The 56457-nt window shown below is 65.4% G+C and carries 51 protein-coding genes, 9 pseudogenes and 1 riboswitch (2 of these 61 cut by a window edge); of the genes and pseudogenes, 24 read left to right on the forward strand and 36 right to left on the reverse strand.

The features are described from left to right. The 11 genes from PE067_RS02940 to PE067_RS02985 all read right to left on the reverse strand — a co-directional run. Nucleotides 1-1484, reverse strand: the 5' portion of a protein-coding gene (locus PE067_RS02940; RefSeq protein WP_276187757.1) for a DUF4139 domain-containing protein. Its footprint begins 142 nt before the window's first position; only the first 1484 of its 1626 coding nucleotides appear in the window; the start codon lies at nt 1482-1484; its stop codon lies beyond the left edge, outside the window. A gap of 107 nt (nt 1485-1591) precedes the next feature. Further along, on the reverse strand, nt 1592-2614 hold the full coding sequence (locus PE067_RS02945; RefSeq protein ID WP_276187758.1) for an aspartate-semialdehyde dehydrogenase: 1023 nt from the start codon (nt 2612-2614) through the stop codon (nt 1592-1594). Between the two features lie 89 nt (nt 2615-2703). After that, nucleotides 2704-3318 (reverse strand): glycosyltransferase family 29 protein, encoded by a 615-nt coding sequence (locus tag PE067_RS02950; RefSeq protein WP_276187759.1) that lies wholly within the window; start codon nt 3316-3318, stop codon nt 2704-2706. Next, entirely contained in the window at nt 3315-3488 is a 174-nt protein-coding gene (locus PE067_RS21750; RefSeq protein WP_346429649.1) for a glycosyltransferase, read from the reverse strand. Before PE067_RS21750 ends, PE067_RS02950 begins: the two co-directional genes overlap by 4 nt. Further along, nucleotides 3458-3955 carry a glycosyltransferase family 4 protein gene (locus PE067_RS02955; protein WP_276187760.1) on the reverse strand — a complete coding sequence of 166 codons (498 nt, stop codon included), beginning with the start codon at nt 3953-3955 and terminating at the stop codon, nt 3458-3460. Before PE067_RS02955 ends, PE067_RS21750 begins: the two co-directional genes overlap by 31 nt. A 155-nt stretch (nt 3956-4110) precedes the next feature. Then, a complete protein-coding gene (locus PE067_RS02960) occupies nt 4111-4359 on the reverse strand; it encodes a hypothetical protein (protein ID WP_276187761.1) in 249 nt (82 codons plus the stop codon). Then, nucleotides 4352-5545: an MFS transporter gene (locus PE067_RS02965; RefSeq protein WP_276187762.1), complete on the reverse strand. Its 1194-nt coding sequence runs from the start codon at nt 5543-5545 to the stop codon at nt 4352-4354. Before PE067_RS02965 ends, PE067_RS02960 begins: the two co-directional genes overlap by 8 nt. Nucleotides 5546-5614: 69 nt before the next feature. Next, on the reverse strand, nt 5615-5806 hold the full coding sequence (locus tag PE067_RS02970; protein ID WP_276187763.1) for a hypothetical protein: 192 nt from the start codon (nt 5804-5806) through the stop codon (nt 5615-5617). Nucleotides 5807-5838: 32 nt separating this feature from the next. After that, the gene (locus tag PE067_RS02975; protein ID WP_276187764.1) at nt 5839-6249 is read right to left on the reverse strand and encodes a glycosyltransferase; all 411 of its coding nucleotides are present in this window, start codon (nt 6247-6249) and stop codon (nt 5839-5841) included. Nucleotides 6250-6326: 77 nt separating this feature from the next. After that, complete coding sequence (locus PE067_RS02980; protein WP_276187765.1) at nt 6327-7100, reverse strand: HAD family acid phosphatase; 774 nt, start codon at nt 7098-7100, stop codon at nt 6327-6329. A 90-nt stretch (nt 7101-7190) separates the two neighbouring features. Next, nucleotides 7191-8480 (reverse strand): MFS transporter, encoded by a 1290-nt coding sequence (locus PE067_RS02985; protein ID WP_276187767.1) that lies wholly within the window; start codon nt 8478-8480, stop codon nt 7191-7193. A gap of 115 nt (nt 8481-8595) precedes the next feature. Between PE067_RS02985 and PE067_RS02990 the strand changes: the two genes are divergently transcribed. Beyond that, nucleotides 8596-9183, forward strand: coding sequence for a glutathione S-transferase family protein (locus PE067_RS02990; RefSeq protein WP_276187768.1), 588 nt, complete (start codon nt 8596-8598; stop codon nt 9181-9183). Here the strand turns inward: PE067_RS02990 and PE067_RS02995 are convergent. The 5 genes and pseudogenes from PE067_RS02995 to PE067_RS03015 all read right to left on the reverse strand — a co-directional run bounded on the left by PE067_RS02995 (nt 9159) and on the right by PE067_RS03015 (nt 14955). Beyond that, nucleotides 9159-10322, reverse strand: coding sequence for a TIGR03862 family flavoprotein (locus tag PE067_RS02995; RefSeq protein WP_276187770.1), 1164 nt, complete (start codon nt 10320-10322; stop codon nt 9159-9161). The genes PE067_RS02990 and PE067_RS02995 overlap by 25 nt on opposite strands. Beyond that, nucleotides 10319-11326, reverse strand: a complete 1008-nt coding sequence (gene holA / locus PE067_RS03000; RefSeq protein WP_346429650.1) for a DNA polymerase III subunit delta — start codon at nt 11324-11326, stop codon at nt 10319-10321. The genes PE067_RS02995 and holA overlap by 4 nt, the downstream gene beginning before the upstream one ends. A gap of 90 nt (nt 11327-11416) precedes the next feature. Further along, nucleotides 11417-11839 (reverse strand): hypothetical protein, encoded by a 423-nt coding sequence (locus PE067_RS03005; protein ID WP_276187772.1) that lies wholly within the window; start codon nt 11837-11839, stop codon nt 11417-11419. Continuing rightward, nucleotides 11826-14365 (reverse strand): annotated as a pseudogene (gene leuS / locus PE067_RS03010) (leucine--tRNA ligase). The gene PE067_RS03005 and the pseudogene leuS overlap by 14 nt, the downstream one beginning before the upstream one ends. Nucleotides 14366-14449: 84 nt before the next feature. Continuing rightward, nucleotides 14450-14955: pseudogene (locus PE067_RS03015) on the reverse strand (DUF3576 domain-containing protein). A 318-nt stretch (nt 14956-15273) separates the two neighbouring features. Between PE067_RS03015 and PE067_RS03020 the strand changes: the two are divergent. Next, on the forward strand, nt 15274-16269 hold the full coding sequence (locus PE067_RS03020) for a porin (RefSeq protein WP_276187773.1): 996 nt from the start codon (nt 15274-15276) through the stop codon (nt 16267-16269). A gap of 68 nt (nt 16270-16337) precedes the next feature. Beyond that, nucleotides 16338-16990: pseudogene (locus tag PE067_RS03025) on the forward strand (YggS family pyridoxal phosphate-dependent enzyme). On the opposite strand, the gene PE067_RS03030 reads toward PE067_RS03025, so the two are convergent. Then, a complete protein-coding gene (locus PE067_RS03030; RefSeq protein WP_276187774.1) occupies nt 16981-17529 on the reverse strand; it encodes a L,D-transpeptidase family protein in 549 nt (182 codons plus the stop codon). The pseudogene PE067_RS03025 and the gene PE067_RS03030 sit on opposite strands and share 10 nt — an antisense overlap. Before the next feature lie 5 nt (nt 17530-17534). Further along, nucleotides 17535-18594: pseudogene (ribA, locus tag PE067_RS03035) on the reverse strand (GTP cyclohydrolase II). Between the two features lie 156 nt (nt 18595-18750). Here ribA and PE067_RS03040 point away from each other — a divergent pair. From PE067_RS03040 to PE067_RS03065, 6 genes and pseudogenes are all read left to right on the forward strand, one after another. Beyond that, entirely contained in the window at nt 18751-19437 is a 687-nt protein-coding gene (locus PE067_RS03040; protein ID WP_276187775.1) for a response regulator transcription factor, read from the forward strand. 93 nt (nt 19438-19530) lie between these two features. Next, nucleotides 19531-20280 (forward strand): type I methionyl aminopeptidase, encoded by a 750-nt coding sequence (gene map, locus PE067_RS03045; protein WP_276187776.1) that lies wholly within the window; start codon nt 19531-19533, stop codon nt 20278-20280. 38 nt (nt 20281-20318) lie between these two features. Next, nucleotides 20319-20518, forward strand: a riboswitch (cobalamin riboswitch). Between the two features lie 140 nt (nt 20519-20658). Continuing rightward, nucleotides 20659-21668: pseudogene (locus tag PE067_RS03050) on the forward strand (ABC transporter substrate-binding protein). Further along, nucleotides 21665-22696 (forward strand): iron ABC transporter permease, encoded by a 1032-nt coding sequence (locus PE067_RS03055; protein WP_276187777.1) that lies wholly within the window; start codon nt 21665-21667, stop codon nt 22694-22696. Before PE067_RS03050 ends, PE067_RS03055 begins: the two are co-directional and overlap by 4 nt. Next, nucleotides 22693-23466: an ABC transporter ATP-binding protein gene (locus PE067_RS03060; RefSeq protein WP_276187778.1), complete on the forward strand. Its 774-nt coding sequence runs from the start codon at nt 22693-22695 to the stop codon at nt 23464-23466. Before PE067_RS03055 ends, PE067_RS03060 begins: the two co-directional genes overlap by 4 nt. Then, complete coding sequence (locus PE067_RS03065) at nt 23463-23879, forward strand: pseudoazurin (RefSeq protein ID WP_276187779.1); 417 nt, start codon at nt 23463-23465, stop codon at nt 23877-23879. The genes PE067_RS03060 and PE067_RS03065 overlap by 4 nt, the downstream gene beginning before the upstream one ends. Nucleotides 23880-23882: 3 nt before the next feature. Here PE067_RS03065 and PE067_RS03070 read toward each other — a convergent pair whose 3' ends face one another. Next, nucleotides 23883-24473, reverse strand: coding sequence for a YdeI/OmpD-associated family protein (locus PE067_RS03070; RefSeq protein ID WP_276187780.1), 591 nt, complete (start codon nt 24471-24473; stop codon nt 23883-23885). Then, nucleotides 24460-24792 (reverse strand): hypothetical protein, encoded by a 333-nt coding sequence (locus PE067_RS03075; protein ID WP_276187781.1) that lies wholly within the window; start codon nt 24790-24792, stop codon nt 24460-24462. Before PE067_RS03075 ends, PE067_RS03070 begins: the two co-directional genes overlap by 14 nt. 236 nt (nt 24793-25028) lie before the next feature. On the opposite strand from PE067_RS03075, the gene PE067_RS03080 reads away from it, so the two are divergent. The 4 genes from PE067_RS03080 (at nt 25029) to PE067_RS03095 (ending at nt 28898) form a co-directional block, all read left to right on the forward strand. Further along, complete coding sequence (locus PE067_RS03080) at nt 25029-25466, forward strand: hypothetical protein (protein ID WP_276187782.1); 438 nt, start codon at nt 25029-25031, stop codon at nt 25464-25466. Nucleotides 25467-25520: 54 nt separating this feature from the next. Next, the gene (locus PE067_RS03085) at nt 25521-26072 is read left to right on the forward strand and encodes a copper chaperone PCu(A)C (RefSeq protein ID WP_276187783.1); all 552 of its coding nucleotides are present in this window, start codon (nt 25521-25523) and stop codon (nt 26070-26072) included. Nucleotides 26073-26153: 81 nt separating this feature from the next. Beyond that, nucleotides 26154-27578 (forward strand): PepSY domain-containing protein, encoded by a 1425-nt coding sequence (locus tag PE067_RS03090; RefSeq protein ID WP_276187784.1) that lies wholly within the window; start codon nt 26154-26156, stop codon nt 27576-27578. A gap of 183 nt (nt 27579-27761) precedes the next feature. Next, nucleotides 27762-28898 carry a calcium-binding protein gene (locus PE067_RS03095; RefSeq protein ID WP_276187785.1) on the forward strand — a complete coding sequence of 379 codons (1137 nt, stop codon included), beginning with the start codon at nt 27762-27764 and terminating at the stop codon, nt 28896-28898. A 23-nt stretch (nt 28899-28921) separates the two neighbouring features. Here the strand turns inward: PE067_RS03095 and PE067_RS03100 are convergent, their stop codons facing one another. From PE067_RS03100 to PE067_RS03125, 6 genes and pseudogenes are all read right to left on the reverse strand, one after another. Then, nucleotides 28922-29380, reverse strand: coding sequence for a hypothetical protein (locus tag PE067_RS03100; RefSeq protein ID WP_276187827.1), 459 nt, complete (start codon nt 29378-29380; stop codon nt 28922-28924). 70 nt (nt 29381-29450) lie between these two features. Further along, nucleotides 29451-29807, reverse strand: a pseudogene (locus tag PE067_RS03105) (sigma 54-interacting transcriptional regulator); the annotation flags it as partial. A 166-nt stretch (nt 29808-29973) separates the two neighbouring features. Then, nucleotides 29974-30261 (reverse strand): annotated as a pseudogene (locus tag PE067_RS03110) (response regulator); the annotation flags it as partial. Further along, entirely contained in the window at nt 30258-30593 is a 336-nt protein-coding gene (locus tag PE067_RS03115; RefSeq protein WP_276187786.1) for an ATP-binding protein, read from the reverse strand. The pseudogene PE067_RS03110 and the gene PE067_RS03115, both read right to left, overlap by 4 nt. A gap of 68 nt (nt 30594-30661) precedes the next feature. Continuing rightward, on the reverse strand, nt 30662-31330 hold the full coding sequence (locus PE067_RS03120; protein ID WP_276187787.1) for a histidine kinase dimerization/phospho-acceptor domain-containing protein: 669 nt from the start codon (nt 31328-31330) through the stop codon (nt 30662-30664). Nucleotides 31331-31364: 34 nt separating this feature from the next. Beyond that, entirely contained in the window at nt 31365-31910 is a 546-nt protein-coding gene (locus PE067_RS03125; protein ID WP_276187788.1) for a hypothetical protein, read from the reverse strand. Between the two features lie 236 nt (nt 31911-32146). Between PE067_RS03125 and PE067_RS03130 the strand changes: the two genes are divergently transcribed. After that, entirely contained in the window at nt 32147-33514 is a 1368-nt protein-coding gene (locus PE067_RS03130; protein WP_276187789.1) for a dicarboxylate/amino acid:cation symporter, read from the forward strand. A gap of 96 nt (nt 33515-33610) precedes the next feature. On the opposite strand, the gene PE067_RS03135 is transcribed toward PE067_RS03130, so the two are convergent. Continuing rightward, nucleotides 33611-34585, reverse strand: a complete 975-nt coding sequence (locus tag PE067_RS03135; protein WP_276187790.1) for a CoA ester lyase — start codon at nt 34583-34585, stop codon at nt 33611-33613. A 131-nt stretch (nt 34586-34716) separates the two neighbouring features. Beyond that, nucleotides 34717-35349, reverse strand: coding sequence for a response regulator transcription factor (locus tag PE067_RS03140; RefSeq protein WP_276187791.1), 633 nt, complete (start codon nt 35347-35349; stop codon nt 34717-34719). Between the two features lie 179 nt (nt 35350-35528). Here PE067_RS03140 and PE067_RS03145 point away from each other — a divergent pair, with 179 nt between their 5' ends. The 9 genes from PE067_RS03145 (at nt 35529) to PE067_RS03185 (ending at nt 49008) form a co-directional block, all read left to right on the forward strand. Further along, entirely contained in the window at nt 35529-36776 is a 1248-nt protein-coding gene (locus PE067_RS03145) for an aminotransferase class V-fold PLP-dependent enzyme (RefSeq protein WP_276187792.1), read from the forward strand. A 25-nt stretch (nt 36777-36801) separates the two neighbouring features. Beyond that, a complete protein-coding gene (locus PE067_RS03150; RefSeq protein WP_276187793.1) occupies nt 36802-37998 on the forward strand; it encodes a malate--CoA ligase subunit beta in 1197 nt (398 codons plus the stop codon). Beyond that, nucleotides 37998-38879, forward strand: a complete 882-nt coding sequence (gene sucD, locus PE067_RS03155) for a succinate--CoA ligase subunit alpha (protein WP_276187794.1) — start codon at nt 37998-38000, stop codon at nt 38877-38879. The genes PE067_RS03150 and sucD overlap by 1 nt, the downstream gene beginning before the upstream one ends. A 42-nt stretch (nt 38880-38921) precedes the next feature. After that, on the forward strand, nt 38922-39893 hold the full coding sequence (locus PE067_RS03160; protein WP_276187795.1) for a D-glycerate dehydrogenase: 972 nt from the start codon (nt 38922-38924) through the stop codon (nt 39891-39893). Beyond that, complete coding sequence (locus PE067_RS03165; RefSeq protein WP_276187796.1) at nt 39893-42562, forward strand: phosphoenolpyruvate carboxylase; 2670 nt, start codon at nt 39893-39895, stop codon at nt 42560-42562. Before PE067_RS03160 ends, PE067_RS03165 begins: the two co-directional genes overlap by 1 nt. A 40-nt stretch (nt 42563-42602) precedes the next feature. Continuing rightward, nucleotides 42603-43880 (forward strand): serine hydroxymethyltransferase, encoded by a 1278-nt coding sequence (glyA, locus tag PE067_RS03170; RefSeq protein WP_276187797.1) that lies wholly within the window; start codon nt 42603-42605, stop codon nt 43878-43880. A gap of 50 nt (nt 43881-43930) precedes the next feature. Continuing rightward, nucleotides 43931-45199 carry a glycerate kinase gene (locus PE067_RS03175; RefSeq protein ID WP_276187799.1) on the forward strand — a complete coding sequence of 423 codons (1269 nt, stop codon included), beginning with the start codon at nt 43931-43933 and terminating at the stop codon, nt 45197-45199. A 363-nt stretch (nt 45200-45562) separates the two neighbouring features. Beyond that, on the forward strand, nt 45563-46840 hold the full coding sequence (locus PE067_RS03180) for a solute carrier family 23 protein (protein WP_276187801.1): 1278 nt from the start codon (nt 45563-45565) through the stop codon (nt 46838-46840). A 614-nt stretch (nt 46841-47454) separates the two neighbouring features. Continuing rightward, nucleotides 47455-49008 (forward strand): TerC family protein, encoded by a 1554-nt coding sequence (locus PE067_RS03185; RefSeq protein ID WP_276187803.1) that lies wholly within the window; start codon nt 47455-47457, stop codon nt 49006-49008. Between the two features lie 81 nt (nt 49009-49089). On the opposite strand, the gene PE067_RS03190 is transcribed toward PE067_RS03185, so the two are convergent. Further along, entirely contained in the window at nt 49090-49878 is a 789-nt protein-coding gene (locus PE067_RS03190) for an inorganic diphosphatase (RefSeq protein WP_276187804.1), read from the reverse strand. Here PE067_RS03190 and PE067_RS03195 point away from each other — a divergent pair. After that, nucleotides 49877-50389: pseudogene (locus PE067_RS03195) on the forward strand (efflux RND transporter permease subunit); the annotation flags it as partial. The gene PE067_RS03190 and the pseudogene PE067_RS03195 sit on opposite strands and share 2 nt — an antisense overlap. A gap of 61 nt (nt 50390-50450) precedes the next feature. Here the strand turns inward: PE067_RS03195 and PE067_RS21755 are convergent. The 7 genes and pseudogenes from PE067_RS21755 to PE067_RS03230 all read right to left on the reverse strand — a co-directional run. Beyond that, nucleotides 50451-50870 (reverse strand): annotated as a pseudogene (locus PE067_RS21755) (TonB-dependent receptor plug domain-containing protein); the annotation flags it as partial. A 321-nt stretch (nt 50871-51191) separates the two neighbouring features. Further along, nucleotides 51192-52160, reverse strand: coding sequence for an ABC transporter substrate-binding protein (locus PE067_RS03205; RefSeq protein WP_276187805.1), 969 nt, complete (start codon nt 52158-52160; stop codon nt 51192-51194). Nucleotides 52161-52378: 218 nt separating this feature from the next. Continuing rightward, nucleotides 52379-52741: a hypothetical protein gene (locus tag PE067_RS03210; protein WP_276187806.1), complete on the reverse strand. Its 363-nt coding sequence runs from the start codon at nt 52739-52741 to the stop codon at nt 52379-52381. After that, nucleotides 52626-52958, reverse strand: a complete 333-nt coding sequence (locus PE067_RS03215) for a hypothetical protein (protein ID WP_276187807.1) — start codon at nt 52956-52958, stop codon at nt 52626-52628. Before PE067_RS03215 ends, PE067_RS03210 begins: the two co-directional genes overlap by 116 nt. 213 nt (nt 52959-53171) lie before the next feature. Continuing rightward, entirely contained in the window at nt 53172-54620 is a 1449-nt protein-coding gene (locus PE067_RS03220) for an NAD-dependent succinate-semialdehyde dehydrogenase (protein ID WP_062562142.1), read from the reverse strand. A 68-nt stretch (nt 54621-54688) separates the two neighbouring features. Continuing rightward, nucleotides 54689-55777, reverse strand: a complete 1089-nt coding sequence (locus tag PE067_RS03225) for an ABC transporter ATP-binding protein (protein WP_062562143.1) — start codon at nt 55775-55777, stop codon at nt 54689-54691. Further along, nucleotides 55774-56457 carry the 3' portion of an ABC transporter permease gene (locus PE067_RS03230; protein WP_062562144.1) on the reverse strand. Its footprint extends 117 nt past the window's final position, so the window shows 684 of its 801 coding nt (coding positions 118-801); the start codon falls outside the window, past its right edge; the stop codon is at nt 55774-55776. Before PE067_RS03230 ends, PE067_RS03225 begins: the two co-directional genes overlap by 4 nt.

Below are 56457 nucleotides of genomic sequence, written 5' to 3' on the forward strand. Positions count from 1 at the left end.
CGCGGAGAGGCGGACCAGTTGATGGTCAGATCATCCTGCGTCGATACCGGCACCTGTCCGATCACCCGCAGCGGCCATTCCTCGGTCGTCAGGTTGCGGATGCGCAGCACGGATTTCTGGCTGCTGGTGCTGGAACGAGAGATGATGCCGCGATCCCCTTCGGCCTTTTCGGGGATTTCGTATTCCGCGACCAGCCCGTCGATCGGGCCAAAGCCCAGTTCCAGCTTTTCGCCCGCAGGGGTCAGGGACAGGTCGCTGCGCCCGACCAGCACGCCATCGGCATAAAGCGTCGCCAGACCGGGCAGGATCACCTCATCCAGGGAATTCACGGTTTCGGCGACCAGATAGGCGGAACTGTCGCGCGAGGGCACGGCCTCGGCCCGGATTTCGGGTTGCAGATCGCGCGAATCCAGTTTCAGCCGCAGCGCATCGACACCAGAGCGGATGCTGACCGGCGCGGGATAGTCATAGACCACGGTCGCGCCCATCATCCGGGGCTGGGCCGCTTCAGCAACCGCCCCGCCTGCGAACATGCCATCCATCATCGCGGCGCCGACAACCGCCCCGCGCAGTGTGGCCTGCGGCTCTGCGTGCGGTTCTTCGACGCGCGGGAACCAGGGATGCAGGTCTGTCGGCGCCGATTGTTCCGAAGGACGCGCGGTCGACAGGGTCAGCCGCACATCCTGCCAATCCTCATTGGTGAGTTGCGAAATCAGGAAACCGCGATCCAGCGTCAGCGATCCGGCCTGACGGTCCAGACGCAGATCATAGACGGGCTGCCAGCCAGCGCCATCGGCAAAGCTGGTGATGTCCAGAACCGCGGGCTGTTCGCCGGTTTCCACGGCAATCACCAGCGCCTGCGCGCCGGGATCGGATGCGCGCAGCGAATCCCGCATCTGCCGGGCCAGTTCCAGCGCCTTTTCGTCATCCTCGACCCCCTGCTCGGCGCTGGCCGCTCGCGGTTTCGGCGGCGATGGCGATCCTGGCGGGCCTTGCAGCATCTGGTCGCTGACCGTCGCCATGGTCGAGACCAGATCGCCCATTTCGAACCCGTCGGATTCGGCCAGCGTCAGCAGAAAGGCGATGGAATCCTCGGCCGCCTGACCACGCGCGCGGATCGCCGCGATCGTGGCCTTGCGTTCGCCAAGCTCGGTTTCCAGCCTGCGAACCTCTGCCTCGGCGGCCAGGAATTCGGGGGATTTCACGGTTTCGGCGGGGGTTGCGCGCTGCTGCTGGACGGAAATCGCGCCGATCACCGCACCGCTGCCCGCAATCCGCAGCGAGGCCGGATCGACGGAATCGCCCAGACCCGGAATGACGATCTCATGGGCGTCTGCCGGGGCCGCCACCTCGACCGTGCGGGTGATGCTGGCGCCCCAGGGATACAGCGTCACCGCGCTGACCGGGGCCGGGGTTTCGATCCGTTCGGCCCAGACCGGCGCGGCGCAAACTGCGAATGCGGTCGAAAGCATCAGGTGGCGCATGGTCTATCCCCTTATATGTCGGTCCGAAGTTTTCGCAGAAGTCCCGGAAAGCAAGGCGGCGCCCGGTCAGGACGCCCCCACAAAATCGTCATCTGGCGGAAAAAGGATCAGCCTTTTTTCAACACGCGGTTGCCCAGCAGTTCGGCGATCTGGACCGCGTTCAGGGCCGCGCCCTTGCGCAGGTTGTCCGGCACGCACCACAGGTTCAGGCCGTTTTCGACGGTCACGTCCTGCCGGATGCGGCTGACGAAGGTCGCGAAATCGCCGACGCATTCGACCGGGGTCGCGTAGCCGCCCGGTTCGCGCTTGTCGATCACCAGAATGCCGGGGGCTTCGCGCAGGATGTCGCGGGCCTCGTCCTCATCCAGAAAATCCTCGGTTTCGATGTTGATCGCTTCGGAATGGCCGACAAAGACCGGGACGCGCACGCAGGTCGCGGTGACCTTGATCGACGGATCCATGATCTTTTTCGTTTCCGCGACCATTTTCCATTCTTCCTTGGTGTCGCCGCTGTCCAGGAAGACGTCGATCTGCGGGATCACGTTGAAGGCGATCTGTTTCTGGAATTTCTTGGGCGCAACCTCTTGGCCCGGCACATACATGCCCTTGGTCTGGTCCCACAGCTCGTCGATGCCTTCCTTGCCCGCGCCGGACACCGACTGATAGGTCGAGACGACGACGCGCTTGATGCGGGCGCGGTCGTGCAGGGGTTTCAGCGCGACGACCATCTGCGCGGTCGAGCAGTTGGGGTTCGCGATGATCATCCTGTTGCGATAATCCTCGATGGCCTCGGGGTTCACCTCGGGCACGATCAGCGGGATTTCCGGGTCGTAGCGATACAGCGACGAGTTGTCGATGACGACACAGCCCCGGCTGGCGGCGATCGGCGCATATTGCCTGGTCGCATCCGAGCCGATGGCGAACAGCGCCATGTCATAGCCGGTGAAATCGAAACCCTCGATGTCCTTGGTCTTCAGGGTCTTGTCGCCATAGCTGACCTCGGTGCCAATGCTCCGGCGCGAAGCCAGAGCGACAACCTCATCAGCAGGAAACTGGCGTTCCGCCAGGATATTCAGCATTTCGCGGCCCACATTCCCCGTGGCGCCGGCGACAACGACCTTGTAGCCCATCTGGGGTCTCCTCAAGTAAAGGACGCTGCCCTTTAGCGCAGGTGCGGGCAAAGGGGAAGCGGTCTTTGACGGCCGGGTCGGGCGGGGCGCTACAGCAGCCGGATGCGCGGGTCGCGGTCGATCAGCGCATGGGCCCATTCGGCCTCGGCGTTGAAATCATGGGGCACCTGTTCGGCCGTCCGCCGCCCCGACAGCGACAGCGACGCGAAAAAGTCGAACCCATACAGCGACAGCGAGGCGATCTGCGCATGGGCGATCAGTTCGATCATCATCGCCCCGGTGGTGGGCGGCGCGTCCAGCGCGTCGCGCAGGCGGCGGTAATCGGCCAGCGGATGCAGGTAAAAGCCGGGGCTGGTCGCGGTTTTCCAGTCCAGCCGCTTGCGTTTGGGCGACATCCACAACATGCGCCGGGGGGCGATGCGGGCGCGGTCGGCGCAGCCAAGCCGCGTCGCCAGCGCCAGCCAGTCGGTGCGCGTGCCGTGGCTGTCCGCGCGGGGCATGGGCGCGCGGTTGATGCGGATGACCAGATCGGCCGCGTCGATTTCCGCGCCGTGGCGTTGTTCGGCCAGCGCCCAGGCATTGCCGACCAGCGCCACGCTTTTGCCCCGCATCGCGTCCAGCAGCTCGATCTGCGGGACGGAAAGCCCTTGCAGCAGGCTGTCCTGCCGCAGGGTCCGCGCAAGGTAAAGGCGCAGCGGCGTCATGCCAGCAGCCCGCGATAGACCTGAACGATGCTGCGCGCCTCGTGGATGATGGAATGGTTTTCGACGACATGCGCGCGCGCCGCGCGCCCCGCCTGTTCGCGCCCGGCGTCATCGTCCAGCCAGCGCGCCAGCGCGCTTGTCAGCGCATCGGCATCGCCGGTCGTGACCAGCGATCCGGTTTCCCGTCGCGGATCAGCGCCTCAGAGGCGCCGACGCGGGATGCGACGGTCGGCACGCCGCAGGCCATCGCCTCCAGCGGGGTCAGGCCGAAACCTTCCCACCGGGCGGGGGCGCAGAACAGGTCCAGCGCCTGATAGTGGCGCACGACCTGGTCCCAGGGGATTTCGCCCAGAAAGCGGATGCGCCCTTCCAGCCCCGCGTCGCGGATGCGGGCTTTCAGGTCATCGGCAAAGCTGCGGTTGTCCGGCGTGATCCGTCCGGTCAGGATCAGATGGGCGCGGGGCGGTCGGGAAACAGGCGCAGCGCGGATTCGACCAGCAGGTCCACGCCCTCGCGCGCGGACCCGGCCAAAGCAGCCCAGCACCACCGCATCGGCGGGAATGTCCAACTCGCGGCGCAGCGCGGCGCGGTCGGGGCTGGGGTGAAAGACCTGCGTATCGACGCCGTGCAGGATCACCTGCGCCGGGCGTTCCAGATAGCTGGCTGCCTGCGGCGAGGTCGCGATCAGCCCGTCCTGCTGGCGGATCAGCCATTTCGTGAACCCCGAATGGTCGCGCTGCGCTGCGGATGTGAACAGCAGCCGATAGCGCCGCCGCAGCAGGCGCCGCAGGATCAGCCCCGAGTGCCGACTGTATTGCGCCGCGCATGCCAGACCCGCCAGCGGTCGCGCGGCAGGGTCGCGGCGCGCGACAGCGGAATATGCGGCAGATCGGGCGGCAGGCCCGGCCCGGTGGCGGTGATGCCGATCATCTCGCGCTGCACCGGGATCAGCCGCACCACGGTCGAGGTGACCCCGGACAGGCGCTTTTTCAGGTTCGGGGCGACGACATCAATGTCGCGATGGTGGAGCGTGTCAGGCATCAGGCGCCTCGGGCGTCAAAAGATACAGCATCACCCCCACCGTAAGCGGAATTGCGAAAAACAGGAACAGGCGCGAACAGGCATGGGCGGGATCGCCTGTCTGCGCGGCCTGGGCGAACCAGGGACCGGATGCGAATTGCAATGCCCCCACCCCGCCGATGGAAAACATATTGAGGAATGTAACGCCCTGCCCCACCAGATGTTGTGGCAAAAAGGCCCGGCCATGCGACATCAGCAGCGGATAGGCGGCGGCGATGATGGCGATCAGCCCCAGCAGTGCGATGGACAGCGACAGCGACAGCGCCGGAAACAGCCACAGCGCCAGCAGAACCGCGACGGCGACCGCGTTCAGGATCAGCGCGGCGCGGCGCGGCGATCTGGCCAGCCGCGCGAACCAGCCCACCGCGAAATTGCTGGCGACCATGGCCAGCCCCATGACCAGCGTGGCATGGCCGATCACCTGATCCGAGGCGCCGAAGACCTGCGACAGATAGGGCCCCGCCCATAGCCCGCGAATGGCGGCGGGCGCGGAATAGGACACGAAAAGCAGCGGCAGGATGAACCAGATCGCGCGCAGGCGCAGGATCTCGGCCAGCGATCCGCGCGGGCTGTCATCGGCGATGCGTTCGGGGTCGCGGACCAGCATCAGCACGGCCAGCGCGACCAGCAGCGTCACCGCCGCCATCGCCCATAGCGCATTGCGCCAGCCAAGCGCCTCGATCATCCAGACCAGCGGGGTCGAGCCCAGGATATTGCCAAGCGAGCCGATGCCGATGGTCGCCCCGCCAAGCGCGCCAAGAGTCGCGGGCGGGTAATTGCGGGCAAAGATGTAATAGCTGCCCATCAGCGCGGGCGAACAGCCGACCCCCAGCAGGGCCATGGCGACATGCAGATGCCAGGGAGCAGTGGCCAGCGCGAAAACCGCCGCGCCGCCCGCCCCGCCAATCGCCAGCAGGCAGGCCACCGTGCGGCGCGGCCCGACCCGGTCCAGCGCCCGGCCAATCGGGATCTGCATCACGGTAAAGGCCAAAAACCACAGCCCCGAAGACAGCGCCAGCGTATCGGGCGCCGCCCCCAGTTCGCTTTGCAGGACCGGCGACAGCACCGCCAGAAAGGCGCGGTAGAACTGGCTGAGCATATAGGCGAGGATCAGGCTGAAGATCCCGGCGGAAAACAATGCCCGCATCATCGCTCCTGTCGGCAGGGGAAATATGGCGTCATGGAGTCAGGTTCGGGGGCGGGGTCAAGGTGGCTTTCAGACCCGGCCCAATGCTGCGGCCAGCCACAGCGCCGCCTGTTCGCCGCGTCCCTGCCGATACAGCCCGGAACGGCGCAGGGCGGCCAGCCGGGCTGTCGGTCCACCCTGCCGGACCTGCTGAAAGTCGCGCAGGATCATCTGGTTTTCCGGGGTCAGCAGCGCGCGGGACTGGCTCAGCGCCTGCGCCATGATCTGATTCCAGCGCCGCTGACTGCCGCCCATCATCCGATCGAACGCGCGAAGCTGCCGCTGCCCGCCCGAGGGCGCGCCCACCGCATTCGCCTGATGCTGGCGCGGCTCAGCTTGTCATCCGGCCAGACGTCATCCTGATCGCAAAAGGCGACCGCCGTCGCCTTATCGGGCACCCGTTGCAGCAAGCGGCGGAAATTCTGCGCCGGCCCCTGCCCCGGTCCCAGTCCCTGCCCCGTGAGCAGTTCGACGCGATCTTTTGGCTGGTTGGCGGCAAAGTCCCGGACGATCTGCGGCCCGTCATCGGTCGAGCCGTCATCGCCGACCCACAGCCGCCAGTCCGTGCCTTGGCGGGCCAGACTGTCCAGTTGCGCCTGCAGATGCGGCGCGCCGTTGAACAGCGCCATCAGCACCGCGACCTGACCGGCTGTTTTCTGCTGCATCGCGCGCCCTGATCGTCGTTCCTTCAGAACGGCGCTAGGCGATTGCCGCCCGCATGTCCAGCGGGCGGCCCGTTTGGTCAGTAGTCGCCCGTGACGATTTCGGCGTCCCAGCCTTGCAGGTCTGCCCCGCTCCACGATCCGTAGGAGGCGTTCGGCAGCACGATCCATTCCGTTCCGAATTTCGCGGCGTTTTCGTGGACCAGCGCCTTTTGCCGGTCCAGCGGCGTCTTGCGGAAACCGCCGTCGAAATCATGCAGTGTGTCGCCCAGCAACATGACGATCTGGTGGTTTTCCTCGACAATGGCGCGGCGTGTGACCTTGGGCGGGCCAAGCAGCAGGACCGATTCCGCGCTGACCTGCGGCAGGGCGAGGTCGTTCAACGTGGCAAGGCTGGCCTTCTTGAAGTCATCCGTGCGGTCCGAGATGTAGAAGATCGACACCCCCAGACCGTCGGCATGGTCCAGAAACTCCTTGGCGCCGGGGATCAGCGTGGGCTTGCCTTCGCGTTCCCAATGGGTCGAGGTGTCCCAACCGTCATAGGTGTGGCAATTTTCCAGATCGCGCGCCAGCAGGGCCGAATTGTCGATGATGGTTTCGTCCAGATCGGTGACGACGGCCAGTTTCGACGGATCTTCGACCCCCTGCACGGCGGCATCCAGACGCAGCGTGGCCAGCTGGAAGGCCTGCAGTTGCAGGGCCTGAATCTCTGCCGATTGCTGCTGGAAACGCAGGCCCATCGTATATTCGCGGACCTTGCAGTCGTTTTCCGCATCCTCGGCCAGGGCCGGGGCGGCAAGGGCCAGTGCCGTCGCAAATGCGGCGGCAAGCGCCGGGCGCAGGCGTGTCGTCATGGTCTTTTTCTCCCTGTTTTGGGGCGCGTTCTGCGCCCGCCGCAGGAAGGCTAGCGGGTCATTGATTGACCAGTCAAACAAAAACCGGCGTCAGGCGGGTTGCAGCCCCATCGGGCGTTCGCGCACGGGCAGATGGATCAGCGCGCTGAAGGCGCCGACGCCGACACCGACCCACCAGACGATGGTGTAATCGCCATAAAGGTCGAACATCTTTCCGCCCAGCCACACGCCAAGGAACGATCCCAGCTGATGCGACAGAAAGACGAAACCATAGAGCGTCCCCATATAGCGCAGCCCATAGATATAGGCGACCAGCCCCGAGGTCAGCGGCACCGTCGCCAGCCACAGCGACCCCATCACCGCCGAAAAGATCAGCACGCTGGCCGGCGTGATCGGCGACAGGATAAAGGCCGCCGCCGCGATGGTGCGCAGCGTATAGATGCCCGCCAGCAGGTATTTGCGCGAATAGCGGTTGCCCAGCCACCCGGCCAGGATCGAGCCCGCGATATTCGCCACCCCGATCAGGGCAATCGCCCATGCCCCCAGTTGCGAGGTCGTGGAAATGCCCATGCTGGCCAGCAGCCCTCCGGCTTCGATGGGGCTGCACATCTGGGTGACCATCGCCGGGAAATGCGCGGTGACGAAGGCCAGTTGATAGCCGCAGGAAAAGAAACCCGCAAAGATCATCAGATAGGACGGATCCCGAAAGGCGCGTTTCAGGACGGTGCCAAGGCTTTCCTCCAGTTCCGCGCGGGTGGCGGCAGGGCGCGACGGGCCAAGCAGCGGCAGGAACAGCAGCATGGTGCAGGCGATGCCCGCAAAGACCATGAAAACCCCCTGCCAGCCCATCTGGCCCAGCAGGAATTCGGCCAGCGGCGGGCCGACGACCTGCCCCGCCGAGCCTGCGGCGGTCGCGATGCCAAGCGCAAGGCTGCGGTTTTCATCGCTGGCCGCGCGTCCGACAATCGCCAGAATGACGCCGAAACCGGTTCCCGCGATGCCGAAACCGACGGCAATTTCCCAGAACTGTATCGCCCCCGGCGTCACCGACATCGCGCTGAAGATCAGGCCCGCCGCATACAGGATCACCCCCAGAATGATCGAAACCCGGTCGCCCCACCGTTCCGCCAGCGCCCCGAACAGCGGCTGTCCGAAACCCCAGGCCAGGTTCTGGATGGCGATGGCCATGGAAAATTCGCTGCGCGGCCAGTCGAATTCGCTGGCGATCGGGATCTGAAAAATGCCGAAACTGGCGCGCAGCGAAAAGTTGATCAGCAGGATGATCGACCCGCCGATCAGGATCGGCGTGAACAGCGATGCGGATGACGTGCGGGATGTGGCGGCGGACAAGGCTGGCTCCGGGCGGATATGACCGGCCATTCCTGCGCCCTGGCCCTGTGGCGGTCAAGCTCGATTCGCCCCCTGCGCGGGGCGATTGCGGCATGCGGGCACCGGCGATAAGCTGAAGGCTCAACCCCGGCCAGAGGCGCATCGCATGTATCAGGTGATCGGAATGGTCCAAAGCCGCGCCTTTCGCGTGCTGTGGATGCTTGAGGAACTGGGCCAGGACTATGAGCATGTCGCCGAGAACCCGCAGTCTCCGGGTGTGGTGGCGCTGAATCCGGCGGGCAAGATCCCGATCCTGATCGTCGATGGCACGCCGATCACCGATTCGACCGCGATCCTGACCTATCTTTCCGACCGCCACGGCGCGCTGACCCATCCGGCGGGCAGCCTGCCTCGCGCCCGGCAGGACAGCCTGACGCAATTCCTGCTGGATGAATTCGACGCGGCTTTGTGGCTGGCGGCGCGTCACAGCTTTGTCCTGCCCGAGGAAATGCGGCTGGCCGCGATCAAGAACACGCTGCGTTGGGAATTCGAACGCAGCCAGAAGGTTCTGGTGACGCGCATGGCCGATGGCGAATTCGTCATGGGCGACCGGATGACGCTGGCCGATATCATTCTGGCGGATTGTCTGGGCTGGGCGCTGAATGCGAAATTCCCGATCACCGAACATCGCCTGACCGAATTTCTGGACCGGATGCGCGCCCGCCCCGCCTATCTGCGGGCGCGGGAAAGGTAATCCAGAACGCCCCGCCCGGCGGTGCGGCCCGAGGCAAGGCAGCCGGTCAGCAGATAGCCGCCCGTCGGGGCTTCCCAATCCAGCATCTCGCCCGCGGCGAAGGTGCCGGGCATGGCGCGCAGTTCCAGCGCGGGGGTCAGGGCGTCGGCGGTGATGCCACCGGCCGAGGATATCGCGCGGGCGATGCCCATCGGTCCCGTCAGCCGCATCGGCAGCGCCTTGGCCAGGCCGGCCAGCGCCGCCGGATCGGCGGGCAGCGGCCGGCCCCATTCCATCAGCAGCGCCGCGCGCACCGGATCGCCCAAGACCCGCCGCAGCCGGTTGCCAAGCGACAGTTTCGCGGGCGCCCGCGCCAGCCGCCGCGCCAGTTCCGCGCGTTCCAGATCCGGGGCCAGATCGACGAAGGGCGCGGCGCCGTCGCGGATGCCAGCGGCGATTTCATAGATGCCGCCGCCTTCGATCCCGGTTTGCGAAATCACCCATTCGCCACGGCTGGCCGCATCCCCGGCGCGGATCGCGGTGCCTTTGACCGCCGCGCCGAAATGCCGGGCCATCTGGTCGGACCATGCCGCGCGAAAGCCCATGTTCGCGGGCTTCATCGGGGCCAGGCCGACGCCCTGCCCGGCCAGCCACCCCTGCCATGCGCCATCCGATCCCAGCCTTGGCCAGCTTGCCCCGCCAAGCGCCAGCACCACCGCATCGGCGGCGATCTGCTGCGACCCGTCGGGCGTGTCGAACCCCGCGCCGGTCCAGCGCCAGCGCGGGCGGATCCGCACGCCCTGCCCCGCCAGCCGCGCCAGCCATGCCCGCAGCAGCGGCGAGGCCTTCATCCCGACCGGAAAGACCCGGCCCGTCGTGCCGGTGAACAGCGGCACGCCCAGCCCCCCGGCCCATGCGCGAACCTGCGGCGGGCCGAAATCGGCGATGCCCAGCAGACCCGCGCAGGAACCGGCGAAATGCGCCGCGAAATCGGCGGCGGGCTGGTCCTTGGTCAGGTTCAGCCCGGATTTGCCCGCCATCAGGAACTTGCGGGCGGGGGTCGGCATCGCCTCGGCCACGGTGACGGGGATGCCTGCCGCTGAAATGACCTCGGCCGCCATCAGCCCCGCAGGCCCGGCGCCGATCACCAGAACCGTCATCTGCGCTCGCGGGGCATCATGGTCAGCCGCACCAGCGCGCGTTCCATCACCGCCATGGTCGGCGCGCGGCTGGCGCTGCGCAGGGTCAGGTCGGTGTCGATCAGGTGGTGGATCGCCTCTTCCAGCCGCCGCATGCCCCAGTCCTGCGCCTGCCGGATCATCCGGTCGCGGCGCGGGCCAAAGACCGGCGGGCGCATTTTCCCAAGCCCCGAGGCCGGGCCGCCGGGATCGCTGGCCGCGCGGTGCAGGGCACGGAAATGGCGCAGCGCCGCGATGCAGATGGTCACGGGCAGCGTGCCCTGCGCCTCGATCCGGCGCATCAGACCGGCGAATTCGCGGGATTTGCCATCCGCCACGGCCTCGATCAGGTCATCCACCTCTGCCTCGATCGAGGCGGAGATCAGCTGGCCGATTTCCTCGGGCGTTAGCGGCGTCGGATCGCCGTGTTTGAACAGGCCGATCTTTTCGACGGTCTGGCGGAAATCGCCGGGGTCCAGCGCCCGCGACAGCGCGACCAGATCGCGCATCGCATCGCGCGGCACCTGCGGCAGGTCGGACTGGACCAGCCAGCGCTCGATTTCTTCCTCTCCCGGCGGGTCGTCATAGACCGGGGCGGCGATGGCGGCCGGGTGCGGTTCGAACAGCTTGCGCAGCGCGGATGGATTTGTTCGGCGCGCCCCCGCGACGACGATCACCGCATCGCCCGGTGACCATTCCTGCAAAGCCGAGGCAATCGCGGGCGCCGCCGCATCCGGCGTGTCGTCGACCTGCACGACGCGCTGGCCGGGGAAAAAGCCCGCGGCCTTGACCTCGTCCAGCAGGCGGGCGGGATCCTTGCGCAGATCGGCGCCGGGCATGCGCGACAGGCGCATTTCCTCCTCGGCGCCGTCACCGACCAGCGATTTTACCGCCTCGGCCCGTTTCAGGGCGACGCGCATCGCATCCTGACCATAGATCAGCAGCGCCGGCCGCGTCGGATCAGGCCGCGCCGAGATAGCGCAGATTTCCGCGCCCTGAGGTTCACGGCTGTTGCGCCGGGACCGCGCCAGTAAAGCCGCGTCACCACCTGATCGGCCAGCATCGCGGCCAGCCGGTCATGGGCATCCTGTTCCGCCGACATGGTGGCGATGGTCGTCCCGGTCGTCGAATAGGGAACTGAAGTTGTTGACCTGCCCGCGCGTCAGGATCCGGCCCGTGGCGGTTTCGGTCAGCGTGAAATCGGCCGAGCCGTTCAGCGCATAGCGCGTGGTGATCTCGTCGGGCGTGATCGCCTGCGGCACGACGGCGATGCGCAGGTTATAGCTGAGATCGAATTCCGGCGCATCCGGCGGGCCAAGCCGTTCGGTGATGCGCCGGACAAAGGCGAAATCGTCGATGGTTTTCGGATCGGCGGTCGCGATCTTGCCGAACAGCCGCTGCCCCGGCCCGCCCGGCCCATAGACCGGGGTAAAGCCGCAGGCGGCCAGACCGGCCAGCGCCAGCCCGCCCAACAGGAAGTTGCGTCTAGATGACCACATTGACGATCCGCCCCGGCACCACGATCAGCTTCTTGATGGCCGCGCCATCCAGGAAACGCTGCACGGTTTCGTCGGCGAGGACAAGAGCCTCGATCTGGGTCCTTGGGCATATCGCTTGGGGACCGAGATTTCGGCGCGGCGCTTGCCATTGATCTGGATCGGCAGGGTGACGCTGTCATCGACCAGCATCGCGGGATCGGCCACCGGCCAGCGCGCATCGACGACCAGCCCCTGCCCGCCTGCCAACTGCCAGATATCTTCGGCCAGATGCGGGACCATCGGCGCCATCAGTTGGGCGATGGTGCGCAGCGCCCATTTGCGCGATTCGCCGCCAGCGGGCGATTTGCCAAGCGTGTTGGCGATTTCATAGATTTTCGCCACGGCCTTGTTGAAGGCGAAACCTTCGATGGCACGGGTGACCTCGTCAATCGCGCGGTGGACGGCGCGGGTCAGATCGGGGTCTTCGGCGCCTTCGGCGACGGTCTCGGCCTGACGATACAGGCGGGCAAGGAAACGATGCGCGGCTTCGGCCCCGGATGCCGTCCATTCGATGTCACGCTCGGGCGGGCTGTCGGACAGCATGAACCAGCGCGCGGTATCGGCGCCGAAATTCTCGACGATATTGACCGGATCGACGACGTTCTTTTTCGACTTCGACATCTTGGCCGAGGGGATGATTTCGACCACCCGGCCATCGGCCAGTTTGCCGTCGGTCACATCTTCGGGCAGGTGATAGACGGCGCGCCCCCGGTCGTCGCGGGTCAGGTAGATCTCATGCGTGACCATGCCCTGCGTGAACAGCGCGGCGAAAGGTTCCGTTGACTTTTCAGGCAGATGGCCGGTCTTGACCATCGCGCGGGCGAAAAAGCGTGAATAGAGCAGGTGCAGGATCGCATGTTCGATGCCGCCGATATACTGGTCGACGTTCATCCAGTAATCGGCATCCTCGGCCACGGTCGGCGTTGCGGCATGGGGCGCGGTGAAACGCGCATAATACCAGGACAGATCGACGAATGTGTCCATCGTGTCGGTTTCGCGCCGGGCCGCGCCGCCGCATTTCGGACAGACCGTGTCGCGCCATGTCGGGTGGCGGTCCAGCGGGTTGCCGGGAATGTCGAAACTGACATCGGCGGGCAGCAGGACGGGCAGGTTTTCCTTGGCCTCCGGCACCGTGCCGCAGGTTTCGCAATGTACCACGGGGATCGGGCAGCCCCAATAGCGCTGACGCGAGATGCCCCAGTCCCGCAGGCGGAACTTGGTGACGCCTTCGCCATAGCCTGCCGCCTCGGCGTGCTGAATGGCGGCGGCAACGGCGACCTCTCCGGTCTGGTCGGCCGCGCCCGCGAAGCCGCGGACATAGGTGACGGGTTCGGATTTCAGCGGCACGAAAGGCCCATCCGCGACCAGCGCATCGGCCTGTTCCAGCGTCGCGCCCTGCGGGCCGAATGTCGCGCGGATCGGCAGGCCGTATTTCGTGGCGAATTCATGGTCGCGTTCGTCATGGGCCGGGCTGCCGAAAATCGCGCCGGTGCCGTAATCCATCAGCACGAAATTCGCGATCCAGATCGGCAATTCCCATGTCGGATCAAGCGGATGGCGCACGGTCAGCCCGGTGTCGAAACCCAGCTTTTCGGCGGTCTCGATCGCTTCTTCGGTGGTGCCGATGCGGCGGCATTCCGCGCAGAAGTCGGCGATATCCGGGCGCTCAGCCGCCAGCGCCTTGATCAGCGGGTGATCGGGCGACAGCGCGGCAAAAGACGCGCCCATCAGCGTGTCGGGGCGGGTGGTATAGACCTCGATCCGGTCGAAACCGGCGGGGGCGTTCACCGTTTCAAAGGCGAATTGCAACCCGCGCGACCGCCCGATCCAGTTCGCCTGCATCAGCCGGACCTTTTCCGGCCAGCCGTCCAGCCCGTCCAGCGCATCCAGCAATTCCCCGGAATAATCGCTGATGCGGAAAAACCACTGCGTCAGCTCGCGACGTTCCACCGGCGCGTTGGAACGCCAGCCCTTGCCGTCGATGACCTGCTCATTGGCCAGCACGGTCATGTCGACCGGATCCCAGTTCACCATCGCGGATTTGCGATAGATCAGCCCCGATTCCAGAAAATCCAGAAACATCGACTGTTGCTGATGAACGTAATCGTCATCGCAGGTGGCGAATTCGCGGCTCCAGTCGATGGACAGGCCAAGCGGTTTCAGCTGGTCGCGCATCGTCGCGATATTGGCATAGGTCCAGTCGCGCGGGTGGCCGCCCTGTTCCATCGCGGCGTTTTCGGCGGGCATGCCAAAGGCGTCCCAGCCCATCGGATGCAGCACGGAAAACCCCTGCGCGCGTTTGTAGCGCGCGACCACATCGCCCATCGTATAGTTGCGGACATGGCCCATATGGATGCGCCCCGAAGGATAGGGGAACATTTCCAGCACGTAATACTTGGGCCGTTCGTCACGCAGCGCGCGGAAGGAATCGGCCGCGTCCCACGCAGCCTGCCAGCGCGTTTCGCTTTGTGCGGGATCATAGGACATGGAAAGCCTCCGGGCGTCAGATTTGCCCGGTGGGTTTATACGCGGCGCCTGCGCAGGTCCAGAGACCCGCGCATCGCCCGCGCCTTACATCTGGCCGTCACGCACGCGCAACTGGCGCGCGCGGGTCAGGATCGCGTCTTCGACCGCGCGGACGGTGTCGGGCGCAACCGCGCTGCCGCCCGCGCCTTGCAGCGAAACCTTCAGCGAACGGGCGTCCAGCGCCGGGTCGCTGACCTTGATCGTCGCGCGATAGGGACCGCCCGCCACCCGGCGGCGTGCCGTCAGCCGGTCACGATCAGCCCAGTAAAGAGATCGACCGTCTGCACGGGCAGAAAGTTCAGCACTTCAAGGCTGGCGTTCCACAGATAGCGGTTCACCGCGACCGTATCGTTCGGGTTCTGCCGGTTGGAAAACACGTCCCAGATGGTCGATTCCCGTTCCTGCACGGCCGCCTGTTGCTGGGCGGGCTGTCCGCCACCCGGACGCGAACTGGCCGAGCCGATGCCGCCCGACCCCGAGCCACCGCCGCCACAGGCCGAAAGCCCGGCGATCGCGATCAGGGCAAGGCCCAGCGCGGCGCGATGTTGCATGTCGTTCTTCCCCCGGAAAGTTCCTGAAATTGCCATAGCGCAATTCCCACCATTGTCACAAGGGATCACCCGCGCATCGCCCGCGCGGGTGCGCGCAACAGCCCAAAGACCGCGCATTTCCGCCGCTTTGCCAGCCGGCGCCGCGGGCGGGGGGCGGCGCTGCGACCGGGTGTGGCCCATGTGCATCACAAAAAAGTCGAAACATTTTTCAACGGGCTGATTCCGTTGCAAACAGAAAGGGGAAGGGCGACATACGATCCATACCCCAAGCCCGGGTCGCGCCGGATGGGGCACATGAGAGAGACAAGAGGGAAAACCATGAAAAAGGTTCTTTTCGCTACCAGCGCCCTGGTGATGTCGGCTGGCTTCGCCGCTGCAGAAGTCGCCGTTTCGGGCGACGGCCGTATGGGTATGATCTATGACGGCGACGACATCCAGTTCTCGAGCCGCGCTCGCGTTCTGTTCACCCTGACCGGTGAGTCGGATGCCGGCCTGTCGTTCGGCGGTAAATTCCGCGTCGACCAGGAAAACTACTCGTCCAACCCGGGCGGTCGTTCGGCAGCCAAAGGTTCGGCTGGTGAAGTCTGGATCTCGGGCGCCTACGGCAAACTGTCGATGGGTGACGTTGTCGGCGCTGCCGAAGCTGCGATCGGCGACCTGTACGAAATCGGCTACACCGATGGCGAATTCGCCAACGACATCGAAGAAATCTGGTATCTGGTCGGCGACGGCAACAACAAAGACCAGGGCCCGACCGTTCTGTACGAATACTCGATCGACAGCATCTCGTTCTACGCGTCGGCCACCGACGGTTCGAACACCGCTTGGTATTCGACCACCGGTTCGGGCGATTGGGGTGATGCTGACGCGACCGACGGTTCGGACGACGTCGCTTACTCGCTGGCAGCCAAATACGACGCCGGCAACTGGTGGGCATCGCTGGCCTACTCGAAGCATGACGACGCAGACGAGATCGCTCTGGGTGCTGAAGCCACGTTCGACCAGTTCTCGGTCAAAGGTGTCTACGCCAAATACAGCGACCTCTACGACGGCGTGTATGAGTTCGACTCGACCATCGGTCTGTCGGCGGCCTACAACATGGACGCGATCACCGTCAAAGGTTTCTGGCGCCGTGACTCGTGGGATGCGACCGTGGCTGGCGTCTCGGACGAAGACTACGACAGCTTCGGCATCGGTGCTGACTACGAACTGGGTGGCGGTGCGACCCTGGCCGGTGCGATCATCGACAGCGACTACCTGGACGGCGGCCGTGGCGACACCGTTGCTGACCTGGGTGTGAAGTTCAAATTCTGATCCCAACCGGATCACGAATTGAAAGAGCGGGCCTTGCGCCCGCTCTTTTCTTTTGGGAATCTGGGTGCATGGGACTTCTGGATATCAAACGCCGCATTGCGGATGCCGAAACCGCAGCAGGCCGCGCGCCGGGCAGCGTGACGCTGATCGCGGTCAGCAAGGTTCAACCGGCCGACCGGGTTCAGGCCGTGCTGGGGCAGGGGCAGCGGATTTTTGGCGAAAACTATGTGCAGGAAGCGGCGGGGAAATGGCCCGGCTGGCGTGCCGAATGGCCGGATGCGCAGGTCCATATGATCGGCCCGTTGCAAACCAATAAGCTGAAACTGGCGCTGGATCTGTTCGACGCCATCCACACGCTGGACCGCGCATCCTTGGCGGAAAAGCTGGCCCGGCAGGTTCAGGCGCGCGGCACCTGCCCGCAGCTTTTCGTTCAGGTGAATACAGGGGCCGAGCCGCAAAAATCCGGTGTCCTGCCCGGTGACGCCGATGCCTTCATCGCCGCATGCCGCGCGCTGGACCTGCCCCTGACCGGCCTGATGTGCATCCCGCCGGACGATGCCGACCCCGCCCGCATTTTGCGGATCTGGCGCGGATTGCGGAACGGAACGGGCTGGCTGGCCTGTCGATGGGGATGAGTTCGGATTTCGAAACCGCAATCGCCCATGGCGCGACCCATGTCCGGGTCGGCAGCGCGATTTTCGGGGCGCGCGACTATACCTGATGCGCAACCGCCGCGCGGCGCGCGGCATGGCGGGTGATACCCTGCGGCACGATCAGCCGCGTGCCCGGCGCGGCGCGTTCGGCCAGCCAATGCAGATCGGTGCGCGCCATCGCGATACAGCCCGCCGTCGGATAGCCGGGCCGCCGCCACTGATGCAGAAAGATCGCCGAGCCGCGCCCGGCCCGCGCATCGGGCCAGTTCCAGTCGGTCAGCAGCACCAGATCATACAGCGGATCGGCGCGGCGCAGGGTTTCATGGCTGGCCACATAGGGCGCGCGGACGTGGTTGTTATAGGCCGGATCGTCAGGCGCATCGCACCACAGATCGCCCGGCAAGATCGCGCGCGCCCAAGGGGCAGGGCAGGGCAGGCGGTCGGGGCGATACAGCAGACCGATGATGCGATGCAGGCCCGCAGGGGTCGCGCCGTCGCCTTCGCGCTTGCCCGCCGACACGCCGCCGCGCCCGATGGTGCAGGGCAGGGTCTGGCCAAAGGCGAACAGCCCCATGGGCACCAGCCGCAGGTCGCCCGGTCGTTGCATGATGGTCACAGCAGATGCCCCGATTTCGCGGCCTTGACGGCCAGATAGCCCTGGTTGAAGCGGTTGGTGGGCGTGATCAGCGGCACGCGCTCGGCCACTGCGATGCCGTGGCCTTCCAGCATGGCGACCTTGCGCGGGTTGTTGGTCATCAGCCGCACCGCGCCGAAACCCATGCGGCGCAGGATATCGGCGCCGATGCGGAAATCACGCTCATCATCGTTGAAGCCCAGCCGGTGGTTGGCCTCGACCGTGTCAAAGCCCTGATTTTGCAGGGCATAGGCGCGCATCTTGTTGGCCAGCCCGATGCCGCGCCCTTCCTGGTTCAGATATAGCAGCACGCCCGAGCCCTGTTCACCCATCGCCGCCAGCGCGGCATGCAGCTGCGGGCCGCAGTCGCATTTCAGGCTGCCCAGCACATCGCCCGTGAAACAGGCCGAATGCAGCCGCGCCAGCACCGGCCGGTCGCGCGGCGGATCGCCGATTTCGACGGCGTAATGTTCGGCATCGCCATTGTCGGGGCGAAAGATATGCAGCCGCGACCGTTCGGCGGCCTGCAGGGGCAGGCGGGCGGCGGCGACGGGGATCATCGCGGCCTCGGTCGCCAGTTGCGCCAGCGCGGGGCCGGGCGCAAGGCGGGTCAGTTCCGGGGGCGCATCATCCACCGGCACCATCAGCACGGCAGGCAGAAGCTGCGCCGATTTCGCAAGCGCGATGGCCGCGCGATGGGGCAGGGCATCGCCCCCGCGCGGGTTGCAGCGGCCCCTTCATCGGGGTCATCAGATCGCCCGAAGGGTCGGCAATCGCCCGCATCCAGCCCGCATCGGCATCGCCCGGCACGATGATCCGCGCCAGATCGCCGTCGTAGACCCGCGCCTTCAGCGTCTGCGCGCGCCAGTCGGTCACGGCCAGGACCGCGCCACCCATATCGCGCATGGCCTGCGCGCGGGCTGGCGAAGCGGTTTCGACAGCCGCCGCCAGCCAGCCGCCGATCAGCACCGGCAGGCCCATCCGCATGTCGGTGCGGGCGCGCGAAAGGGTCTCTGTCAGGGTCGGGATCAGGGTCATCGGGCTGGCTTACGACGGTTCGGTCCGGGGTGAAAGTTGAAACAATCTGAAACATAGCGGCGTTATCGGACAACTCCATGTGAAAATCCGACGAAGCCGCTGGACGCGGGCGCCCCGGTTTCTCAGGTTTCCGTCAACAAGCCATAGGAGGCAAGCATGGCCGGACTGAAAAAGATCCTGCTCGTTGATGACGATGACGACCTGCGCGAGGCTTTGGCCGAGCAACTGGTCGCAACCGAAGATTTCGACGTCTTTGAGGCAGGCAATGGCGCCGAGGCGGTCGAACGCGCCAAGGGGGCGATCTATGATCTGGTGATCCTGGATGTCGGCCTGCCCGACACCGACGGGCGCGAGCTGTGCAAGCGGTTGCGCAAGCAGGGCGTGAAATGCCCGATCATCATGCTGACCGGCCATGACACCGATGCCGACACCATTCTGGGTCTGGATTCGGGGGCGAATGATTACATCACCAAGCCCTTCAAGTTCCCGGTCCTGCTGGCCCGTCTGCGCGCCCAGTTGCGCACGCATGAACAGTCCGAGGACGCGATCTTTCAGCTTGGGCCCTATACGTTCAAGCCCGCGATGAAGATGCTGATCGACGCCAAGGACCGCAAGATCCGGCTGACGGAAAAGGAAACCAACATCCTGAAATTCCTGTATCGCGCAGCGGATGGCGTGGTCCAGCGCGAGGTTCTGCTGCACGAGGTCTGGGGCTATAACGCCGGTGTCACCACGCATACGCTGGAAACCCATATCTACCGCCTGCGCCAGAAGATCGAACCCGATCCCTCGAACGCGCGGCTGCTGGTCACCGAAAGCGGCGGCTATCGGCTGGTCGCCTGAGACAGGGCCGGGGGCATCCGTCCCCGGCTTTTTCCGTCGCGGGGCTGTCTGTTTCGTGGCAGATGGCGGAACAGGCACACGAAGGGCACAGCCATGACCATCACCAGACAGGAAGAACTGGACAGGCTGAAGGTCATCGGCCGGATCGTCGCGAATACCATGCAGACCATGGCCCGGTCGATCGAACCCGGCATGACGACGCGCGAATTGGACGGGATCGGCCACAAGATGCTGGAATCGCAGGGCGCCGAATCCGCGCCGCAGGCCGTTTACGGCTTTCCGGGCGCGACCTGCATCAGCGTGAATGAACAGATCGCCCATGGCATTCCGGGGGATCGCCGGATCCAGCCGGGCGATCTGGTGAATATCGACGTTTCGGCGTCCCGCGATGGCTATTTCGCCGATACCGGCGCGACGTTTCGGATTTCGCCAACTTCGCCCGTGATGGACCGGCTGTGCCGCGACGGTCGGCGCGCCATGCAGATTGGCATCGCGCAGGTCGGCAGCGGCAGGCCCCTGGCCGGGATCGGCAATGCCATCGGGCGTTTTGCCGATGCGCGCGGCTATACGCTGATCCGCAACCTTGCCAGCCACGGCACCGGCCGCGCCCTGCACGAGGAACCGACCGAGATCGCGACATGGCCGACGCGCGGCGACCGGCGCCGCATCGGCAAGGGGCTGGTCCTGACGGTCGAGCCCTTCCTGTCGACGGGCGGCCATTTCGCGACCGAGGGCAATGACGGCTGGACGCTGTATAGCGAACCGCCCGCCGCCGTCGTCCAGTATGAACATACCGTTGTCGCGACCGACCGGGGCGCGATCATTGTCACGCGACCGGGCTGACCGCCACTTTCGCGCCACTTGCGGACGTCCCGACCAGCGGCTAAGGGTTCCCCGTCGGTTTCCGCAAGGAATTGAAAGGAGATCCGTCACGGGCAGCCGCCCGTGAACCGGAACTGCCCCCGCAACTGTAGGCGGCTGGGTTTTTGCAGCAGGCCACTGTGACCGGCAAGGTCATGGGAAGGCAGCAAGAACCCGCGATCCGTCAGTCAGGAGACCTGCCGGCACATGAAACTTTGCAACCTGGGCGGGGCGTCCGGGAAGGTGTCGGATGAAGCATTTGCATGGCCTTTCACGGCTGATCTGCCTGTCTTCGGTCGATTGTGACCGGACCCTTTCCCGATCTTCGGTCCGCGGTCGCGTCTTGAACCGGAGATACGCATGTTTCGCATATCCCTGATCGCGGCATCGACCGCGACCCTTGTCGCCTTGCCCGTATCGGCGCAAACCACCTATCCCCTGACCCTGTCCGAATTGCGGCGTCGATGTCCGTTTCGACAGGGCGCCCGGCTCGGTCGTGACGGTCGGTCAGGCCGCGACCGAGGTGCTGTATTCGCTGGATCTGGCCGACAAGGTCACCGGCACCTCTGTCTGGTTCACCGAGGTTCTGCCCGAATACAAACCCGCCAATGACGCCATCGAGCGGCTGGCCGACAATGATCCCAGCTTTGAAAGCGTGGTGTCCAAGCGCCCGGAACTGGTCGCGATCCAGTATGAATGGCATGTCGGCCCGCAGGGCATCGTCGCCACCCGCGAACAGTTTTCCGATGTCGGCATCCCGACCTATATCCTGCCCGCCGATTGCGTGGGCAAGGACAATACGGTGGGTTCCGACGGCACCCGGACCGCGATGTTCACGATGGATTCGATCTATCAGGGCGTCCTGGAACTGAGGCCAGATCTTTGACGTGGCCGACCGTGGCAAGGCGCTGGTCGCCGACCTGAAATCGCGCGAGGCGGCGGCGATCAGATCGGCGCAGGCGCTGGATCTGCAGGATGTTTCGGCGGTGTTCTGGTTCTCGTCTGCGGAAATGGACATCGACCCCTATGTCGCCGGTCGCAAGGGCCCGCCCGCCTATATGATGAATGCGTTGGGGCTGAAGAACATCATCGAAAGCGATGAGGAATGGCCGGTGGTGAGCTGGGAAACCATTGCCCGCGCCAATCCTTCGGTGATCGTCATCGCCCGGATGGACCGCCGCCGGTTCGAGGCGGATAATTATGAAAAGAAACTGGAATTTCTGAAAACAGACCCGGTCGCGCGTGAAATGGAGGCGGTGAAAAGCGACCGTATCGTGATTCTGGATGCCCATTCCATGGATCCCTCGATCCGCAATATCGCGGCACTGGAAACGCTGGCGGCGGCGCTGCCGGAATTCGACCTGAAATGAGCGGGGCGACGGCCAGCCTGCGCGCGCTTGCCGCCGTTTCGGCGGGCGGGCTGGCCGTGCTGATGCTGGCCGTCATGGCCGGCATCGTCATCGGAGAGGCGCCCCTGCCGCTGTCCGCCGTGCTTGAAGTGTTGTCGGTCAGGCTGTTTGGCGCGGATACCCTGCTGGACCCGATCGACGCGGGCATCATCTGGAACTATCGCCTGCCCCGCACGCTGGTCGCGGCATCCTGCGGTGCGGCGCTGTCGCTGTCGGGGCTGGTGCTGCAATCGCTGGTGCGCAATGCGCTGGCCGATCCCTATCTGCTGGGGGTGTCGGCGGGGGCCTCGACCGGCGCCGTTGCCGTGACGATTCTGGGCGTCGGCGGCGAGCTGATCGAGCATTTCCGCCGGTGCCTCTGCCGGTGCGGCGCTGGCCTTTCTGATCGTCGCGCTGCTGGCGCGCGCGGCGGGCGGCGGGGCGGCGCAGATGGTGCTGGCGGGCATCGCCGGGTCGCAGCTTTTCAACGCGCTGACGTCCTTTTCATCGCGAAATCCGCCAATGCCGAACAGGCGCGGGGCATCATGTTCTGGCTGTTGGGCAACCTGTCGGGGGTGCGCTGGCCCGATGTGACGCTGGCCGTGCCCATTGCGGTCCTGGGTTTTGCGGCCTGTCTGATCCATGCCCGCGCGCTGGATGCCTTTTCCTTCGGCACGGAATCCGCAGCGTCTCTTGGGGTGCCGGTGCGTCGGGTGCAACTGGTCCTGATCGGGGCGGTGACGCTGATGGCCGCCGTCATGGTCAGTCTGGTCGGCGCCATCGGTTTCGTCGGGCTGGTTATCCCCCATGCCATGCGCTTTGTCGTCGGCGTGCGCCATTTCCGCCTGATCCCGGCCACCGCGCTGGCCGGGGCGGTGTTTCTGATCGCCGCCGATATCGTGTCGCGGATGCTGATCGCGGGGCAGGTCGTGCCCATCGGCGTCGTGACCGCGCTGGTCGGCGCGCCGGGCTTTGCCATCATCCTGATCCGCAACAGGGCGCGCGCATGAAGCTGGTGGCGCAGGGTCTGGGCTGGAAAGCGGCAGGGCGGGCAATCGTTCAGGGCGTCGATCTGGATCTGGTGCCGGGGGAAACCTTTGGCCTGATCGGGCCGAATGGTTCCGGCAAATCGACGTTGCTGCGGCTGATCGCGGGGCTGCTGCCGCGCGCGCAGGGGCAGGTCTGGCTGGACGGCACACCCCTGCACCGCATGCCGCGCCGCGAGATCGCGCGGCGGATCGCGCTGGTGTCGCAGCATGCCGATACGACCGAGACCCTGACCGTGCGCGATGCGGTCGAACTGGGCCGCACGCCGTGGCTGTCGGCCTTTTCGCCCTTTTCCGATCTGGATCGCCAGATCGTCGATGATGCGCTGGACGCGGTCGAGATGCGGCATCTGGCCGGGCAGGGCTGGCCCTCGCTGTCGGGGGGCGAACGCCAGCGCGTCCAGATCGCCCGCGCCCTCGCGCAGCGCCCGCGTCTGCTGATTCTGGACGAGCCGACGAACCATCTGGACATCCACCATCAGCTTGCGCTGCTGCGTCTGGTCGCGGGGCTGGACATGACGGTGGTGATGGCGCTGCACGATCTGAATCAGGCCATGGGCTGCGACCGCGTCGGCGTGATGCAAGGGGGCCGCATGGTCGCCTGCGGGCGTCCTGCGGATGTGATTTCAACCGCGCTTTTGTCCGAAACCTTCCGCGTCGGCGCGCGGATCCTGACCGATCCCGCCGACGACAGCCTGCTTTACCGTTTCCATATGCTGGAGAATGACGGATGAAACCGATCCCCCTTGCCCTAGCCGCCCTGTTCGCCCTGCCTGCATGGGCCGAGGTGCACGAGGTCAGGATGCTGAACCGCAACGATCAGGGCCCGATGATCTACGAACCGCAATTCCTGCGCATCGCGCCGGGCGATTCCGTGCGTTTCCTGCCGACGCAGCCCGGCCATAATGCCGCGACCATCGACGAGATGCTGCCTGAAGGGGCCGCGCCCTTTCGCAGCAAGATCAATCAGGAATTCGGGGTGGCATTCGACATTCCCGGCACCTATGGCATCAAATGTTCGCCCCATTACGCGATGGGCATGGTGATGGTCGTGCAGGTCGGCGACGATGCGGTTGCCACGATCCCCGAGGGGTTGCCGAAACGCGCAGCGGATCGGTTCCAGTCGATTGTCGAAGGCGTCGAATAGGGTCTAGCGGTCCTGCATCCCCTTGCCCTGCAGGATTTTCGGCGCGGCCCTGTCGATCCGCGATTGCCGCGTCGCGGATTGTTTCGCGCCCGAAAAATGCAGCACCCAACCCCGGCGCCGTCCCGGCGTCAGGCCGTTAAAGGCGGCGGAAAATTCGGGGTCGGCGTCGATGCGGTCGGTCAGTTCCTGCGGGTAATCCAGATCATCGTGGGGCAGGTCGATGCGGATCGCGGCCTTGTCCATCGCCTCGGCCAGATAGGCGCGCAGCGTGGGCGCCAGCGCGTCGATGCGGCCGGTGTCGGTAAAATTCACCACGCGCGACGTGCGCGAATTGGCGCCCGGCACCGTCAGGATGCCTTGCGGGTCGTCTAGCAGCACGCCCTTGAAAAAGCCGATGGCGGCGCGGTCGGAAAAGCCCCAGATGATCGCGACATTATGGCCGTCATGGGTATAGACGGGCGGATGCCATTTCCATTCCTCGACCAGGCCCGCGCTTTTGGCGATGGCGCGCAGGGCCAGAATTTCGGCGTGCCAGCGGCCGGGTTTCGTGAAATGGGCCTCGATCAGCTCTTGCATGGCGCTAGCGTAGCGCAAGATCGCCCTGTGGATCCAGCGCCTTCAGCCAGATGGTGGCGCGCAGGCCGGTGGCGGCGATGACGGTCGTCTGCAACTGCCCGGCCAGCGCGCGCAATGTTTCGGGCGTCAGGGACTCTTTTGGCGGATAGGTCAGTTCCAGACAGCATTCCGCCTGCCCCGCCAGACCGATAACCGGCAGCACGCTCAGCTGGCAGGCCCCCGGTGGTTCGGAAAGGGCGCGGCACAGGATGGCGCGCAGGTCCTGCAGCAGATCCGCCAGACCGTCGCGCTGGCGCGGCAGGTGCCGGTCGTCAAGATACAGCTTGAGATGCGGCATGGCCCCCCGGCAGGAAAAAGCGGCGACAAAAGATCCTGTCGTCCCCACTATCCGCCGTTTCCGCCGCCGCGCCTAGAGGGACATCTCGCGCCCGCCCCGTTGAACTGCCCCGTGGCACTCTGGCCGACGATACCCGCGATATCCTGCCGGGACGCGGCTTTGGCGTTTTGCAGCATTGGCAGGCGCGGGGGCTTACGCTATCCATGCGTTGCCGGATCATGTCGAAAGCCCCCGCCTTGTCGCAGCCAGGGACCAGAAGGATCGCCCTTGCCCCGCTGGCCTTGCGCCGGATCGGGGTGCTGCTGCTGGCGCTGCCCTTTGTCATGCTGTCGCTGCTGGCGCAGGGAACGATGGTCGTCCGGGCCGAGGGGCCGCAAAGCTTCATGATGGTGCTGTGCGGCGATCATGACCCGGTGGCGATGGTCATTGATGATGACGGCCATGTCATCCCCGCCGATGAATATGCCGCGCCGGGCGATGCGCCGGTTCCGGCCAGTGACAAGCAGCCCTGCGATTGGGCGGTTCTGGGTCAGCCCGCGCTGGCCGATCTGGGCGATGCGTTGCCCTTGCCCTTTGCCAGCGCGCGGCGTGCCGATCTGGTGGCCGCGCTGCCCGCGCAGATCCTGCGGGCCGAGGTTCTGACCCCTGCGGCGCGGGGCCCGCCGCAAGCCTGATGTCATCCGCGTCCCGATGGGCGCGAAAACCATATCCGACATCAGGAAAATCACATGAAAATCATTGCTATGAAGCGCCGCATCGCGGCTGCGATCCTGCTGGCGCCCACGCTTGCGCTGGCGTCCCTTGCCCAGGGCCATGACGGCCATGCCGCCCCCCATGCCGCCTTGGAAAGCGCCGGGGTGACTTTGGGCGATCTGACCCTGTCCCATGCCTTTACCCGCGCCATGCCGCCCAATGCCCCGGTGGCGGGCGGCTTTCTGACCGTCGCCAATGGCGGGGCGCAGGACGACCGGCTGGTCGCCGCCCGCTCGGATCTTGCGGCAGAGGTGCAGATCCATGAAATGACCATGAACGGCAGCGTCATGAAGATGCGCGAACTGCCCGAGGGCCTGCCCATCCCCGCCGGTCAGACGGTCGAGCTGAAGCCGGGCGGCTATCACCTGATGTTCATCGGCGTGACCCGGCCCTTTGCCGAAGGCCAGACCATCCCCCTGACCCTGTCCTTTGAACAGGCCGGGGAGGTCGCGTTGCAGGTTCCCGTTGGCCCGATGAACGCCCGTTCCGGCGGTCAGATCGACGCCGGTGGTCACTCGGGCCACTAGGCCGGCCCTTGGCTTTCACATTGCCGGGCCGCCGCGACGCGGCCCCATCCGCACAGGCGGATGCGCAGGAAAGAACTGGATATGACGATGAACACGAATGGCGGCCCGGCCCGCCCGGTAAACCGCCCCGATCAAACCCGCGCCGACCAAACCCACCCCGGCCAAACCCGCGCCTCTGGTGCAGGCGATCTGTATCGCGCGGTCTGGCGCTGGCATTTCTATGCGGGGCTGCTGGTCCTGCCCTTCATGATCACGCTGGCGATTTCCGGGTCGCTGTATCTGTATCGCGCCGATATCGACCGCTGGTGGCATGCCGATCTGCTGACCGTCCCGGCGCAGGACAGCGCGCCCCTGCGGCCGACCGCGCTGGTCGCCTCGGCGCTGGATGCGGTGCCGGGGATCGCGGTGAAATATACCGATCCGCCGTTTGCGGATGCCTCGGCCGAGATCACGGTCGCGACCGAGGCCGGGCGGATGGCGGTATATGTCAACCCCTTCAACGGGCTGGTTCTGGGCGCGATGCCCGATCGCACGACGCTGATGTGGACGGTGCGCAAGCTGCACAGCTTCAAGTATTTCGGGCCCTATGCGCGGTATCTGATCGAAATAGCCGCTGGCTGGTCGGTGCTGCTGGTGCTGACCGGGATCTATCTGTGGTGGCCGCGCGGGCAGCGTGGCGGCGTCGTGTCCATTCGCGGGACGGCCGCGCGGCGGGTGTTCTGGCGCGATACCCATGCGGTGACCGGGATTTTCGTCGGCGGCTTCATCGTCTTTCTGGCGGTGACCGGCATGCCCTGGTCCGGTGTCTGGGGCGCCAAGGTCAATGAATGGGCCAATGGCAACAACTTCGGCTATCCCGACGGGGTGCGGGTGAATGTGCCGATGCCGCAGCAGCGGCTGGACGGCATCGCGAAAACCTCGTGGACGCTGGAACAGGCGCGCATCCCCGAAACCCCGCGCATCCCCGATGCCGCAGCCCCCGCGACGCTGGATCAGGCCGTGGCGCGGATCGAGACGCTTGGCCTGCATCCGGGTTACAGCGTGGCGCTGCCGACCTCGGCCAGCGGGGTCTATTCCGCTTCGGTCTATCCGGATGATCTGGCCCGGCAACGTGTCGTCCATCTGGATCAATATACGGTGCAGCCGCTGCTGGACATGAGCTATGGCGATTACGGCCCGATGGGGCGCGCGCTGGAATGGGGGATCAACACCCATATGGGCCAGACCTATGGCATGGCGAACCGGCTGGTGCTGACGGTGGCCTGCGCGGCGATTGTCCTGCTGGCGGTATCGGCGGCGGTGATGTGGTGGAAAAGACGGCCCCATGGGGCGTTGGGCGTGCCGCCGCTGCCTGCGGATGCGCGGGTGTTTCGCGGGCTGATCGCCATTCTGGCGATCGGTGGCATCGTCTTTCCGCTGGTGGGCGCAAGCCTGCTGGTCATGCTGGCGCTGGACTGGCTGCAGCGCCGCATGTCGCGCGGCAGCCGCATGGCGCCGCTGGTTTAGGGACCGGAACGCAGCGGGGCGCCGGCAGCGTCCCGCTGCGTTCCATGCGACCGATGTCGGATGACGCAACGGATGCCCCTGCGGCCGGTTTGCCATCGCGGCCAAACTGTTGCAGCCTTTGCGCGCAGGAACACGGATTTCCCACAGCGCCCGCAGGATTTTTCAGGAACAAGGACCTTTCCGATGCCCACATTCACCGGCACTTCTGGCAACGACACCCTGACCGGCACGATCAATCAGGATACGCTGATCGGCGGCGGCGGTGACGATCTGATGATCGGTCATGCGGGCGACGATTATTTCCGCGAGACGCATAATGGCCGCGAGGCCACCGGAAACTCCACCATGCGCGGCGGAGCGGGCAATGACCGGATCACCGTTTCATGGGCCGAGGCATGGATCGAGGCGCAGGGCGGTGCGGGCGCCGATTACATCAGCATCGGTTTCGAACCCGAGGCGGCGGGCAGCGCGGCATTGGGGCTGATCCATGGCGGCGCGGGCAATGACACGATCATCGCCTCGGTCCGCAGCAGCAGCTCGGCCGAAGCGCAGGGCAAGGGCATCGTGATCCAGGGCGGTCTGGGCAATGACAGCATCACCGGAACCCGCCTTGCCGATACGATCAACGGAGGTCTGGGCGTCGACACGATGAGCGGCGGCCTGGGAAATGACGTCTATCATGTCACCGCGGGCGATATCGTCACCGAACAAGAGGGCGGCGGCATCGACACGGTGCGCACGGATGTCAGCTTCCGTCTGGCCGCGAATGTCGAAAACATGGTGATGACCGGCAGCGCGCATATCACCGCGCAGGGCAATACCGCCGGCAATCTGATGCAGGGCAATGGCGGCAACAACCTGATCGAAGGCATGGGGGGTGTGGACCGGCTGTTCGGCCACGGCGGCCATGACACGCTGAACGGCGGGGCCGGTGCCGACACGCTGGACGGTGGCGCGGGCAATGACGCGCTGATCGGCGGCGCGGGCAGCGATGTGCTGGTCGGGGGGCTTGGCGCCGATGTCTTTGTCTTTGGCGCCACCGCCCATATCGGGATCGGCGCGGCGCGCGATGTGATCGCGGATTTCCAGCACGGGATCGACCGCATCGACCTGTCCCAGATCGACGCCAATATCAACGCTGCGGGCAATCAGGCCTTTGGCTGGTCGGGCAATCGCGCCGCCGCCCATTCGGTCTGGCAGACCGGGGATGGTGCGGGCAACACCTTGCTGCGCGGCGATGTCGATGGCGACGGGGTGCAGGATTTCGCGCTGGAGCTTGGCAATATGCGCGATCTGACCGCCAGCGACCTGATCCTGTAGCGCCGCCCGTCAGCCGCCGCCTTTCAATTCGGGCGAAAATCCCTGGGGCGGATGCCGTGGCGGGCCAGCTTGTCATAGAAGGTCTTGCGCGGCAGGCGCAGCCCCGCCATCGCGCGGCTGGCGTTTCCGCCCGTCAGCCGCAGCGATCTGCGCAGGATTTCAGCCTCATAGCTGGCGACCATTTCGGTAAATCCGGGGTCGCCGGTCTGGCCTCCCATCGCGAATGCCGACACGCCCGAGGCGATGCCTTCGGCAAACTGGCGCAATTCGCGCAGGTTGCCGGGCCAGTCGTGGCTTTGCAGCCGCGCCAGCGTCAGGGCGGTCAGCGCGGGCACGGGCAGGTCGTGGCGGCGGCTGGCCTCGATCAGGAAATGGCGAAACAGCCGGGGAATATCGCCGCGCCGCGCCGCCAGCGCCGGCACATGCAGCGTCACGCCAGACGGGCGGTGAAACAGATCGGCGCGAAAATCGCCCTGCGCCACCAGCCGGGACAGGTCGCTGCGGCTGAGCGGCCAGGATGCGCAGATCGACCGCGCGCGGCGCGGCGGCGCCCTGCGACAGCACCTGACCGGATTCGATGATCGACAGCAGACGCGCCTGCAGGGGCAGCGGCAGCGCGTCGATTTCATCCAGAAACAGCGTCCCGCGATGGGATTTTTCGACCTGACCGATCAGCCGGGCATGGCGCGGCGCGCCGGGCTGGCCCGCCCCTGCGCCCAGCAGGTCCAGTTCAAAGCGGTCGGGGTCCAGCGTGCCGCAGGCGATCTGGACAAAGCTGCGCGCGCGGCGGCGGCTTTGCTGGTGAATGGCGCGGGCGACGGTTTCCTTGCCCGACCCGCCCGGCCCCTGGATCAGCGCATCGACCGCGCTTTCCGCAAGCCGGTCGACCGCGTCGCGCAGATGGCGCATCACCGGGCTGTCGCGATCGGCGGAAACCGGCGCCCACACGGGCCGCGATACCCTGCCGCAGCTTGCGGTTTTCCATCACCAGCGCCCGCGTGGCCGAGGCGCGGCGCAAGGCCGCCGTCAGCGCGTCCAGCCCCACCGGCTTGGTCAGGAAATCGCAGGCCCCGGCCTTCAGCGCGGCGACCGCCATATCGACATCGCCATGGCCGGTCAGCAGGATCACAGGCAGATCTTCGTCCATGTCATGGATGCGGCGGAACAGCTCCAGCCCGTCCATCCCCGGCATCCGCACATCGCTGAGGATCACGCCCGGAAAATCCGCCGTCAGCCCGGCCAGCGCGTCCTGCGCGCGCGAAAACGGTTCGGGCGTGAAACCGGCGATGCGCAGGGCCTGTTCCTGCGCGGCCAGCAGATCGGCATCGTCATCGACAAGCCGGACGATAGAATGATCAGTCATGCGGCGGCCTGCAATATGACGCGAAAGGTGGCGCCGCGACCCGGTTCGGGCGGATCGGCCAACAGATCGCCGCCGAAATCGCGGGCGATGCCCTGCGCGATGACAAGGCCCAGACCCAGCCCGTCGGCCTTGCTGGTGGAAAAGGGGATGAACAGGTTTTCCCATGCCTGCGGCGTCAGGCCGGGGCCGTTGTCCGTGACCGAAAGCTCGATCCGGTCACCTCTCCGCTGCACGCTGATGCGGATTTCAGGGTCGGGATGGCCCGCCAGCACCTCTTGCGCGTTCTGGATCAGGTTGACCAGAACCTGTTCCAGCCGCACCGCTTCGGCCACGGCGCGCAGATCGGGGTCGAAGGGATCGCGGATCAGCCGCGCGCTCTCGGCCCGGCGGCGGCTGGCGGTCAGCGGCCACCGAGGCCCTCGATCACATCCATCAGGCGCACGGGTTCCAGCCTGCCGGTCGCCTTGCGGGAAAAGCTGCGCAATTCGGTGGTGATCTGGGAAATCCGCCCGGTCATCTGGACGATCCGCCCCAGATTGCCGCGCAGGTCATCGGACGCCGCCGCAGGCAGCATCGCGGCGGCGTTTTCGGCCAGCAGACGGATCGTCGCCGGGGGCTGGTTCACCTCATGCGCGACGCCGGCGGTGACCTGACCAAGCGTCGCCAGCTTGTTGGCCTGCACCAGATCGGCCTGCATCGCGGCCAATCGCTGTTCGGCGGCCTGACGTTCGCGCATCGCATCCGACAGATCGCGGGTGCGTTCGTCCACCGCGCGTTCCAGATCGCTGCGATAACGGGCTTCGCGGGCGGCCATTTCCTCGCGGCGGCGGCGTTGGCGGGCGATCCGGCCCAGCCACAGCGCGGCCATCACCAGCAGCGCGGCCAGCGCGATGCTGGCCAGGCCTGCGGCCAGCCGCGCCGCGTAGATCGGATAGCGCAGCACCAGCGTCCAGTTCGCGCCGGGAACGGGTTCCGTGATGGCAAGATGGCGGGCGGCCAGCGGCGGCAGCGGCCTGAACCGCGCGGCATCCATGTCGGACAGCACCACCTGACCATCCGGGCCGGTCACATAGGTCGTATCCGCCGAACGCGCCCAGGATGCGTCATCCGCGTCGAATTCGACCTTGACGCGACCACCCCGATCGGCCCCGAGGCATCATCGACCCCGGCTGGACGAGATACAGCCCCGGCCGATGGCCGACGCCAGCGCATATTGCACGCGCCTTTCCGGTCTGCAACGCATCGGCGTAATATTCGCGAAAGCTGTAATCGACGCCGACAAAGCTGACCAGCTCATCGTAATCCAGGAACCGCGACCGCCGCGCCTTGAGGTTCAGGATGCAGATCACCGCGCTTTCGGTTTCCTCGCGCAGCCGGTCCAGCTTGCGCGAGACATCGGCCAGCGCGGCGGGTGATCCCGTGGTCAGCGCCTTGCGCAGGGTGTCGTCGTCGGACAGGATCGCGGCCACCGCGCGCTGTTTCGCCAGCGTGCTTTCCAGCGCCTGAACCCGCAGCAGGGCAGAGCCGGCGGCCTGTTCGGCCAGCCTGCCGCGCACGATGCCTCCGACCGTCAGCCAGGTCGCGACCAGCAGGCAGGCGGCCGTCACCGCCGCAGAACACGCAGGCCGGAAATCGCGCCGCAACGCCATGCCACCCCTGTCGAGATCGCCCCTGAGGCCAAGCCTATCATAGCGGCGGGGTGTGTTCTCATATCCCGCACATGGTGCCGGGATCATGTTTCGATACCCGCACAAAATCCACCGCAGAAATCACAAATAATCTGCAATATCAGCAGCCTGCAGGCATGTGCCATTTTGTGTCTGATTTCGGGGCGATTGTTATTTTCCCGGCACAGCAACGTCATCAGCAGGTTTGAGGAGGCCATATGCAGATCGACATGTCCGGCACAACAGGATGCCCCACACCCCAAGCTCTTTATCGCCACCTGTATTTTCAGGTGCTGGTCGCCATCGCGACGGGGGCGTTGATTGGGCATTTCTGGCCCCAGACCGGCAGGGCGCTGAAGCCTCTGGGCGACGGTTTCATCAAGCTGGTCAAGATGATCATCTCTCCGGTCATTTTCCTGACGATCACCACCGGGCTTGCGGGCATGGGCTCGCTGAAGGGCGTGGCCTCGGTCGCGGGCAAGGCTTTCGCCTATTTCCTGTTCTTTTCCACATTCGCGCTGGTCGTCGGGCTGGTCGTCGCCAATGTCGTGCAGCCGGGCGCGGGGATGAATATCGACCCCGCGACGCTGGATAGCAGCGCGGTCGCGGGCTATACGTCCAAGGCGCATGAAACCAGCCTGATCGCATTCGTGCTGGACATCATTCCGACGACCTTCACCTCGGCCTTTGTCGATGGCAATATCCTGCAGGTCCTGTTCATCTCGATCATCTTCGGCGTGTCGCTGATCCTTGTCGGCGACAAGGCCAGGCCGGTCGTGACGATCCTGGAGGCGATCAGCGGCGTCGTGTTCCGTGCGGTCGATGTGCTGATGAAGGCCGCCCCGATCGGTGCCTTCGGGGCTTTTGCCTTTACCATCGGGAAATATGGCATCGCCTCGATCGTCAATCTGGCGGCGCTGGTGGGGACGTTCTATCTGACCTCGGCTCTGTTCATCTTTGTCGTGCTGGGGACGGTCGCGCGGCTGAACGGGTTTTCCATCCTGCGGCTGATGGCCTATCTGAAAGCCGAGCTGCTGCTGGTTCTGGGCACCTCGTCGTCGGAATCGGCGCTGCCTTCGCTGATGGAAAAGATGGAAAAGGCCGGTTGCGCCCGTCCCGTGGTCGGGCTGGTCGTGCCGACGGGCTACAGCTTCAATCTGGATGGCACCAATATCTACATGACGCTGGCCGCGCTGTTCATCGCGCAGGCGACGAATATCGACCTGTCGCTGCAACAGCAGGTGTTGCTGCTTCTGGTCGCGATGCTGTCGTCCAAGGGCGCGGCAGGCGTCACCGGCGCGGGCTTCATCACGCTGGCTGCGACGCTGTCGGTGGTGCCGACGGTGCCGGTGGCGGGGATCGCGATCATTCTGGGCGTCGACCGCTTCATGTCGGAATGCCGCTCGCTGACGAATTTCATCGGCAATGCGGTGGCCACGGTCGTCGTCAGCCGGTGGGAGGGCGCGCTGGATCGCGACCGCCTGAACGCGGCACTGGGCGGCGAGCCGCTGCCCGACGCCCCGGTGTTCGAAAAGCTGCGCGGCGCCCCTGCGGGTCTGCAACTGGGCGAAGCCAGCGCGGACTGACCACGCCGACAAGGCATGACGATGCGCCCCGCGTAAAAGACGCGGGGCGTTTGCGTGATCGGCGCCCCTGAGGGGCGCGCGTTTCAGATCAATGGCTTATGCCGCGATCTGACGGGCCTTTTCGACCAGAACCTCGGCCTGACGGATCGAGGCGTAGTCGATCAGGCGGCCATCCAGCGACACCGCGCCCTTGCCTGCGGCCTCGGCCTCGGCCATGGCGGCCAGGATCTTTTTCGCGCGTTCGACTTCGGCTTCCGACGGGCTCATCACCTCGTTCGCCAGTGCGATCTGGCTGGGGTGGATCGCCCATTTGCCTTCGCAGCCCAGAACCGCGGCGCGGTAGGCGGCGGCCTTGAACCCGTCGGGGTCCGAGAAATTGCCGAAGGGGCCATCAATCGGGCGCAGGCCGTTGGCGCGGGCCGCGACGACCATCGTCGCCAGCGCGTTGTGCCACATGTCGCCCCAATGGATCTGGCGGCTGCCATCGGCCAGCGGGTCGGTCAGGACCGAGTAGTTTTCGTTCACGCCGCCGATGACGGTCGTGCGCGCGCGGGTCGAGGCGGCATAGTCGGCGACGCCGAAATGCAGGCTTTCGTTGCGTTTCGACGCGCCCGCGATGGCTGCGACGTTCTGCATGCCAAGCGCGGTTTCGATGATATGTTCGAAACCGATGCGCTTTTTATAGCCCTTGGCGTCTTCGATCTGGGTCACCATCATGTCGACCGCATAGACATCGGCGGCGGTGCCGACCTTGGGGATCATGATCAGGTCCAGACGTTCGCCCGCCTGTTCGACGACGTCGACGACATCGCGATACATGTAATGCGTATCCAGCCCGTTGATCTGCACGGACATGGTTTTCTTGCCCCAGTCGATCTCGTTCAGGGCCTGGATGATGTTCTTGCGGGCCTGCGCCTTTTCGTCCGGTGCAACCGCGTCCTCAAGGTCGAGGAAGATCACGTCAGCGGCAGATTCCGCTGCCTCTTGAAACATTTGCGGCTGGCTGCCGGGAACGGCCAATTCGCTGCGGTTCAGCCGTGCGGTGGCCTGCTCAATGGGATGGAAGCTCATGTTCGGATCGCTCCTGCCGGGTTGTTGGGGATGGGGCAAGATAGGGTCGCAATTTTATTTCCTGTCAATAAAGAATTTTGAATGAATCTTATTCCTCATGCCAAAGTCTTGCTGCACAGCGGCATTTTTCCTTACCGATCACCCTGTTTCTGCGAATAGTAGAACGCGATCGCCTGCGCCCGGTTCTTGACCGATAACTTGTCGTAAAGATTGGACAAATGGAATTTGACGGTATTCGTCGTGATGCCCAGTTCGCTGGACAGTTCGCGATTCGTCAGCCCGGTTGCCAGTGCTTCCAGCATGCGGGTTTCACGCGGCGACAGCGATTTCAGCGGGTCGTTTTGCAGTTTGCGCACATCGACAAAGGGAAAAATCATCCGCCCCGAGGCGACCGCCGCGCAGGTTTCCAGCAGCGTTTCGACCGCCCCGCTGCGCGACACGAACCCCGCCGCACCCGCCGCCATCGCCGACAGATGCGCATCGCTGCCCTGATCGGCATAGACGACCATGCGGGGGGCGCGTTCCTGGGCGCGCAGCACCTCCAGCAGCTTGGCGCCGCCCAATGCGGGCAGGTTCCAGTCGATCACGCCGACCTGCGCGGGCACGCGCATCGCCGTGCCCAGAAAGCCTTCGGCCGTCGATGCCGTGGCGATCAGCGAGAATCGCGGATGGCGTTCGAACATCTCGGCCATGGCGCTGAGGACCAGCGGATTACTGTCCGCCAGCATGATCGTAATCTGCCCGTTTTTTCCTGATTCGCCCATTTTATCCTCATTTTCCCACCCATTCGGGTAGGTAGCCATCCGACAAAAATCGTAATCCGTCAGAAAGTATAGGTCATTTCCTACCCAAAAGAATACCAAAAAGCAGGATGAAGCGCCATTGTCGAATTGCGAATCTGCGGCTTCCCTAGGATAAATTTTGTTGAGCAAAGGGAAAATCGATGAGCAACGTCGAAATCTTCGGGCAACTGGAAATCCCCAACACGCTGGCCGCGGGTCCGGGGCCGGGCAATACCGATCCCCGCGTGTTGCAGCGATTCGCCGCGGCAGGCATGGCCGACCACATGCAGGCCGATGTGCTGCGCGGCATGATCGAAGCCAAGCAGATGCTGCGCGCCATCATGGGCACCTCGAACATCTACACCTACGGCGTCGCCGGCACGGGTTGGAGCGGTCTGGACGTCATGTTCAGCGCGGTTCAGCCGGGCGACAAGGTCGTGGTTTTTGTCAACGGCACCTTTTCGGGCATCGACGGGCTGACCGTGCGCATGAAGGCCGCCACCGCCGAGGAACTGGCCGCCAATCCGATGGATCCGCAACCGGCATCCGTCACCATCGTCAACGTCCCGCATGGTCAGTCCGTCACCGGCGAGATCGTCGAAAAGGCGCTGGCCGAACATAAACCGAAATGGGCCGCGATGGCGCATTGGGAAACCGGTTCGGGCCGCATCAACGATCTGCGCGGTTTTTCGGATGCCTGCGAAAAACATGGCGCGATGGGTCTGGTCGATGCCGTCTCGTCGCTTGGGGTCGAGAATTTCGCCATCGACGATTTCCCCGGCGTGCATGGCTGGGCCTCCTGTCCGCAAAAGGGCATCTGCTGTCTGCCGCTGACCTATGCGCCGGTGTCCTTTACCGACCGCTACATCGAAACCCTGCGCCAGACCGGCACCCGGACCTTTGTCCACCACCCGATCCTGGAAGCGCGCCACTGGGGTATCGTTGACGGCAAGGATGTCGAAAAAGGCACCTATCACCGCACCCACAGCGCCTATGCGGTTTCGGCCTTCCACGAGGCGCTGCGCATCACGCTGCAACAGACCGTCGCCGAACGCGCCAAGCAATATGCCTATCACGAAGCCGCGCTGCGTGATGCCGTGACGGCGATGGGCTGCAAGGTGACGTCGAACATGACTTCGCTGGTCGTGCTGAACCTGCCCGAGGGGCTGGCCGGTCGCGAACAGGAACTGGTCCAGACCTGCCGTTCCAAAGGTTTCGGCATCTGGCCGACGCTGTCCGAGCCGGTTCAGGTCCGCATCGGCATCCTGAACCTGCTGAACCGCGCGGCGGTGACGGAAATCGTCGAACGCTTTGCCGCCGAACTGTCGGCGATGGGCGCGAATATCGACATCGAAACGGTCCGCGCAGGGCTGGAACGGCATTATCAGACGGCGGTCGCGGCAGAGTAGCCGCACCTTTGGGAGGAGGTAGGATATGGATATCCACGAGTATCAGGCCAAGGAAATTCTCAGCAATTTCGGTGTAGGCATCGCACAGGGGGCGCTGGCCTACAGCCCCGAACAGGCCGCGTATCGCGCCCGCGAACTGGGCGGCGAGCGTTGGGTCGTCAAGGCGCAGGTCCATGCGGGCGGTCGCGGCAAGGCGGGCGGCGTCAAGATCTGCAACAGCGATAGCGAAATCCGGGCCGTGACCGAGGAAATGTTTGGTCAGAAGCTGGTCACGCATCAGACCGGTCCCGAAGGCAAGGGCATCTATCGCGTCTATGTCGAGGCCGCCGTGCCGATCGCGCGCGAAATCTATCTGGGCTTCGTTCTGGATCGCGGCTCGCAGCGGGTGATGATCGTCGCCAGCGGCGAGGGCGGGATGGAGATCGAGGAAATCTCGGCCGAACGCCCCGACAGCATCGTGCGCGCCACCGTCGAGCCGGCGGTCGGTCTGCAGGAATTCCAGTGCCGCGAGATCGCATTCGCACTGGGGATCGAACCCAAGCTGATCCAGCAGATGGTCCGCACGCTGAAAGGCTGCTATCGCGCCTTCCGCGAACTGGACGCGACGATGGTTGAAATCAATCCGCTGGTCATCACCTCGGACGAACGTATCCTGGCGCTGGACGCCAAGATGACATTCGACAACAACGCCCTGTTCCGTCATCCGCAGGTGGCCGAACTGCGCGACAAATCGCAGGAAGACCCGCGTGAATCCCGCGCGGCGGATGGCGGTCTGTCTTATGTCGGTCTGGACGGCAATATCGGCTGCATCGTGAACGGTGCCGGTCTGGCCATGGCCACGATGGACACGATCAAGCTGGCCGGGGGGGAACCCGCGAACTTTCTGGACATCGGCGGCGGTGCGACGCCGGAACGTGTGGCGAAAGCCTTTCGTCTGGTGATGTCGGACAAGAATGTCCAGGCCGTGCTGGTCAATATCTTTGCGGGCATCAACCGCTGTGACTGGGTTGCCGAAGGCGTGGTCAAGGTGCTGCGCGAAAACCCGGTCGATGTGCCGGTGGTCGTGCGCCTTGCCGGGACCAATGTCGAGGAAGGGCAAAAGATCATCGCCCAAAGCGGCCTGCCCCTGATCCGCGCCACCACCCTGAACGAAGCCGCCGAGCGCGTCGTCGCCGCATGGCGCGCCGATACCAACAGCAACACCAACCTGAAGGCCGTGTGATGAGCATTTTTCTGGATAGCGACACCCCCGTCATCGTTCAGGGCATCACTGGCAAGATGGCCCGTTTCCACACCAAGGAAATGATCGAATACGGCACCAATGTCGTCGGCGGCGTCGTCCCCGGCAAAGGTGGCGAAACCTGCGAAGGCGTGCCGGTCTTCAACACCGTCAAGGAAGCGGTCGAGGCGACCGGGGCGCAGGCCTCGCTGGTCTTTGTGCCGCCCCCCTCGGCTGCGGATTCGATCATGGAAGCCGCCGATGCGGGCATCCGCTACTGCGTCTGCATCACCGACGGCATCCCCGCGCAGGACATGATCCGCGTCAAGCGTTACATGTATCGCTACCCCAAGGAACGCCGCATGGTCCTGACCGGGCCGAACTGCGCGGGCACGATCAGCCCGGGCAAGGCGATGCTGGGCATCATGCCGGGCCATATCTACCTGCAGGGCAACGTCGGCATCATCGGCCGTTCGGGCACCCTGGGATATGAGGCGGCGGCGCAGCTGAAGGAACGCGGCCTTGGCGTCTCGACCTCGGTGGGGATCGGCGGCGACCCGATCAACGGCTCGTCCTTCCGCGATGTGCTGGAGGAGTTCGAGAACGACCCCGACACCCATATCATCTGCATGATCGGTGAAATCGGCGGCCCGCAAGAGGCCGAGGCAGCGGATTACATCCGCGACCACGTCACCAAGCCGGTCGTCGCCTATATCGCGGGTCTGACCGCACCCAAGGGCCGGACCATGGGCCATGCCGGTGCGATCATCTCGGCCTTTGGTGAAAGCGCGTCGGAAAAGGTGGAAATCCTGACGGCGGCGGGCGTCACCATCGCCGAAAACCCGGCGGTGATCGGCGAAACCATCGCCCGCGTCATGCGCTGATCCGGGCTGATCGGACAGCAAGAAGTAGAAGGAGGAGAGAAAATGGCAAAACCCCGCGTTCTTGTCACCCGCCGCTGGCCCGCTGCGGTCGAGGCACGTCTGTCCGATCTGTTCGAGGTTCAGTTGAACCGCGACGACACACCCATGCGGCCCGAGGATTTTCGGGCCGCGATGGGCCAATATGACGCGATCCTGCCGACCGTGACGGACAAGCTGGGCGCGCCCTCGCTGGATATCGAAAAGCCGCAGACCCGCATCTTTGCCAATTACGGCGTGGGCTTCAGCCATATCGACGTCGAAAAGGCGTCGGGGCAGGGGATCGTCATCACCAATACCCCCGATGTGCTCAGCGAATGCACCGCCGATCTGGCGATGACGCTGATGCTGATGGCCGCCCGCCGCGCGGGCGAAGGCGAACGCGAATTGCGCGCCGGCAAATGGACCGGCTGGCGCCCGACCCATCTGGTCGGGACCAAGGTGTCGGGCAAGACGCTTGGCATCATCGGCTATGGCCGGATCGGTCAGGAAATGGCGCGGCGCGCGCATCATGGGTTCGGGATGAAGATTCTGGCCTATAACCGCAGCCCCGTCGCCCCCGAGGTGCTGGCGCAATGCAATGCCACGCAGGTCGCATCCGTCGATGAACTGCTGCCGCAATGCGATTTCGTGTCGCTGCACTGCCCCGGCGGGGCGGCGAACCGCCACCTGATCGACTCGCGCCGCCTTGGCCTGATGCGGCCCGACGCCTATCTGATCAACACCGCCCGCGGCGAGGTCATCGACGAAAGCGCGCTGGCTCAGGCCCTGTGGTTCGAAACCATCGGTGGCGCCGCGCTGGATGTCTTTGACGGTGAACCCGACATCAACCCGCAGCTTCGCGACAGCGACCGTCTGGTCATGCTGCCGCATCTGGGCAGCGCCACGCGCGAAGCCCGCGAGGCGATGGGGTTCCGGGTCATCGACAATCTTCAGGACTTCTTTGCCGGGCGCGAACCCCGTGATCGGGTGAACTGATGGAAGACGGGGCAGTCCGCGCCGAAGTTCATGCCGACACCGGCTCGTCGCCTGTGTCCCGGCAATCCTATGCCGACGGTCTGCGCAATGAATTGCGCGGGCTGTGGCTGAAGGTCCTGGCCCGCCGCGCACCGCAGGCCCTGCCTGCGCTGCAAAACGACGACAGCCGGGTGCCGGCCGACATGCGGATCGGCGAATATCTGCAGGGCCTGTCGATCTGGTTCCAGCTTCTGCGGATCATTGACGAAAACACGGCCACCCGGTTTCGCCGGACGGCCGAGGCCGAAACCGGCCCGACCGCGATCGAGGGAAGCTTTGCCAGTGCCCTGTCTGCCCATGCCGATATCCCGCTGGAGCGTTTTCAGGCGGTGGCGCGCGACCTGAACGTCGGCCCGACCCTGACCGCCCACCCGACCGAGGCCAAGCGCGTCACGGTTCTGGAAATCCACCGCCGCATCTATCGCGCGCTGGCGGAACTGGAAAGCAGCCGCCTGACCTCGCATGAACGCGCGGCGCTGATCCATGATATCGAATGCGAAATCGACCTGTTGTGGCTGACCGGCGAATTGCGGCTGGAACGCCCCTCGCCCGAGGACGAGATTTCCTGGGGCCTGCAATTCTTCCGTGACAGCCTGTTCGATGCCGCGACCCGCGTGACCGGCCAGTATCAGCAGGTCGTGTCCGCGCGCTATGGCACGGATGACGAGGTTTCGCCCTTCATCAGCTTTCATTCCTGGATCGGCGGCGACCGCGACGGCAACCCCGGCGTCACCGTGGGCACGACCGCGACCGCGCTGCAACTGGCGCGCAAGACGATCATGGACCGCCACCGCCAAAGCCTGATGCAGGCGGTTCAGCATCTGAGCATCTCCAGCACGATTTCCGCGCTGCCGCCTGCCTCGGCGCAGGCGCTGCAGGATCTGATCGACGCGGCCCCGTTGCCCCCTGATGCGCCGCGCCGCAATCCGGGCGAAATGTTTCGTCAGGCGCTCAGCGCGATCATGCGCCGCATCGACGCCACGGCATCGGGCACCGGCCCGGCCTATCTGCATGTGCGCAACTTCATCGCGGATCTGTCCCGGATCGAGGATGCGCTGAAGGATATCGGCGCCGAACATCTGGCCCATCGTCTGGTGCGCCCGATCCGCTGGCAGGCCCGGATTTTCGGCTTCCGCACCTTTACGCTGGATGTGCGGCAGAATTCATCGGTCACGACGCAGGTGCTGGGCGATATCTGGGGCGAAGGCGCGCCGGAATATGGGACCGAGGAATGGTCGCAGCGGCTGCGCGCCGAACTGGCGCAGCCCGATCTGCCCGCGCTGCGCGATAATTTGGGCGAACAGTCCCGCGAATTGCTGGCGCTTCTGGGGCTGATGCACCAGATCCGCAATGGCGACGATCCCCGCGCCATCGGCCCCTTCATCCTGTCGATGACGCGGTCCTGCGACGACCTGCTGGGCGTCTATCTGCTGGCGCGCTATGCGGGTTTCGGCGCCGAAAGGCTGGACCTGCGCGTCGTGCCGCTGTTCGAAACCATCGGCGACCTGCGCGCCGCGCCCCAGATCCTGAACGAGGTCCTGCGCGTGCCGCTGGCCCGGCGCAGTCTGGACGATGGCAGCCATCGCATTGAAATCATGCTGGGTTATTCGGACAGCAACAAGGACGGCGGTTTCCTGTGTTCGACATGGGAACTGGAAAAGGCGCAGCGTTCCATCCGTCAGGCGCTGGCCACGCATCGGCTGATCCCGGTGTTCTTCCACGGTCGCGGCGGTTCCGTCAGCCGGGGCGGCGCGCCGACCGAACGCGCGATTGCGGCCCAGCCCTTCGGCACGATCAACGGCCAGTTGCGCACCACCGAACAGGGCGAGGTCGTATCCGCGAAATTCGCCAACCGCCCGACCGCGCAGCACGAGTTGGAACGGCTGGCGGCCTCGGTTCTGGCGCAATCGCTGGAAACGGCGGACGGTCCCGTCCCGACCGAGTTCAACGACACGATGGAGGCGCTGGCCGGGATTTCGCAAACCGCCTATGGCGCGCTGCTGCACCGGCCCGGTTTCATCGACTATTTCCAGCAGGCCAGCCCGGTCGAGGAACTGGCGATGCTGAAAATGGGTTCTCGTCCGACGCGGCGCTTTGGCGCGAAAAGCCTCGATGACCTGCGCGCGATCCCCTGGGTCTTTGCCTGGTCGCAGAACCGCCACCTGATGACGGGCTGGTATGGTTTCGGCACGGCCATCGCCGATTTCCGCCGCTTTCGCGGCAATAGCGCCGACAAGCCGCTGCGCCGCATGTTCAACGATTCGCGCATCTTTCGCCTGATCGTGGACGAGGTCGAAAAATCGCTGTTCCACGCCGATATGCGTATCGCCGGGCAATATGCGACGCTGGTGTCGGACCGCACCGTGCGCGAAGACATCTTTGGCCGCGTCCGTCAGGAATACGACCTGAGCCGTCAGGCCGTGATGTTCCTGAACGGCGGCACCGCGCCGGGCGAAAGATTCCCGAATATGGCAAGGGCCTTTGCCCGCGTCGAACCCGATCTGCTGCGCATCCATGACCTGCAGATCAGACTGCTGCGTGACCACCGCGACCGGCCGGGTCGCGACATCCTTGTGCCCCTGATGCAGACCATGAACTGCGTCTCGACGGGACTGGGCTGGACCGGATAATCCTGAGGAGAGGGAGGAAGACATGCACATCCAGGAACCTTTGAACCAATTCTTCACCGCATCGCTTGAGAGCCGCGACCCTGCGGTTTTCGGTGCGATCCGCAATGAGCTTGGCCGTCAGCGCGACGAGATCGAGCTGATCGCCAGCGAGAACATCGTGTCGAAAGCCGTGCTCGAGGCGCAGGGCTCGGTACTGACCAACAAATATGCCGAGGGCTATCCGGGCAAGCGTTACTACGGCGGCTGCCAATATGTCGACGTGGTCGAGGATCTGGCGATCGAGCGCGCCAAGGAACTCTTCGGCTGCCAGTTCGCCAACGTCCAGCCGAATTCTGGCAGCCAGATGAACCAGGCCGTGTTCCTGGCGCTGTTGCAGCCGGGCGACACCTTCATGGGGCTGGACCTGAATTCCGGCGGCCACCTGACCCATGGCTCGCCGGTCAACATGTCGGGGAAATGGTTCAACGTCGTCAGCTATGGCGTGCGCCAGCAGGACCAGCTGCTGGATATGGAGGACGTGCGCGCCAAGGCCCTGGCCAACAAGCCCAAGCTGATCGTCGCCGGCGGCACCGCCTATAGCCGGGTCTGGGACTGGGCCGCCTTCCGCGCCATCGCGGACGAGGTCGGCGCCTATCTGATGGTCGACATGGCCCATATCGCGGGGCTGGTGGCCGGTGGCCAGCACCCCTCGCCGCTGCCGCATGCCCATGTCGTGACCACCACGACCCATAAATCGCTGCGCGGTCCGCGTGGCGGCATGGTGCTGACCAATGACGCCGATATCGCCAAGAAAATCAACTCGGCCGTGTTCCCGGGCCTGCAGGGCGGTCCGCTGATGCATGTCATCGCGGCCAAGGCCGTGGCCTTTGGCGAGGCGCTGGAGCCGGGCTTCAAGGACTACGCCGCGCAGGTCGTGAAGAACGCGCAGGCCATGGCGGATGAGCTGATGAAGGGCGGCATCGACATCGTGTCGGGCGGCACCGACAACCACCTGTGTCTGGCCGACCTGCGCCCGAAAAGCGTGACCGGCAAGGCGACCGAGGCGGCCCTGGGTCGCGCGCATATCACCTGCAACAAGAACGGCGTGCCGTTCGACCCGGAAAAACCCTTTGTGACCAGCGGCATCCGTCTTGGCGCCCCGGCGGGCACGACGCGCGGCTTCGGCGAGGAGGAATTCCGCCAGATCGCCCGCTGGATCACCGAGGTCGTCGACGGCCTTGCCGCCAATGGCGAGGACGGCAATGCCGCCGTCGAAGCCAAGGTCAAGGCCGAGGTCGAGGCGCTCTGCAAACGCTTCCCACTCTATCAGGATATGTGAAATGATGGGGGCGGAAACGCCCCCATTCACGACGAAGACCGGACCCGCATATGACCATCGCCGACCCCGCCGCCTTTCTTCGCAGCCTGTTCGACCGCGCCGTCGAGGTCGCCGACCCGATGCGGTCGCTGGCGCAGCATCTGCCCGAAAAGCCCGCCGGTCGCGTGGTCGTCGTCGGCGCGGGCAAGGCCAGCGCCCGCATGGCCGAGGCGGTCGAGGCGGTCTGGGGTCCCTGCGAGGGGCTTGTGATCACACGCTACGGCTATGCCCGCCCCTGTCAGGCTATCCGCATCGTTGAAGCCGCCCATCCCGTCCCCGATGCGGCGGGGCTGGACGCGACGACGGAAATGCTGGATCTGCTGAGGGGGCTGGGCCGCGATGACATCGTGCTGGCGCTGATTTCCGGCGGGGCCTCGGCCCTGCTGACCGCGCCGGTCGAAGGCGTGACGCTGGACGAAAAACGCGCGGTGAATCAGGCGCTTCTGGATTCCGGGGCGCCCATCGACAGCATGAATACGGTGCGCAAGCACCTGAGCCGCGTCAAGGGCGGCCAGCTTGCCGCAGCGGCCCATCCGGCGCGGATGTGGTCGCTGATGCTGTCCGATGTGCCGGGCGATGACCCGAGTTTCATCGGATCCGGCCCGACGGTCGGCGATGCCTCGACCCCGGATGATGCGCTGGCGATCCTGACGCGCTGGAACATCGACATTCCCCCCGCCGCGCGGCAGGCGCTGACGCAGGGCAGCGGCGTGCTGCACCCCTCTGATCCGCGTCTGCAAGGCGTGACGAATGTCGTCTACGCCGCGCCCTCGCAATCGCTGGCCGCTGTGGCAGAGCGGGCGACGGCTGCGGGCTGTCAGGTGATGGTTCTGGGCGATGCCCTGCAGGGCGAGGCGCGCGAGGTTGCCGCCGAACAGGCCGCGCTGGCCCTGCGTTTGCAGGCCGAGCGCGGGACCGGCGCGGCGCCGCTGCTGATCCTGTCGGGCGGTGAACTGACCGTGACCCGGCGCGGCGACGGTGTTGGCGGACCGAACGCCGAATTCAGCCTTGCGCTGGCGCTGGCGCTGGATGGCGCGGCGGGGATCCATGCGATTGCCTGCGATACCGATGGCGTCGATGGCGCGGCCGAGGTCGCGGGCGCGATCATCGGCCCGGACACGCTGGCGAGGGCGGCGGAACGCGGTGTGTCGGCGGCGGATGCGCTGGCCCGCAACGATGCGCACAGCTTTTTCGGGCAGATCGGCGATCAGGTCGTGACCGGTCCCACGCTGACGAATGTCAATGATTTCAGGGCAATTCTGGTGCAAGCCGGGTCGTGATCCTGACGCGGGCCGGGCCTTTCCCGGATCCGTCGCGGAAAGGAAACATCTGCCCCGCAGTCGGGTGACAGGCATGGCGATTTCATTGCCCTGATCCGGATACTCCGACGCTGGCCGCCGGACGCCATGGGCAAGCCCCGCCTTTGGTGACGGGCAGGGCGGCTTTCCGTATCGCTGCCGCATGGGCCGATGGCAGCAGAACGGCACGGGTGCGACGGATACCGGCGGCGTTCCGGCCTGTTTTCAGTCTCTGGCTTTGGCCGGTCGGTTGATTTCGCAAGGTCGCGGCTTGCCGTTTTCACCTTTCTGTCACAATGGGTCGGCCAGATGCCCGAACCCTTCGGGTCTGCGATGGAGCCAAGGATGAGTTACTTTCCCCGCTGGCCACTGACCCGCAATGCCGTGGTCATGCCCGACGAACGCCTGCCACGGGGGGCCGCGATCCCGATGGGGGTGCAGCATCTGGTGGCGATGTCGGGATCGACGATCCTCGCGCCGCTGCTGATGGGCTTTGACCCGAACCTTGCGGTGCTGTTTTCGGGGATCGGCACGCTGATCTTTTTCATCTGCACGGGCGGGCGGATGCCCAGCTATCTGGGGTCGTCATTCGCCTTTATCGCGGTGGTGATCGCGGTCACGGGCTATGCGGGCAGCGGGCCGAACGCGAATATCGGCCCGGCGCTTGGCGGGATCATCGCGGCAGGCGCGCTATATGCGCTGATCGGGCTGGTGGTCATGGCAACCGGCACCGGCTGGATCGAGCGCCTGATGCCGCCCGCCGTCACCGGCGCCATCGGTGCGGCCATCGGCCTGAACCTTGCCCCCGTCGGCGTGCAGGGGTTTCAGGGCACGGGGCCGCATATGTTCGTGGCGCTGCTGACGCTGGTGTCGGTCGCGGTCTTTTCGACCTATGGCACGGTTGCGTCGCGGCGGGTGTCGATCCTGATGGGGATCGCGGTGGGCTATGCCGCGGTGCTGGTCATGGGCAATGGCATGGGCCTGCTGCCCGCGATTGATTTTTCCGCGCTGACGGCGGCGCCGTGGTTCGGCGTGCCGGATTTTCAGGCGCCGGTCTTTGAGCGCGCGGCCATGGTGCTGATCGCCCCGGTCGCATTGATTCTGGTTGCGGAAAACCTGGGCCATATCAAGGCCATCGGCGGCATGACCGGGCGTAACATGGACCCCTATATCGGGCGCGGATTCATCGGGGACGGGATCGCCACCATGGTTTCGGGCGCAGGCGGCGGCACGGGCGTCACCACCTATGTCGAAAACATGGGCGTCATGGCCGTGACGCGGGTCTTTTCGACGTTGATTTTCATCATCGCGGCCTTTGTCGCCATCGCTCTGGGCTTTTCGCCGAAATTCGGCGCGCTGCTGCGCACCATTCCCGACCCGGTTCTGGCCGGGCTTGGGGTTGCGGTCTTTGGCCTGATCGCGGCGGCGATGATCCGGCTGTGGGTCGACAACCGCGTCGATTTCTCGGACCCGCGCAACCTGTTCACGGTGGGCATCACGCTGATCTTTGGCGCGGGCAACCTGTCCTTTTCCATCGGCGGCTTTGCGGTCGGGGGCATCGGCACGGCGACGCTGGCCGCGCTGGTCATGTATCAACTGCTGGGCATCGGCAGAAAGGCCTGAGCCGCTTTCCACCTGACACCGGCCCATCGCCCCTGATCAGGGGGTGGTCGGCCGATGGTCAGGGGGACAAGGGCAATCCGGCAACAATATGCCGATTATCTTCATGCGGATCCGCCGTGGCAGCTTGCCATGACATGGTCATTGTCCGCTTTACCTGCATTTCATCAATATGCTTCAATCCATGCAAGGCCCGACAGGCCGCAGGATGAACGACCGCAAGGCAGGGACGCCCCGAATGGACCACAGCCACCGCCCACCCGGCATGCACGCGAATGCAGCAAAGCCGTCCCGTATCGCGGGGCCGTGCTGATGGGCGCCAGCACGGCCGTGGCCTGCGACAGCTGTGCGGACAGCGACCCCGCCACACCCGACCGAAGTCGGCGGCGGCGTGATGCAGCGCCGCCGCAGGTCAATCGCATCCTGAAACGGCCTCTGCCGTCCTTCCCGCTTTTCCGCCCCCGGCACCTGCCGCAGGGGCCGCATCCGATGCGCCGCTTTCCCCGAATGCTCCGGTTGCCCGTGCCGCCGACCGCCCGCGCGGTCGCGCCCGGTATCGCCTGCCTGCCCCCTTTCCGCGTCAAAACCTTGCCGCATTCCCTGACGGAGACCTGAACTTGCTATTCGAATGGATGTCCGACCCCTCTGCCTGGGCAGGACTTGCGACGCTGATCGTTCTTGAAATCGTGCTGGGGATCGACAACCTGGTCTTCATCGCCGTTCTGGCGGAAAAGCTGCCGCCCCATCAACGCGACCGCGCGCGCATCATCGGGCTGGGTCTGGCCTTGGGGATGCGCTTTGTCCTGCTGGCCTCGATCGCCTGGATCGTGACCTTGCAGACTCAGCTGTTCAGCCTGTTCGGGCACGGGTTTTCGGGGCGCGACCTGATCCTGATCTTTGGCGGGCTGTTCCTGCTGTTCAAGGGCACGATGGAGCTGCACGAAAGGCTGGAAGGCCATCAGGCGGCCAAGGCGCAGAACGTCGTTTATGTGTCCTTTGCGCAGGTTCTGGTGCAGATCGTCGTGCTGGATGCGGTGTTTTCGCTGGACAGCGTCATCACCGCTGTCGGCATGGTGAAACATCTGTCGATCATGTATATCGCCGTCGTCGTCGCCATGGCCGTGATGCTCTTGATGGCGAAATCGCTGATGGCCTTTGTGTCGCGCCACCCGACGGTGGTGATCCTGTGCCTTGGCTTTCTGATGATGATCGGTTTTTCGCTGATCGTCGAAGGGTTCGGTTTCCATATCCCCAAGGGCTACCTGTATGCCGCCATCGGCTTTTCCGTGGGCATCGAGGCGCTGAACCAGATCGGACGCCGCAACCGCGAGAAATACATCACCTCGGGCGATCTGCGCGACCGCACGGCCGAGGCGGTGTTGCGTCTGCTGGGCGGCACCAAGGGCGAAGAACTGGGCGGTTCGGCCGATGTCATCGCCGAACAGGCCGCCGATCAGGGCCTGTTCGCCCCCGAGGAGAAGGAAATGATCGTCGGCGTTCTCAGCCTGTCGGACCGGCCCGCGACCTCGGTGATGACGCCGCGCAGCGATATCGACTGGATCGACCTTGACGCGGATGAAACCGCGATCCGCGACCAGATCATCGAACAGGGTCATTCGCGCTTTCTGGTCGGGCGGGGTTCGCTGGACGGTTTCATCGGCGTGGCGCTGACCCGCGACCTGATGCGCGACCTGCTGACCGAAGGGCGGATCAACCCCGAACGCTCGATCCGCGAGGCGTTGGTCGTGCATGAAAGCGTGTCAGTGCTGAAGCTGATGGAACATCTGCGCCGCTCATCGGTCCAGATGGCGGTGATCGTCGATGAATTCGGTTCGCTGGAAGGGATCGTGACGCCCACCGACATGCTGGAAGCCATCGCCGGCGATTTCCCCGAGGAAGACGAGGCCCCCGCCACCGAGGAACGCGGCGAGGACGGATCCTGGCTGTTCGACGGCTGGATCGACATCCGCCGCGCCTCGCATCTGCTGGACACCGATCTGGAAGACGATGCCGAGCGTTATTCGACGCTGGCGGGCTATGTCCTGCGCCATCTGGGCCGGATGCCGGTCGAAGGCAGATCCGCCGATATCGACGGGTTGCGGTTTATCATTGTCGCGATGGACGGCCATGCCATCGACAAGCTGCGCGTGGGGCGCATCCCGAAGGCCTAGCGCGGAAAGGGAAAACGCCCCCGGCCAAGGCGGCCGGGGGCGATGCGACAGCGCGGATGCGACAGCGCGGTTTCGGGCGGCCTAGTTCGCGGCGGTGAACTGCGCCGCTGCGGCGTCCAGCACCTCGCGGGCGACATCCGCCTCGGCAAAGCCCTGTGATTCCATGCCGCCATCGGGACCTTTGTAATTCGCAAACCATGTGCCGATGATGTCGCTGACGCCGGGAAATTCGCTGTCCAGTTGCGCCATGGTTTCGATATGCGCAAAGGGTGAATCCTGCGTCAGCACGGCGATCAGCTTGTCGTCCTGTTCGCCGCCATCCAGCATTTTCAGGACGCCGATCAGGCGCACATTGGCGATTTCACCACGCGGCAGGGCCTGACCGATGACCAGAACGTCCAGGGGATCGCCGTCGCCGCCCAGTTCCTTGGGCAGGGCGGTGCCGGGGATGGCGCCGTAATTGCCCGGATAACCCAGATAGTTCACGATACGCGGCTTGTCGTCCTTGTATTCCCAATAGACCGCCTTGGGGTCTTCCTTGCTGACTTCCCATTTCGCCGAGGTGCCGGTCGGGATTTCGACAATCGCGCGGATCGCACCATCTTCGGCGATCGGGGCAAGCTGCATCAGGTCATCCGTGCCGGTGATCGTATAGGGGTCCGTGGCCTGCATCGCGGCGGAAAACCGCGCCGTATCGGCATAGGCCAGACCGCCGATGGTTTCGGCCTGTGCCGCTGCCGACATCAGCGCCAGCCCAAGGGCGCCGGACATCACCTCGGGGTTCCAGAAGATTGCACCGGGCGCGCAGGTCGAAATCGCCGCCCCCGCCCAATCCGCGGGCCAGACCGCTGCGGGGGGCAATTGATCCATGTCGCGGTTCTTCATCAATCGCCCGATCTTTGCCTGGGTGATCGCCATCATCATCATGGGACTTGGCACGCTGGCGATCATGCGGCTGCCGATTTCGCAATACCCCTCGATCACCGGGCCTTCGGTGGTCATCAGCGCGGTCTATCCCGGCGCCTCGGCGGAAACCGTGGCCGATACGGTCGTGCAGAACATCGAGAAGGAGATGACCGGCCTTGACGGGCTGCGCTATATCAGATCCTCGACCACCTCGACCGGGACGGCGACGATCACCCTGACATTCGCCATCGGCACCGATCCCGATATTGCGCAGGTGCAGAACAAGCTGGCCATCGCCAGATCCGGCCTGCCCGAATCCGTGACCCGGCAGGGCGTGACGGTGGAAAAATCCGCCACCGGCTTTCTGATGGTGATCGCGCTGGTTTCCGATGACGGGGCGCGCAGCGCCATCGACCTGTCGGATTATATGGCGTCTTACATGGTCGAGCCGATCTCGCGCCTGCAAGGCGTCGGCAAAGCGAGGACATCGGGCCGCGGATCACCTCGATCCGTTCGATGGCCGAAGGCGGCGGCAGATAGGATTCCGCCATCCCGCTGCCCCAGCCGTTATAGGTCGCCTCGCGCGAGTTGCCGACCGGCTTGCCGTCGACCATCATCAGCACATAATCCGAGCCCATGCCGCGAATGCTGATCGAGGGCAGGCCCGTCTTGCCCCCGGCCGGAGAGATCACCACGCCCGGCACATTTTTCAGCGCGTCCGTGATCGCGGCATAGGGGCGCTTTTCCAATTCCTCGCCGGTGATGACGGTCATCGTCGCCGGTGCGTCGAGCAGGGCCTGCGCCTGACCGCTGGCCGTCACGACAATCGTGTCCAGCACCACCGTCGCCTCGTCTTCGGCCTGTGCAAAGGCGGGCAGGCTGGCCGTCCCCATGACGGCAAGCCAGACCGGCATGCGCGCCAGGGTATCCGCCACGCTGTTCCGAACTCGTTTCATGTTTGTCCCCCTCCGATCCTTACAAGATATGGGTCCGCCTTACCGGCAGGGGGGACAGTGTTGAAGCGCAAAGCCTGAGTTTTTTACTAGGAACATGTCTTCCGGACAGGAATGTGCCAAATAGGCAACAAAATTACTCGGGTAATGACCGCCGGGACGGATCGGGCGGTGGCGTTGCGGGTTTTGTCGGGGTTTTTCCGTGATTTGCGCCTGACGACCGGGCGCCGTTCACTGTCCTTGGCTGGCACTGTCCTTGGCTGGCAAGGCGCGGCGGGATATCGGGGGCAGGGCGGAACGGTTGCCGCCCTGCGTCATGTCCGGTTATTGCGCCTTGGCAAAGGCCTCGGCCGCCGCTTCGGCGCTGGCGGTCATCGCGTCGATCCCGCCGCCCATCAGATACCAGATCTTGCCGTCCAGATGGACCACGCGACCGGCCTGCCAGGCATCGGTCGCGGTCACGCCGCATCCTCGGCCAGGCGTTCGGGCAGCGGGCGGATCTCGGTATTGCCGACGGCGAGAATTGCGGTCGATGGTGAAAATCCAGTCGGGGTTCGAGGCCAGCGCCGCCTCAAGCGCCTCTTGCGCGCGTTGCCGGGCGGCTTCGGCCTCGGGGCTGCCGGGTTCGGGGCGCGGGCCGGTCGCGGCCTCGGCCAGGGCGATGGCGGGCTCGATGCCGACCAGCTCATAGACCGCGCCGAAACGCCGAGCCGGCGCCTCGGCCCTGATGTTCTCTCCGGCGCCGAACAGCAACAGCCCGGTCCCGGCCTTGGCCCCCAGTTCATGGGTGCGGGCGATGGTGTCGCGGAAGGCCGCGATGCGGGTCGCGGCGGCGTCTTCGGCCCCCAGCAGGCGGCCCAGATTTTCGGTATTGGCGATCACGGTCGCGACGATGTCGCCATCGCCCGCGCTCATGTCCACGGTCGGTGCGATGGCGCCCATATCCTCGAACTTGCTGCGTGAACGCCCGCCCAGCACGATCAGATCCGGCCCGATGCTTTGCAGCACGCTGGCATCCGGTTCGAACAGCGTGCCGGCAGGGGCATGGCGGTCTTCGGCGAAAGCCGTCAGATGCGCGGGGAAATTCGTCCGTTCGGCGGTCTTGGGCACGGCAACGACCAGATCGGATTTGCCAAGCGCCTGAATGATGTCCAGCGTCGGCAGGTCGAACACCGCGATTTTCTGCGGTGCGGCGGGCAGCGTGATCTCGCCCTGCGCATGGGTCAGGCTGACCTCTTGCGCCACGGCCTGACCAAGACCCAGGGCAAGGGCAAGACTGGCGGCCAGCGGCAAACGGGCGGTGAGGGTGTGTTTTCAAGGGAATCCTCCAAAAATCCGGGCGATGGCGACCACCCCTGCGCGGGGTGCCGGAAAGCCAGTCGATGTCTGATTATCTGGGTGGCCGGAGGGATGCGGCTGCCTTTTGCCTGATTATGCCAGATCCCGCGACGGGGCAAGGCCAGCGGCCCCTTGATCGCCGGCGATGCTGGCGTCACGGCCGCGTGCTGGCGCTATTTTTCCCGCATCGTATCGGTCAGGGCGGCAATCACGATGGCCGCAAAGCCCAGTTGGTCGCTGGTGAATTTCTCGCGCATCTGCTCATTGATGGGGGTGGTGATGTAGACGGACACGACATCCTCGCCGATCTGCGCCGCGCAGATCCGGTCCAGCAGGAACATCCGATCTTTGCCTTCGGCAACCTGTTCCTCGGCCTCTTCACGCTCGATGATGCCGCAGATGGCCGTCTTGTCCTCCACCTCAAGACCGTCGATCCGGACCGGGCCGGTGGCATAGCCGTCGCCCAGGGCATTGGTCCCGCGCGACAGGTTCTGGCCAAGCTGCTGCATCAGCACCACCTGCGCCGCAGAGGTCATGGCCTTCGGGGGCGTCCGCGCTGTCGTTTTCGCCCTTGGGATCGGCATCGGGCGCGGGGGCAATCGTGACCGTCGCCCGCCCGACCGTTTCGCCGTAAAAGACGATCAGCCTGTCGCCGTCCAGCTTTGCCTCTCTGGGGGTCATGCCCAGCACATCGGCAGGCAGGGCGTCCTGATAATCCGCAGGCGCGGCATGAAGCGGCAAGGTCGCCAGCATGACCAACCCGGCGGCAAGAATTTTCTGAAACATCGGTCCATCCTTCTTATCTGCTTTGCCGGGATGGCCGCAGAGTATGAAAGGGATGTGAAGAAAGCGACCACCCATCCGGGATGAAGCTGTTTCCTGCTTATCCATGACAAGGCCCCACCCCCGCGCGCCCCTCGGGTCTCGGGGGCGCCGGGCGATGGGCGATATCCGCGCGAGGCGGATTCAGACGGACAGGCACATGTATTTGATCTCGAGGTAATCCTCGATGCCGTAATGGCTGCCCTCGCGGCCGAGGCCGGATTGCTTGACGCCGCCGAAGGGCGCCACCTCGGTCGAGATCAGGCCGGTGTTCACGCCCACCATGCCGACCTCCAGCGCCTCGGCCACGCGCCAGACGCGGGACAGGTCGCGGGCGTAGAAATAGCCCGCCAGCCCGAATTCGCTGGCATTGGCCAGGGCCACCGCCTCGGCCTCGGTCTCGAAGCGCCAGACCGGGGCGACGGGGCCGAAGGTTTCCTCACGCGCGATCTTCATCGAGGGCGTCATGCCGGACAGCACGGTCGGCTGGAAGAAGCTGCCGCCAAGCGCATGGCGCCCGCCGCCGGTGGCGATGGTCGCGCCGTGGGCGCGGGCGTCGGCGATGTGATCCTCGACCTTGGCCAGGGCCGCGTCGTTGATGAGCGGGCCGATCGCGACACCGTCGGCCTGGCCGTCGCCGACCGCCAGCGCCGCGACGCGGGCCGCGAGCTTCTCGATAAAGGCGTCATGCACACCCGCCTGCGCATAGATGCGGTTGGCGCAGACGCAGGTCTGTCCGGCATTGCGGAACTTGGCGGCCATGGCGCCCTCGACCGCAGCGTCCAGGTCGGCGTCGTCGAAGACGATGAACGGCGCGTTGCCGCCCAGTTCCAGCGACAGCTTCTTGATTGTGTCCGCCCCCTGCCGCATCAGGATCTTGCCGACGCGGGTCGAGCCGGTGAAAGTGATCTTCGCGACCTTGGGATTGGCGCAAAGCTCGGCCCCCATGCCGGCGGCATCGAGGCCGGGCACGATGTTCAGCACCCCCGCCGGAATGCCGGCACGCTCGGCCAGCACGCCCAGCGCCAGGGCCGAAAGCGGCGTGAACTCCGAGGGCCGGGCGACCATGGTGCAGCCCGCCGCCAGGGCCGGGGCGATCTTGCGCGCCAGCATGGCGTTCGGGAAGTTCCAGGGCGTGATGGCGCCGACGACGCCCACCGGCTGCTTCAGCACAATCAGGCGCTTGTCGGGCATGTGGCCGGGAATGGTGTCGCCATAGACGCGCTTGGCCTCTTCGGCGAACCATTCGACATAGGACGCGCCATAGGCGATCTCGCCCCGCGCCTCGGCCAGCGGCTTGCCCATCTCGGCGGTCAGGATGCGGGCCAGGTCCTCCTGGTTGGCCAGGATCAGGTCGTGCCAGCGGCGCAGGATGGCGGCGCGGTCCTTGCCGGTGCGCGCGGCCCAGGGCTTTTGCGCGGCATGGGCGGCGTCGATGGCGGCGCGGATCTCGGTTATGCCCAGATCGGCCACCTGTGCCAGTTCCCCGCCGGTGGCTGGGTTCGTCACGCTGAAAACCCGGCGGCCCGGCACATATGAGCCGTCGATGAGGGCACTGGCGGTCAGGAGAGAGGGATCGTTCAGGTCAAGCATCGCGGTTTCCGCTGCGGGCCGGCGCGCGTCACAATCCGGCGGGTTGGAAGGAATTCTGATCTCGGGCGTCATTCTTTGGTGAAGGCATGGGCATCCTGCGGCTGCCAGCGCACATGAAGCCGGTCCCCACGCGAGACGCTGCCCATCATCGGATGGCCGAAGTTCAGCCGGATATAGAGCGGATCGCCCCAGCCGGTGCGGGCGGTGACAGCGCTATTGTTGCCCAGGAAAGTCACGTCCTCAATGGTGACGGGCAGCGATGCGCCCTGCGGGCCGGCCGCGTCCGAGAGGTCGATCCGTTCCGGGCGAAGCATCAGTTCGGCTTTGCCGCCCCGCGCGCCAACGCCATGCATCGGCACATCGGTCAGCACCGTACCATCCGCGTAACGCAGCGTGGCCCGGCCGTTCTTCACCTCGGCCAGTTCCCCGGTCAGGAAGGCGCTGTCGCCGATGAAATCTGCCACGAAATGCGTGGCGGGACTGGCATAGAGCTCGGGTCCGGTGCCGACCTGCTCGATCCTGCCGCGGTTGAAGACGGCGATGCGGTCGGACAGGCGCAGCGCCTCTTCCTGGTCGTGGGTGACATAAAGGATGGTCACGCCGGTTTGCTGGTGGATGCGGCGGATCTCATACTGGATTTCTTCGCGCAGCTTCTTGTCCAGCGCGGACAGGGGCTCGTCCATCAACAGGACCGGCGGATCGTAGACTAGGGCACGGGCCAGGGCGACACGCTGTTGCTGGCCGCCGGACATGTTGGCGGGCATCCGGTCCTCGAACCCGTCCAGGCGCACCAGCGACAGGGCGCGTTTCACCTTTGTGGCGATCTCGGCTTGCGACGCGCGGCGAACGCGCAGGGGAAAGGCCACGTTCTCGCCCACCGAAAGATGCGGGAACAGCGTGTAGCGCTGGAACACCATGCCGATGTTGCGCTTGTGGGACGGCGTTTGCAGGATGGACTTGCCGCGCAGCCTGATGTCACCAGCCGTCGGATCCTGGAAACCGGCCAGGATGTAGAGCGTCGTCGACTTGCCCGAGCCCGAGGGGCCGAGGAAGGTCATGAACTCGCCTTCGCCGATTTCCAGCTCGACATGGTCGGTGGCAACGACGTCTCCGAAGGTCTTGCGAATTCCGTTGATGTGCAGATAGGGGCTGGTCATCGGGATTTGCCTTTGCGGATCAGGGCGGCCGCGATCATCAGGACCACGGTCAGCAGGACGAGAAGGGTCGAGGCGGCGGCGATCACCGGGGTCAGGTCCTGGCGCAACGTGGTCCAGACCTTGACCGGCAGGGTCTGCAGCGTGGGCGAGGCCATGAAGATTGCCAGCACCACCTCGTCCCAGGAGATCAGGAACGAGAAGATGGCGGCCGAGAACAACCCGTGGCTGATCGCGGGCAGGGTGACGCGGAAGCGCGCCTCCCACGGGCTGGCGCCGCAGAGGATCGCCGCATCCTCGATCGAAGGGTCGAAGGTTTCCAGCGCGCCCGAGATGGTGATGATCGCGAAGGGCAGGGCGACGATCAGATGCGCGATGACAAAGCCCACCAGCGTGCCGTTCAGACCCAGCCGCAGGAAGGCGGCGTAAAGCGCGACGGCGATGATGACCACCGGCAGGACCATCGGGGTCAGGAAGAATCCGCGCAGCACCGCGCGCCCACGGAACCGGCCACGCACCAGCGCCAGCGAGGCCAGCAGACCGATGGCGACGGAGAGCACCATGACGATGGCGGCGATCTTGGCCGAGGTGAAGGCGGCCTGCAACCAGCGTGGATCGGCGAAGAGCTCGCCATACCATTTCAGTGTCCATCCCGGTGGCGGAAAGATCAGCCAGCGCGAATT

Origin of the sequence: Paracoccus sp. DMF-8 (assembly GCF_029309835.1) — a bacterium.
In the GTDB taxonomy this organism is placed as follows: Bacteria; Pseudomonadota; Alphaproteobacteria; order Rhodobacterales; family Rhodobacteraceae; genus Paracoccus.

Excerpts from the sequence above, each read along its gene's own strand:
- PE067_RS03130 (WP_276187789.1), top strand. The coding sequence starts at position 32,147 with ATGCAGATCGACATGTCCGGCACAACAGGATGCCCCACACCCCAAGCT.
- PE067_RS02990 (WP_276187768.1), top strand. The coding sequence starts at position 8,596 with ATGTATCAGGTGATCGGAATGGTCCAAAGCCGCGCCTTTCGCGTGCTG.
- PE067_RS02995 (WP_276187770.1), bottom strand. The coding sequence starts at position 10,322 with ATGACGGTTCTGGTGATCGGCGCCGGGCCTGCGGGGCTGATGGCGGCC.
- PE067_RS03125 (WP_276187788.1), bottom strand. The coding sequence starts at position 31,910 with ATGGCGTTGCGGCGCGATTTCCGGCCTGCGTGTTCTGCGGCGGTGACG.
- PE067_RS03145 (WP_276187792.1), top strand. The coding sequence starts at position 35,529 with ATGAGCAACGTCGAAATCTTCGGGCAACTGGAAATCCCCAACACGCTG.
- PE067_RS02985 (WP_276187767.1), bottom strand. The coding sequence starts at position 8,480 with ATGGCCGGTCATATCCGCCCGGAGCCAGCCTTGTCCGCCGCCACATCC.
- PE067_RS03040 (WP_276187775.1), top strand. The coding sequence starts at position 18,751 with ATGGCCGGACTGAAAAAGATCCTGCTCGTTGATGACGATGACGACCTG.
- PE067_RS03190 (WP_276187804.1), bottom strand. The coding sequence starts at position 49,878 with ATGGATCAATTGCCCCCCGCAGCGGTCTGGCCCGCGGATTGGGCGGGG.
- PE067_RS03075 (WP_276187781.1), bottom strand. The coding sequence starts at position 24,792 with ATGCCGCATCTCAAGCTGTATCTTGACGACCGGCACCTGCCGCGCCAG.
- PE067_RS03160 (WP_276187795.1), top strand. The coding sequence starts at position 38,922 with ATGGCAAAACCCCGCGTTCTTGTCACCCGCCGCTGGCCCGCTGCGGTC.
- PE067_RS03215 (WP_276187807.1), bottom strand. The coding sequence starts at position 52,958 with ATGCTGGCGACCTTGCCGCTTCATGCCGCGCCTGCGGATTATCAGGAC.
- PE067_RS03165 (WP_276187796.1), top strand. The coding sequence starts at position 39,893 with ATGGAAGACGGGGCAGTCCGCGCCGAAGTTCATGCCGACACCGGCTCG.
- PE067_RS03060 (WP_276187778.1), top strand. The coding sequence starts at position 22,693 with ATGAAGCTGGTGGCGCAGGGTCTGGGCTGGAAAGCGGCAGGGCGGGCA.
- PE067_RS03175 (WP_276187799.1), top strand. The coding sequence starts at position 43,931 with ATGACCATCGCCGACCCCGCCGCCTTTCTTCGCAGCCTGTTCGACCGC.
- PE067_RS03095 (WP_276187785.1), top strand. The coding sequence starts at position 27,762 with ATGCCCACATTCACCGGCACTTCTGGCAACGACACCCTGACCGGCACG.
- PE067_RS03220 (WP_062562142.1), bottom strand. The coding sequence starts at position 54,620 with ATGCTTGACCTGAACGATCCCTCTCTCCTGACCGCCAGTGCCCTCATC.
- PE067_RS03150 (WP_276187793.1), top strand. The coding sequence starts at position 36,802 with ATGGATATCCACGAGTATCAGGCCAAGGAAATTCTCAGCAATTTCGGT.
- PE067_RS03210 (WP_276187806.1), bottom strand. The coding sequence starts at position 52,741 with ATGACCTCTGCGGCGCAGGTGGTGCTGATGCAGCAGCTTGGCCAGAAC.
- PE067_RS02950 (WP_276187759.1), bottom strand. The coding sequence starts at position 3,318 with ATGACGCCGCTGCGCCTTTACCTTGCGCGGACCCTGCGGCAGGACAGC.
- PE067_RS02970 (WP_276187763.1), bottom strand. The coding sequence starts at position 5,806 with ATGGCGCAGGCGCTGAGCCAGTCCCGCGCGCTGCTGACCCCGGAAAAC.
- PE067_RS03090 (WP_276187784.1), top strand. The coding sequence starts at position 26,154 with ATGACGATGAACACGAATGGCGGCCCGGCCCGCCCGGTAAACCGCCCC.
- PE067_RS03225 (WP_062562143.1), bottom strand. The coding sequence starts at position 55,777 with ATGACCAGCCCCTATCTGCACATCAACGGAATTCGCAAGACCTTCGGA.
- PE067_RS03135 (WP_276187790.1), bottom strand. The coding sequence starts at position 34,585 with ATGAGCTTCCATCCCATTGAGCAGGCCACCGCACGGCTGAACCGCAGC.
- PE067_RS02965 (WP_276187762.1), bottom strand. The coding sequence starts at position 5,545 with ATGCGGGCATTGTTTTCCGCCGGGATCTTCAGCCTGATCCTCGCCTAT.
- PE067_RS03180 (WP_276187801.1), top strand. The coding sequence starts at position 45,563 with ATGAGTTACTTTCCCCGCTGGCCACTGACCCGCAATGCCGTGGTCATG.
- PE067_RS03065 (WP_276187779.1), top strand. The coding sequence starts at position 23,463 with ATGAAACCGATCCCCCTTGCCCTAGCCGCCCTGTTCGCCCTGCCTGCA.
- map (WP_276187776.1), top strand. The coding sequence starts at position 19,531 with ATGACCATCACCAGACAGGAAGAACTGGACAGGCTGAAGGTCATCGGC.
- sucD (WP_276187794.1), top strand. The coding sequence starts at position 37,998 with ATGAGCATTTTTCTGGATAGCGACACCCCCGTCATCGTTCAGGGCATC.
- PE067_RS02980 (WP_276187765.1), bottom strand. The coding sequence starts at position 7,100 with ATGACGACACGCCTGCGCCCGGCGCTTGCCGCCGCATTTGCGACGGCA.
- PE067_RS02975 (WP_276187764.1), bottom strand. The coding sequence starts at position 6,249 with ATGCAGCAGAAAACAGCCGGTCAGGTCGCGGTGCTGATGGCGCTGTTC.
- PE067_RS03085 (WP_276187783.1), top strand. The coding sequence starts at position 25,521 with ATGAAAATCATTGCTATGAAGCGCCGCATCGCGGCTGCGATCCTGCTG.
- PE067_RS02960 (WP_276187761.1), bottom strand. The coding sequence starts at position 4,359 with ATGCCTGACACGCTCCACCATCGCGACATTGATGTCGTCGCCCCGAAC.
- PE067_RS03140 (WP_276187791.1), bottom strand. The coding sequence starts at position 35,349 with ATGGGCGAATCAGGAAAAAACGGGCAGATTACGATCATGCTGGCGGAC.
- PE067_RS03055 (WP_276187777.1), top strand. The coding sequence starts at position 21,665 with ATGAGCGGGGCGACGGCCAGCCTGCGCGCGCTTGCCGCCGTTTCGGCG.
- PE067_RS02945 (WP_276187758.1), bottom strand. The coding sequence starts at position 2,614 with ATGGGCTACAAGGTCGTTGTCGCCGGCGCCACGGGGAATGTGGGCCGC.
- PE067_RS03005 (WP_276187772.1), bottom strand. The coding sequence starts at position 11,839 with ATGTGGTCATCTAGACGCAACTTCCTGTTGGGCGGGCTGGCGCTGGCC.
- PE067_RS03030 (WP_276187774.1), bottom strand. The coding sequence starts at position 17,529 with ATGCAACGACCGGGCGACCTGCGGCTGGTGCCCATGGGGCTGTTCGCC.
- PE067_RS03020 (WP_276187773.1), top strand. The coding sequence starts at position 15,274 with ATGAAAAAGGTTCTTTTCGCTACCAGCGCCCTGGTGATGTCGGCTGGC.